Raw genomic sequence first — 57,671 nt, forward strand, 5'->3', positions numbered from 1 at the left:
ATGTGTAAGCGCTAATTCCATTGCCACTTTACCACCCATAGAGTGCCCAACTAAATGTGCTTTATCTATGTTCAAATGTGCTAATAACTCAACAATATCTTGTGCCATTGCCGGGTAGTTCATTTCATCACTATGAGGAGAAAGCCCGTGGTTACGTAAATCAACGTTAATAACAGTAAAGTGTTCACTTAATGGTTTTGCTATTACATTTAGGTTTTCTAATGATCCAAAAAGCCCATGTATCAAAATAACATTAGGACCTTGCCCTTGTTGCTTGTAATTTAACTGCATACCCGCCTCCTGAAAATTTTGCCATAGTTTGCCGAGCATTGCTCTAAAAAGCAAAAAATACAGCGACTATTTATTAAATTGGGCTTTTGTTTGTTAAATCAACAACAATGAGGTAAATATTAATATGTTTACGGGAGTGCTTGTTGTAACTCGCATTTCTGATTGGTTTGGGTATAATCACACGGGAGAAAAAAATGTGACCCGTAATGACAGGAAGAACATGAAACAAATCGACATAGACGACGAGTTATATCAATATATTGCAAGCAATACGCAAAGTATTGGTGAAAGTGCATCCACTATTTTACGTCGTTTATTAAATCTGAGCGGCGAAAAAATTCAAACCGCAAACGTAGAACTAACTCAAAATAATCAAACTGCGACTACGTCTACCGCCACATTAAAAAGCTCAGAGCCATCTGCTGCTGAGACTTCAAAAAAACAAACGCCTGTAGCTCACGCACCCGTGAAGCAAAAAAGCGATAATGTTTTTAATGTATTAAATAAAGAAGAGCTGGCAATGCAAAAAGGTGTTGTTGGACGCTTTTTGTTTATTTTAAGTGCATTTTACCGCACACATAAAACTGATTTTTCTGCGGTATTAGACATAAAAGGGCGTGACCGTGTTTACTTTGCTACTAGTAAAGAAGCTTTAGTAAATAGCGGTAGTAGTATGAATCCTAAAAACATAACCGATAGTGAATATTGGGTTATGACTAATTCTAATACAACGCGTAAAAAAATGATGCTTCATGAAGTTGCTCTTTGCCTTGGATATAGTGCAGAGCAAGCTGAAAAAATTCGCGATTACCTGTAAGGAAATATAATGGCTATTCACTCAGGCGCAGGCAAAACTGCTCCACAATCGGCGCTTATTAACGTACCTAAATTAGTATCTGCGTATTACTTAAATGAACCTGATCTTGAACAAAATCCAGAGCATTGTGTTGCCTTTGGTACCTCAGGCCACCGTGGTTGTTCTTACGATGTTAAATTTAACGAGTCACACATTTTAGCGATTACTCAGGCTATTTGTGATTACAGAAAACAAAATGACATATTTGGTCCGTTATTTTTAGGCAAAGACACACACGCATTGAGTGAAGCCGCATTTAACTCGGCTATTGAAGTATTAGTTGCTAACGAAGTGCAAGTGATAACGCAAGAAGACGGCGATTTTACACCAACGCCAGTTATCAGCCATGCCATAGTTAGCCACAATAAGCTACACCCAAATGAATTAGCAGACGGGATTGTTGTTACGCCTTCGCATAACCCTCCTGAAGATGGTGGCTTTAAATACAACCCACCTAATGGCGGACCAGCAGATACCGACGTCACTAAATGGATTGAAGACAGAGCTAATCAACTTTTATTAGAAGATTTAGTTGAAGTTGAGTTATTCCCATTCGCTAAAGCATCGCGTTCTGGCTTTATCCGCTACGAAGATTTAATGACTCCTTATATTGATGACTTAGCAAATATCGTTAATTTAAAAGCAATTAGCGATGCAGGTATCAAAATTGGTATCGATCCACTAGGTGGTTCAGGCATCAACTTTTGGCCAGTCATTGCAAAAAAATATAATTTAGATTTAACCGTAGTTAATGATGTTGTTGATCCACGTTTTGCTTTTATGCCACTTGATAAAGACGGCAAAATTCGTATGGATTGTTCATCACCTTATTCAATGGCAAATCTTATTGCACTAAAAGATGATTTTGATGTGTCTATAGGTAATGACCCTGACTACGATCGTCACGGTATTGTAACGCCAGACGGCTTAATGAATCCAAACCACTTTTTAGCAGTGGCAATCGATTACTTACTTAAACACCGTGATTGGAATGAAACCGTAGAAATTGGTAAAACATTGGTTTCTAGCTCTATGATCGACAAAGTAGCTGCTCGTAACAACCGTAAGGTTAAAGAAGTACCAGTAGGCTTTAAATGGTTTGTTGAAGGCTTAAGCAAAGGCAAGCTTGCTTTTGGTGGCGAAGAAAGCGCAGGTGCTGCATTCTTACGTTTTGATGGCTCTGTATGGTGTACAGATAAAGACGGCTTCATTATGGGTCTACTCGCTGCAGAAATACTTGCTGTGACAGGTAAAACGCCATCAGCGCTTTATAAAGAATTAGAACAAGAGTTTGGTTCTCCAATTTATAAACGCTTAGATGCACCAGCCACAAGCGGTCAAAAATCACGTTTAAAAGCATTGAGTGCTTCTGATGTTAAAGCAGATACACTTGCTGGCGAGCCTATTTTGCAAAAATTGACTCATGCACCCGGTAACGATGCCGCCATTGGTGGTTTAAAAGTGGTCACTGAAAATGGCTGGTTTGCAGCGCGTCCATCAGGTACTGAAGATATTTATAAAATATACCTTGAATCATTTAAAGGTGAAGAGCATTTAGCGTTACTTGAAAAAGAAGCTAAAAAGCTTGTAGATTCAGTTATAAGCTAACTTAATCTAATAATTTTAAAACGGCTGATTTATTCAGCCGTTTTCGTTTCTATACCTTGTGTATTTATAAAAATATATGCATAAGAGTCTACTCTCACATTATTTTTAAAGGGCTTATTATATGTCAGCCAATCCATCTTACTTAAATGAATTAAAACAAACAGGCGATTTTTTAACGCTTAGTCGTGACAACGAATGGCATTTAGATGCAGGTGAGTTTGTTTTAGATAATGGGACTCGTGTAAATATACACGATACCGGAGTCATTGAGTTTCAACCTGCTGTTATAACGTCAAAAGATGTAGTTTATTCAAGCGCTGTACACGGTAACGAAACTGCGCCAATTGAAATTTGTGATGCACTTATTAAACAAATTATAAAAGGCGAGCTGATACTTAAGCAGCGTGTTTTGTTTATTTACGGTAATCCACAATCAATTAATATTGGCCTGCGTTTTGTAGAAGAAAACTTAAATAGATTATTTAATGGTCACCATACAGTTGAAGGTGTACCAATGAATAATGAGCGAAACCGCGCTGCAAAGCTTGAGCAATACGTAAGCGATTTTTATACACGTGGCGAGCAAGGCAGTAGCCGATGTCATTACGACTTACACACTGCAATTAGAGGCTCTAAAAACGAAAAATTTGCTGTGTATCCATTTTTACATGGTAAGCCATGGAAAAAGTCGCAGCTACAATTTTTATTGAGTTGTGGTGTAAATACCGTGCTTATGATGAAATCTCCTGCAACAACATTTAGCTATTATTCGTCATTTATACACGGTGCTGATTCTTTTACGGTAGAGCTGGGTCAAGTTAAGCCATTTGGTCAAAACGATATGGCTCGCTTTGAAAAAACAAAGCAAACCTTAACTGCATTAATTAGTCAAAATGAAGTTAAATACCCTGAATTTAATGCAAACGATTTTGAATTGTTTGCTGTCAATCGCACAATAAATAGAACGCAGAACGATTTTAGCTTTCCTTTTTCTGACGATGCCGAGAACTTTACTGGCTTTGCGAAAGGTGAACTACTTGCAACCGACGGTGATACAGCGATTTACGCTGACGTTGAAGGAGAGGCTATTATTTTTCCAAATGCGAGCGTAGCATTAGGGCAAAGAGCACTCCTTACTGTTATTCCAATGGATATTGATAGCAATTTCGTCTAATTTAACTCATCAGACCACTGGTAACTTAAAGTTAACTATATGATTACTATTAATTAAAGTAACCGTATCGTTAACTTGCCACTTATTTAACCAGTATTTGCTTTTGTTTCGTCCTAGATCTGTTGAATAACACTTTACGTTAACGTAAAGTGTTGGCAGCTTTAATTAAAGATAGTGCAGATGTTGCAAAGTTTAACCAGCAACAATCACCCACAATAATAATTTAAAGGGGCACTGTTTTATCGACAACAAAAGAAGGTAGGTTATGAGTAATCCAAATAACGTATCGCTGAATATTAACCACGAGCTTGAATTTATTGATGGTCAAGCGCTTAATATTCCAACCCTTAGTATTTTAACTGAGGACGGCGACATTCATCCTAGTGCAACCGCACCTGACATTTCAAAACATACCGCTATTAAGTTATATGAAACAATGCGTTTTATACGTTTGTTAGATGAACGTATGCAAGGCGCGCAGCGCCAAGGCCGTGTTAGTTTTTATATGCAATGCCTAGGCGAAGAAGCCGCAGTTACAGCCTCTGCTGCTGCACTTGATCAAGACGATATGATCATGGCTCAATATCGTGAACAGGCAGCCCTGCATTATCGTGGCTTTACGCTTGATCAATTTATGAACCAAATGTTTTCAAATGAATTGGATTTAGGCAAAGGTCGTCAAATGCCAATTCATTATGGTTCTAAAGCGCTAAACTATATGACGATTTCATCGCCATTGGGTACGCAAATACCACAGGCAACGGGTTATGCATATGGCCAAAAAATAAAGCACATCGACGCTAAAACAGGCGAGCTTGCCAGCACAATTGATAATGTGACTATTTGTTACTTTGGTGAAGGTGCTGCATCTGAAGGTGACTTTCATGCCGGTTTAAATATGGCCGCTGTTCACAAAGCGCCGGTTATATTTTTTGCACGTAATAACGGCTATGCCATATCTACCCCTGCTGATGAGCAGTTTAAAGGCGATGGTATTGCCTCGCGTGGTGTGGGTTATGGCATTAAAACAATTCGTGTTGATGGCACAGATGCACTTGCTGTGTATGCGGCGACTAAAAAAGCACGCGAAATAGCCTCAACACAAGGTGAGCCTGTACTCATTGAATCGATTGCTTATCGTTTGGGTGCGCACTCTACGTCAGACGATCCAAGTGGTTATCGCTCTAAAGATGAAGAAGCGAATCATCAAACGTGTCCTATTGATAAATTTAGAAAATGGCTGGTCAAGCAAGACTGGTTAAACGAAGAAGACGATATAAAAGCAAAAGAGTCGATTCGTGAAGAAATTTTAGCAGCGCTTAAACGTGCTGAAGTTGTTGCAAAGCCCGCTTTAGAAGAACTGGTATCAGACGTTTACGATACACCAATTCCATTATTGCAACGCCAGTACGAGCAACTAAAAGAACATATAAAACAGCATCCAGATGCTTACCCAGTAACCGCAGGGAGAATTAAGTAATGGCTAAAATGAACATGCTCCACGCAATTAACTCTGCTCTCGATATTACGATGAATGAACACCCTCAAGCCTGTATTTTTGGTGAAGATGTTGGTTACTTTGGTGGTGTATTTAGAGCAACATCGGGCTTACAAGAAAAGTATGGTAAACATCGTGTTTTTAATACGCCTTTAACCGAGCAAGGTATTTTAGGTTTTGCTAATGGTTTAGCTGCTTTTGGTGCGCCTGCATTGGCAGAAATTCAATTTGCTGATTATATTTTCCCAGCGTTCGATCAAATAGTAAATGAAGCCGCTAAATTTCGTTATCGCAGTGGTAATGAATTTAATGTCGGTAACTTAACTATTCGTACACCTTATGGTGGCGGTATTGCTGGTGGTTTATACCATTCACAATCACCCGAAGCCTATTTTGCACACACACCGGGTTTGAAAGTAGTTGTACCGCGTAACCCTTATCAAGCTAAAGGTTTATTACGTGCATCAATTAAAGACGATAACCCGGTCATATTTTTTGAGCCTAAGCGTTTATATCGTGCATCAATTGGCGAAGTGCCAGAAGAAGATTACAGCATTGAATTAGGCACGGCTGAAGTAGTGCAAGAGGGGGCTGATATTACGCTCTTAGCGTGGGGTGCTCAAATGGAGATTGTTGAAGATGCAGCAAAGCAAGCAAGTGAGCAAGGTATAAGCTGTGAAGTTATTGACCTTCGTAGTATTTTACCATGGGATGTTGAAACGATTGCTAAATCGGTTATTAAAACCGGCCGTTTAATCGTGAGTCATGAAGCGCCTATAACCAATGGCTTTGGTGCAGAGATAGCCGCAACAATACAACAAGAGTGTTTCTTGCATTTAGAGTCGCCAATTTTACGTGTATGTGGTCTAGATACGCCATACCCGCTGGCACTTGAAAAAGAATACGTACCGGATGCACTAAAAGTGTTGGCTGCAATTAAACAATCAATGGATTTTTAGGGGTTACCATGGCTAAAGATTTTATATTACCCGATATTGGTGAAGGCATTGTTGAATGCGAAGTAGTTGAATGGCTAGTACAAGAAGGCGATACCGTATTTGAAGATCAGCCAATTTGCGATGTTATGACAGACAAAGCATTAGTACAAATTCCGGCAGTGCATGATGGCGTTATTTCAAAGCTATATTATCTAAAAGGTGAGATTGCTAAAGTACATGCCCCTTTATTCGCTATGGATGTAGCAGGTGAAAACACTAACAATGAAGTAGTACAAGAGCCAGTACAAGCTGAAAATAAAACTCATGATGCAGCTGATGTAGTTGAGGACTTTATATTACCGGATATTGGTGAAGGTATTGTTGAGTGTGAGATTGTTGATTGGTTAGTTGCTGAAGGCGACGAAATAGAAGAAGACCAAGCGGTTTGTGACGTAATGACCGACAAAGCATTAGTACAAATTCCGGCAAAATATACAGGCACAGTAAAAAAATTATATTACCAGAAAGGTGAAATAGCAAAAGTACATAGCCCGTTGTTTCAAATGATAATTGCAGGCAGTGCAGCAAAACCAAATGTTGATATAAACCAAGCGGTCGTAAAGGCTCAAACTAATGCCGTCGCTGAAAAAGTTGCCCCTGTTAAAACGCAGCAAGCTGCTAAAATTATCAATCAAAAAGCGGTTGCATCACCTGCGGTTCGTCGTAAAGCACGTGAGCTAGATGTTGATTTAACGTGCGTACCAGGTAGTGGTAAAAATGGACGTATTTACAAGCAAGATATTGAAGAGTTTGTAAAAGGCGAAGTGCCAAATACTATTGATACTTCACCGCTTAATAGCGATGCTTCTCAAAGTGCAGTACAAAACCAAACACAGAATCAAAGCGGTGGCGTACGAGTAGAGCAAATTAAAGGCATTAAAGCGGCCATGGCCAAGCAAATGGTAGCTTCGGTTTCAACTATCCCGCACTTTACGTTTAGTGATGAAATAGACTTAACACAGCTTATAGCTTTGCGTAGCGCTTTAAAAGAGCAGTACAAAGCACAAGGCGTTAAGCTCACCATGATGCCATTTTTTGTAAAAGCACTCTCGCTAGCAATGAAAGAGTACCCTGTACTTAATTCAAAAGTGAACGATGAATGCTCAGAGCTTACCTATTATAACGATCATAATATCGGTATAGCGGTTGATTCTAAAATTGGCTTGTTAGTGCCTAATATTAAATCGTGCCAGAGTAAGAGCATTGTTGATGTGGCAAATGATTTAACCCGTTTAACTCATTCAGCGCGAGAAGGCCGTGTTGCGCCCGATGATTTAAAAGGTGGGACAATTAGCATCTCTAACATTGGTGCTATTGGCGGCACTATCGCGTCCCCTATAATTAATAAACCAGAAGTGGCTATTGTCGCGCTAGGTAAACTGCAGCATCTACCGCGTTTTGATGAAAGTGGGCAGGTTGTGAGTAAAGCTATTATGCAAGTGAGTTGGTCTGGCGATCATCGTGTTATTGATGGCGGCACTATTGCTCGCTTTAATAACCTATGGAAATCGTACTTAGAAAACCCATCGGCAATGATGATGGCTATGAGTTAATAGCTAAATTGTTAATATGTAATAAAAACCAGCTTTTAGCTGGTTTTTTGTTTTAATATCAGCTGTTTTTAATTAAGATACAAATGTTACTAAAAAGTAATTAGATTAACCCCGTTAGGGAATATAAAAAATAACACTAAGGAAATTTCATGGAACATTATATGAACGCGTTGCGTAGCTACGCAGATTTTTCAGGCCGTAATCGTCGTAAAGCATTTTGGATGTTTATGCTAATTAATATTATTTTTTCGCTTTTAACAAGTGTTATAGATGGTATTACAAACACAATGTTCGTAAGCTCTATTTATAGCTTAGCGCTATTTATTCCTGGCTTAAGTATTGGCGCTCGTCGTCTACATGACACAGGCCGTTCAGGCTGGTGGCAGCTACTTTGGTTAGTGCCAGTAATTGGTTGGATTGTTTTAATTGTTTTTCTTGCTCAAGATTCACACGAAGGCGAAAATGATTTTGGTCCAAATCCAAAAGAATTAGCAGTAGAACCAACTACTGTATAAGTAAGAATAACTTAACATGTTAAAAGCTCAGCAATTGCTGAGCTTTTTTGTTTTTTTATTTCTCATTCTTTTAAATTTCAGCAAAAAAATACAACCCATAACCAACTATTAATGCGGGAATAGACGTATAAAGTGTAGCTATAACTGCAGCTTTGGGCGCCATTGCTATTGCTGGAAATAACGCATCACCATCGTTAGAAATTGCGTTTCCTGCTAAAGCACTAAAGGGAATAATGCCTTGAATATAAAGCGTTGTAACAATTATTTGCGGACCACAACCAGGTAAAAAACCAATAAGCACTGCAATTAATGGGGCCAAATAGGCGTAATGTACAAACCACGTTTTTAAATCAAGTCCTGCAATGTTAACCAAAATCTCAAATAGCATAAAAGAGGCTACAACCCATGCCGTTACAAAATGGGTATCTTGTAATACTTTTATTATTTTAGAAGGGGGGTTACATGCATCGTCTTCTGACGTTACTTCTTGATAGCTTTCACCTCTTGACGAAAGTGCCCAAATACTAACAATAAATAAAGCCATTAATGCACCAAATAGCGTAATTACAGTACTTGTGTTTGAACCAAACTGTGAAAAATCAACATTAAACGCAATCAAAAAGGCAATTATAAGGCTTGGGATAATTGCTACCATCCAAACCGGTTTACTGATTTTAATAATGTTAGTTGAGAGTATTTTAATTTGGTGCTTTTGTTCTTGCGCTGTTGGGCGTAAAAAGTCTTTTTTGTGTATTGTATTAACCAGTAAACCACTGAATGTACCCACAACTAACCCTATTCCCATAATTAACAAGCCTTCAGTAGGGCGGGTAGCAAGTAATAAAAATGCTGCATCGCCCATTGTAGCTGTTAGCACAGCAACAATAGCCCCAAAGCTTGCTTGGCCTTTTGTAAATTGAGTAACCACAATAATAGCCCCACCACAGCCAGGTAATGCACCTAAAACCGCTGCAAAGCTAATTTCTAAAATAGGGGACTTGGCACTTAAATAACTAAGCTCTAATTGAGGTAAGTGTTCTATAGCGTAGTAATAAATTAAAAGGGTAGCAGCAACAAACACACTCACTTGAAAAAATGCATCACTCAGTGCGGTCATTGTTATTTCGCGTAATTGCGGTATTGCAAGGCAAGTTAAAATAAATAAAGGCAGAAGTAAGCGTTTTTTTTGGCTCAAAAATCGTTTTGAGGCAGGAGTAATAAAACCAATGTGAGGGAGTGAAATCATACAATGCGACCTAATAAATTAACTAGGTCACACTGTATATTTTAATTAAATGATAATCAATATCATTTGCATCTATTTAAATCGATTACTCTGTTTGAGTTTTTCGATAGCCAAATCTAAGTTAGTTTAAATTTGAATTAAAGGCTGTGATTAAATTGGGCTACTTACGCTGAAATTCAGAGTTTGTATTCCACGTTGGCCACTGTTCTGTTTCAGAAATATCAAAACCTACTTTATAAAATAATTGTAAGTCTTGAACAGCACCCGATAAATCCCATTCATCACGGTAACGGTCACATGGTTGATGGTAACAACCGCGAAGTACTAAACTCATACGTTTACGGTAATTAGCCGTTTCTTCATCAGCAGCCATTGTGCCGCCACCTGCGTACATGGCCGGAATGCCCATGTTTGCAAATGCAAAGTGATCAGAGCGATAATAGCCACCAGATGACGGTTTAGGATCACCTGATATTGTTCTGCCTTGCTCTTTAGCCGCAGTTTCTAAAAACTCATCCATTTGTGATTTACCAATACCAACCACATTCATGTCTTTTACTTTGCCTAATAAATTTAAGCTATCCATGTTTATGTTAGCGACTGTTTTATTCGCTGCAATCACGGGATTTGCCGCATAGTATTTAGACCCTAATAAGCCTTGCTCTTCAGCAGTTACTGCTAAAAATGTCATTGAGCGGCTAGGGTGCTTTGGTAATTTAGTAAAGGCTTCGGCCACTTCAATTAGCCCAGCGGTACCCGTTGCATTGTCGTGAGCACCGTTATAAATTTGATCGCCTTTACGTGTTTTATCTGTACCTAAGTGATCCCAATGAGCTGAGTAAATAACATGCTCATCTGGTTGCTCGCTTCCTGGTAACGTAGCGATAAAGTTATACGACACCGATTTTTTAATCGTGTTTTTAATACTAACAGAAGCAGTTAAATCGCCCATATCAACATGGTAAGCACCTTTAGCAGCATTCGTTTTAACGGTATCAAAATCTAAACCTGCTTTAGTAAAGAGTTCTTTTGCTACGTCAGTTGTAACCCAGCCTTCAACAGCTACACGGTCCATGTTGTTGTTTTCTTTTTGAAAACCAAACTGCTCACCGCTCCACGAGTTTTCAACAACCGACCACGGATAAGATGCAGGTGCTGTTTCATGAATGATAATTGCACCTGCGGCACCACGGCGACTCGCTTCTTCGTATTTGTATGTCCAACGCCCATAATAGGTCATTGCGTCGCCAGTAAATAAAGCAGGGTCTTTTGTTGCAAAACCCGGATCGTTAACCAGCATTACAACCGTTTTGCCCTTAACGTCTAAGCCTTCGTAATCATTCCAATTGTATTCAGGCGCGTTAACGCCATAGCCTACAAATACAAGTTCAGAATTTTCTATGCCTTCTTGTGCGCTTATGCGGCTGCTACCCATAACCATGTCTTTTTTGTATTGGTAGTCTTTACCACCAATACTAAGCACCATGTTCGAATCTGCTTCTAAAGAAACTAATGGCACTTCTTGTAAGTAACTGTCGCCATTACCTGGTTTTAAACCTAAAGCTTTAAACTGCGCAGTTAAATAATCAAGCGTTAGCTTTTCGCCAGGTGATGAAGGAGCACGACCACCAAATTCGTCTGATGCGAGTACTTTTACATGTTTAGCCAGTTCATCAGCTTGAATACTGTTATAACCATTTGTTATATCAGTAGGTGTAATACTTGTTGTAGCGCAACCTGCTAAAACAGCGGTAGCGAGGAGTGTGAGAGAGAAATAATGTTTCATGTCAGCTCTTTTTTTGTTTTAAGTTGTGATTAGTATATTAACTTCTATTAAGTAGAACCAGTTTTTGCGGTAAACTTCTCGTAAATTATAGGCATAAATTGTTAAAGGTTTAAATGAAGCGTTTTACTCCCCCCGAGCAGTGGCAAATCAGTAGTCTAGAAACAGGTGCATTTGCACATTTACGTGAGCTGTTTAAAGTTAACGAATTAACAGATTGGCCGGCGCCGCAGTGGTTTTCTCCATTTTTAACCGCTATTAATGCGAATAATATTCCTATTACTTTTGAAGATGATGCAAAGGTAGATTTTGGCGATCGTTATTACGAACAAGTTATTTTTGAAACGGGTGTTGTACCTACACGCAGTGAGAACTGGCATGACTTATTTGGTGGCTTTATTTGGTGTTTATTTCCTAAAACCAAAGCACTTATTAACCAGCGTCATGTGCAAGATATAGCTGAACATGGATTACAAAAGCGTACTAAGCATCGTAATGCACTAACGCTCTTTGATGAATGTGGTGTTGTACTGGCAATAAGCGATACTAAATGGCAAGAGTTGCTTCGCGATCACCAATGGAAAACAGCATTTGTTGAGCATAAAAGCGAATGGGGGAAAAGCATTAAAGCGTTTATGTTTGGCCATGCTAATTATGAAATGCTCACCAAACCTTATATAGGTTTAACGGGTAAAGCATTGTTTGTTTGTGTACCTAATGAAATGTTTTGTAAAGATTTAGTTACTCAATATCAGTACCTAGACCAAGCCCTTTATGAGATGATTAATACAGATAACTGCTTAGCCGATAACAAACAGCTTTCACCACTGCCTTTATTAGGTGTGCCAGGCTGGCATGACGAAAACAAAGACGACTCTTTTTACAACAATACAGATTATTTTAGAGCGAAACGAAGGATACGAACATGATAGAAGTTGCTGGGCTTAAAAAGAAATTTAAGCTAACTAAAGATCACAAAAAAAATAAAATAGACGACATCGACCCTCGTGAAGATAAAGACTATTTTCATTCAGTACGAGATGTGAGTTTTAGCTGCGCAAAGGGTGAAGTACTTGGGTTGCTAGGCCCAAATGGTGCGGGTAAAACGACTACACTTAGAATGATTTCAACCGCGTTAAAGCCCGATGAAGGTTCAATAACAATTGCCGGAAACGACATTGTAAAAAAACCGCTACTGGGGCGTAAGTCTATCGGTTTTTTATCGGGCTCTACCGGTTTGTATGGCCGCTTAACTGTAAAAGAAAACATAGAGTATTTTGCAAAGCTCCACGGTATGAGCAAAAGCGATATTGCAACGCGTTGTGATGAGCTATTTACATTGCTTGATATGCATAAGTTTATTGATAAGCGTGCAGAAAACCTATCAACAGGTATGAAGCAAAAAGCAAATATAGCGCGTGCTGTTGTGCATCGCCCAGCAGTAGTCGTGCTCGATGAGCCAACAACGGGTCTCGATATAATGACAACGCAAACCGTTATTCAATTTATTAAGGGTTTAAAGGCGCAAGGTACTCCTGTTATTTTTTCTACCCATCATTTAGATGAAGTTGCACTTTTATGTGACCGAGTTGCTGTAATTAATGAAGGCGTTAGCTGCTTTGATGGGACAGTAGAAGAGTTTAAACAAGCAGGTAATAGTGATGAGCTTAATCAAGCGTTTATGAATATATTAACGGAGAAACATGATGTTTGAAGTATTTAAAAAGGAATTAAGAGAACTCCTTCGCGATAAAAAAACGCTACTGTTTGTTGTAGCGCTACCGGTCTTTATATTTCCTGTGATATTTGGGGTTTTAGGTTATTTTATGGCTCAAGCACATTTAAGTGCAGAGCAAGAAGTTCATAGTTATTCAATCATTGGTGAGGAGTATGCTACAGGATTTAGCGAGTCAGTCTTTTATCACAAAAACTTTAATTTAAATAAGGATATAAAAACAAATACCAAAGAAGAGTTAGAAAAAGCTGTTAAAAATGAGTTGATTGATTTAGGTATTTATATAGAAAGTAAGCCAATAATTGATGGGAAAATTAAAAGTATAATTAAAATTGAAGTTGTTTTTAATAATTCAAGCAGAGTTAATTATATAACAGAGAAAATCAATAAAATATTTTCTGACTACAAAGTATTAATCCAATATAAAAATTTAAAAGAATTAGGGATTACTAAACATCAAGAGCAAGATTTTGTATTATCACCAATAGAACTAGAGTTAATTGACTCATCAAATGCAAGAGAAAGTTTCGGTGAGAAAATAGGAGTGTTATTACCATATTTGTTGATACCTATTGTTCTTACAGGTGCAAGTTATCCCGCAATTGATTTAGGTGCAGGAGAAAAGGAAAGAGGGACTTTAGAGACACTACTACTTACACCCATAACTAGAACTCAATTAGTTATGGGTAAATTTATAACTATATTAACTGCTTCGTTAGCAACATCCCTAATTACAGTATTAAGTTTGGGAAGTTGGATGTATATAGCAAAACAATTTATTTCTATATCTTTTATAACAGATGCAATAGAGTTAATTGGCACCGTTGATTTGATATTAATATTACTTTTATTAATACCATTAGCTTGTATATTTTCTAGTTTAGTTTTAGCGATTTCAATTTATGCAAAAACTTTTAAAGAAGCTCAAAATTATATGGGGCCTCTTTCAATGCTTACATTTTTCCCCCTCGCAATTTCAATGATGCCTAATATGGAACTAAACGTTAAAACGTCACTTATACCAATAGTGAACATATCATTAGCTATTAGAGAGTTGCTAAAAGGAACTGTTGAGTATAATCATGTTTACTTGATTATAGGATCTACAAGTATCATTGCAATTATATCGATTCTTTTTTGCGTGAAGTGGTTTAATAAAGAAGAGGTGTTATTTAGATAGAGCTTAATGCACTAAATTATTTTTAGTGCATTAAAATTATTAATATGAGCTTATTTCTACTCTTCTATTTTTAGAGTCATCAGATGTTATTGGTAATAAGCTACCCATCGCCTCAATTTTAATGTTTGATCTATTAATTCCATTATTTATAAGATAATCAGCTACTGCTTTGGCTCTTTTTAATGAAAGTTGCATATTAAGATCATAATTTCCTGAATTATCAGTATGACCTGTTATAAAAATATTTGTTTCATCGCTACTATTATTAATAATAGACTTTAAATTTTTGTAGTAAGACTTTTCAATTTTATGTGAATTCAAATTAAAGTAGACATTTTTAAATTGATTATCATATTTATTTAAAGCTATATCTTCTTTAGCATCATTCATTTTTCTTACAAACAAAAATGAATTATCTTCATATGAAGATAAATGTATGAGCTGAAAGTCATTTCCTTTCTTAAATATAGCAACTCTCTGCTTACTTTTATCACTAATGAAATTTATTGAATTTATATCGTTTGCTAATTTAATCGAGTTCCCACACTCTAAAAATGAACATTCCTTTACCAAGATATAATCTTGTGACATTAGGTATTTATAAACCTTTACAAATTTATCAGATGCATTCGTATATTTATTGAATTCAAAGTTCTTAAAATTAGAGGATGAAGCTATCATTGCTCTATTATCTACAATAAAGCTTTCTTGATTATCGAAATCAGATTCAATAGTCGATCTATTATTATCTTCGATTAGCCCCATCGAAGCATTACAGTACAGAGTATTGAGGGAGGAGGTAAAAAGTATAGGTAAAATGTATTTTTTTTTCATGAGTAACATCCATATTTTTTGTTTAAATTAACATTATATAAAACTAGTTGCAACTTGAGGTACATTTTATTAAAGTCACTGACTGATGTATAGGGGCTAAGGGAATAAAGCAAATGTTAGCAGTTAAAAGCACAGAAGGTATAACTGATAGACTTGAAAATTCGGGGATAGAATACAAAATAATAAAATCGAGTGAAGCAGAAATCTTAGGTGAACTTCTGGAGGGCGTTTTAGTCTTGATTGATTTACCTGCTGATTTAGATTTTGAATATCAACTTTTAAACAAGAAAGCTTCTGGTGTCTTATGGTTATCAACTGAAAATATGGATATTCAGGAGGTAATAGAAACCATAAACAGCGGCGGAAAGTGGTTTAGTCGTGTAACCTTAACTAGAAAAATAAACGAATCTTTAAACAAAGGCAACAGCAGAACATTTATTAATTCTTTTGGTTTTACTAAAAGAGAAAAACAAATATTTGAACAAATAAAGTTAGGCCTAAGTAATAAAGAAATAGCTAGAAATAAATGCATTTCTGAAGCAACAGTAAAGTCGCATGTAAAAAATATTTTATCGAAAACTAATACAAAAAATAGAACTTCATTGTTAATTCAGTTATCAAAGTGAAAAATCATCCTATGGGATGGTTTTTTTGTTAAGAAAAAGATACTAACATTCTATTTCGATTAATATACAAGGAGTAAACAATGAAAATGAATAAAAAACAACAAGGGCAAGGAATGACTGAATATATCATCATTGTTGCTCTTATTGCTGTTTCTGCAATCGGTGTATATAGTTTTTTTGGTAAAACTATACGAAACCAAGTTTCAGCAATTGCCTCAGAGGTTTCTGGGCAAGACTCAGCAGCTAAAATTCAAGCAGCGAAAAAATCTGCTGATGATGCTGCAACTAACGCTGATAAAGATTACAACCTAGGTAATTTTGATGAAGGTGGTAATAAAGCCGCTTCAGGCAGTTCAGGCGGCAGTTAATAAATACCTATGGAGCATAAAATGTTAAAAAAACAGCATTTAGGCCAAGGTACTACTGAGTACATAATAATTGTTGCACTTATTGCTGTATCAGCGATTGGTGTATACAGTTTTTTTGGGAAAACAGTGCGTAATCAAGTTGCCGCGCTGGCAACTGAAGTTGCGGGAAATGACTCGAGTGCACAAATTGCAAATGCTAAAGCGGCTGCTGATAGCGCTGCTATAACTGCCGATAAAGATTACAATCTTGGTAATTATAACGAAGGCGCAAATAATGCTGCCGGGGAAAGTGGTGGTTCTAGTGGTGGATCGGAAGTAGTGGATTAGAGTATCGAGTGCTAGTAACTTTATTGTTACTAGCACTCAAAATGGATGTTATATATGCGTAAGGAAAATGGACAATCTTTAATTATAGGTACTGTGTTTTTAGCTAGTATAGTCATGTCTTTACTGTACCTTTTTAATATCTCGCAACAAAACCTAAATAAAACAAAATTACAAAACTCAGCTGATGCCACTGTTATAAGTGGTGCACAGTTGCTTGCCAGAGATTTAAATTTCAAAGCTTACACCAACCGTGCAATGGTTGCTAATCATGTAGCTGTTGCTCAATATGTTGGTTTATCATCTTGGGGGAACTTTGCAGAGGAGACTGGTGAAAATATTTCTGACGTTACAGCTGCCATACCTATTGTAGGGCAAGTAGCTGCAGGTGTTCGCTCTGTACTAGCATATATGAATGCGATCATCCAGCCAGCGATGACTGGAGCCGTAGTTTTGACTGATTTTGCAAATTCAGGTTTATCTGCTTCTCAATCTATAATGAATACTGCAACAACATTTGGTTTTATAGAAACTTCATATAATATCTTAGAGAAAAATGACCCCTCAGCTTATGTGTCACTTGCTTCGGCAGTAAATGTTGGTGATTTTATTTATTCTGATTGGAGCGACTTTCAAGGACAGTTCGATAGAAATGATAGAACGGGAAGATATGACGAGCATTTTAAACTTATAACAAATTCTGTTGATCCATTTACTGATAATCGAAGCTTTAACTGGGATATATTCCCTTTTGAATTTAACCTTATTTTTGCTGGCCTCCCAACAAAATTGAAAACAAAGCAAACAGGTGGTACTGAACTTTTTAAAAATGGAAGTTCAGCTGAAGTTTGGAGCGCAATGGATACACTTGGTTTCCATCTGGAGATTTTTAGTTGCAAACTATGGAGTGGCTGTAAATGGCGCGGGGGGGAAACTCCTACCGGTTGGGGGGCTAGTCATGCTGGAAGTGACAAAGATACTAGAAAGTACACGAATAAAAATTATTATGGGAAATCTCGTAAAATCAACAAAAAGTCTTCTAAATGGGCTTATAGAAATGAGTCAGATATAAATAGTGCATACTCGGGTTTGCAGAGCTTCTACGATATTAAATCAACGGATAGTAAAAATGTCGCGCCTATGGTAACTCTGGTTGTTTCTAAAGATTTTAGTGATATTAGGACATCTCAGAGCCTTAAAGTTGGTACAGAAAATAAAGAAAATACTAAAGTTATAGATATAGATTTAGAAGAAAAAAGAGTTAATTCATCGGACAAAATTACAGTAATGAGTAAAGCAAAAATATACTATTTTAGAGATAGTGGAATGTGGGGGAGATCGGATTCTAAATGGGAGTATGGGAATTTATATAATCCCTATTGGCAGGTAACTCTTAACGACACTTCTAAAGATGAAAGACGTCTTTTTAGTGCACTAGCTATGGCACTGTGAGAAATTATGAATAAGAACTCTGGTCAAGCACTTATAGAAATGATTGTTTTTGTAACTTTTGTTATTGCTCCAATGATGTTGCTAGTTCCTTATTTTAGTAAAATTATAGAAACACAACATTATGCAAATATGTCGTCAAGATATATAGCTTGGGAAAGAACTGTATGGCTTGAGAATAAACCTGGTAATTGGTCTGGAGATGATTCTTCATTAGCTATTAAAAATACTTCTCAGGTTGTGAGTGACGTCCCTTGGAGAATATTTAAAGGTCATGACAGTGTTATTACTTCATTACAACCATCTGATTCTAAATGGAATGATAGTAATACAGCTCAGTTTCTTAATTTTAATCAAGCTAGCCAGACAGATTCTGAGTTTTTGTTAGCACCCTTTAACCCGACTGAAGAAGACGATACTCTTCATAATTATTTTAGTAATGATCTAAAAAATAATAATGTACCAGGTACTATAGCTTCAGCTATTTCAATGGCATTCAAAGTTCTCGAAATTGGCGGTTTAGATCTAGAGCAAAAGGGGTTTTACCACGCTAACTTTTCTACACAAGTAACTAGCCATAAACTTCTTGAGTTTATTAATGAAGATATTGATAAAGAGCCTGAGAATGAAAATGCTGAAAGTGAAAATAAAAGACCTCATCAATTCGAATTCCCTATAACCTCTGATTCATATATTTTAGCTTCAGGTTGGAATGTAGGAGGTCAATCACATAATGAAAATAGAGTTAGATCTCTAGTCCCTTCAAATCTCTTTAATATCGGTGTTTTAGACTCATTGCGTGATGCTGTTTCAGAAATACCTATTATGGAAAAGCTTAACTCAAATTCTTTGAAATTCGGTCATATCGAAATAGAAGAGCTACCAACTTCTAGAAAAGGAAATAACATTGATGGGAGTGATAAATGAATAAATATTTGATTAAACTATTAACTGTCTTATTTTTATTGAGCTTTGGAGTTAATGCGCAGGTTAATTTTCCTGTTGATTCCTCTGTTCAGATTGTATCTGATGGGATGATAGTTGACGGCGTAAAAATGCAAGCTTGGGACTTTAAAAGTAAAAGAAACCTTGAGTTTAATTTAAACTTTTTTAAAAATGAATGGGAAGATGAAAGTAAAAAATATACATATGTACAATATGACGGGTGGGATATTATAAATGCCGTAATTGATGATGTGATATATACAGCTAAACTTAAATCAGCTGGTAAAAACTTATCTTATGGATTTGTAGCCACTTCTTCAAAATTGGATGGAAAGCTAAGTAGTTTGAATAAAGAAATAAAAGATTTTCCACAACCAAGTAGCACACAATTATTAAGAGAAATTAAATCAATAGATGGCTCAAAAAAATCGAGTACGATGATTTTAACTAACAGGTTATCAGTAATAAAAAATTTAGATTTTTATTCTACGTATTTTAAAAAGTATAATTGGACAATTAATAAATCAATGTTTAGTAAAAATAAAAAGAAAGGTGCTTTTTTGGCAAGTAATGGCCCAAGTAATGTGAGCATTACTTTTGACAGCAGAGCTAATAATACTTTTATTACTGCGGTACGTGTAGATGTTGAATAATAAATTAAAAGGGCAAGCAAGTGTTGAGTATTTGGTTATTTCAATTGGTTTAGTTTTAGCTTTACTTTTGCCAGTCCCTGATAGTGAGTTAACAGACAACAATTGGCTAGAAAAATATAAAGGAAAAAATATAATGGAAATATTGTCTGATAAATTAAAAAAATCTTATAGTGACTATAGCTATGCAAAATCTTTACCGCCACTTCCGGATGATCTTTAAAGCCTTAGTAACAAGGAAGAATAATGAAAATTAAAAATATGTTTGACAAGAACTGGGTACTCCTTTTCGTTTCTATTATTTTAGGTGTTTTTGCAGCCTGGTCAATAGGAAGGTATATGGAATCAAAAGAAGATGAAATGAGAGTTTTATACAGTCGTGATGATGTGATTAAAGTTCCTGTCGTGGTTGTAACTAAACCACTGTCAAAAGGAGCTGTTATTGACAAAACAATGGTTGCAGTAAGAAAAATACCATCGGATTATTTACCCGCAGGTTATTTAAGCCCTCAAGAGTTCGGAGACGTTGAAGGACAAATGTTGTTAGAAAACTTACAAACAGGGCAAGCTTTATTAAAGTCTTACTTACCGGGTAAAGGCTTTGCACAGTTTTCTGATATGTTAAAAGATGGCAGAAGAGCTGTGACAATTCAGATAGATGAAAACAATTCTAATTCAGGCATGTTAGTTGCTGGAGATAAAGTTGATCTATACCTATTATCTGAAAAAACAAAAGGTAAGCCCCAACTAGATTTGCTTATAGAAAAGGTAAATGTATTAGCTACAGGCAAAATAACAGCCGCAGAAAATAAAGAGCTTGTTAATGAGATTTATAGAGATCCTAGCAATTATAGCACAGTAACATTAGATGTTACTTTATTAAATGCAGGGCGAGTTAGCTTGGCGAAAGAACACGGTAAGTTTGTGGCCTTATTACGCAATAGAAAAGATGAGCAGCAAGTGCTAGCTAAAAATATTGATTCTTCTTCTTTGTTCTCTGCAAGCAAAAAACAAAGAGAAGTAGAAATTATAGTTGGTGGTTCTGGTACATCTATACAAACTGTAAGTGGAAATATCGTAATTAATAAAACAAGTTATGCAGATAAAAATAATAACAATAATTTATAAGTTGTAAGGGAATACACAAATGAAAAGTAGTATCAAACTAATTATATTTTTAACTCTTATTTTCACTTTTCAAGTTTTTGCTGAGATATCTACAAATATTCAGATGAAGGTAGGCACACTTGATTTATTACCAATAGATAATGTAACTAGGATAGCGGTCGCCCAGCAAGGGATTGTGAGTGCTAAAGTTATTGATAATGAAAGTGTTCTATTAATCGCAGAAGGCCCAGGTGAAACACAACTACAAATTTGGGATCTTAATAACAATAGTATTAAATTAGATGTAGCGGTTAATTCTTTCGATACATCGGGTTTAACTAATCGTGTTAAAACTTTAATTGCAGATATCCCTTCTCTGTCAGTTCGCCAAGTAGGGGGGCTAGTTGTATTAGAAGGCACAGTTGATTCGAAAGTTTTTGCTAAAGCGAATAGCATAGCAAAAATCCTACCTAATGTGACGTCTCTAGTAACTAATAAAGAAATAGAAGTCAAAAGTATGATACGCATGGATGTCAGTATCGTTGAAATTGGTAAGAAGACTCTTAAAAACATTGGTGTTAAATGGGGAACTAGTGCTGGAGGACCATCATTTGGTGCTGTCAGTAATTGGACTAACAATGACTTGTTTTCGGTTTATAGCCCTTCTACAGTTGGAGACTCAATTATGGGTCAAATAGGTGAAGCAGCTATTGGGTCTAATAGTTTTTCTCATTTTGGAATTGTTACTGGCTTAAGTTCTCAAATACAATTGTTATCGGAACAAGGTGATGCTCGTATGTTAGCGCAGCCTACACTAAGTACGCGTAGTGGAGAAAAAGCGCGCTTTTTAGCGGGTGGTGAAGTTCCTATTCCATTACTATCTGCTGATGGTGCTCCTAGCGTTGAGTTTAAAGAGTATGGTATTAAATTAGAAATAGAGCCAACTGCGGATGAACAAGGCAATATTGTATCTTATGTTAGTGCTGAGGTTAGCTCTGTTGATGCATCAGTTCAAGTGAATGGAATACCAGGCTTTAAAACAAGAGAAACTGAATCTGTAGTGAATGTAAGAGATGGAGATACTATTGTCATATCTGGATTGGTTTCAAGTGAAATGTCGAAATCGATTAGTAAAGTTCCTCTACTAGGGTCTATTCCCATTCTTGGAGAATTATTTAAATCTAGAGATTTTGCTGATGATAAAACAGAGCTTGTAATACTGGTTACACCTCACGTAGTTCCTATTGAAGGTAAGTTACATCAAGAACGCTTACAGCGTGCCAAAGAAATGATCGAAGAAGCAGATAAATTAAAAGCTTTTTATATTTTAGATTAAGGAACGTTGATGTTTGATGTAATAGTAACTACAGCCAAAGGTACATCTGTCGGGCGTATAAAATGCAACGAAAAAACATGCACGATAGGTAAAGATAAGCAACATATTGTCAGTTTGCACGGTTTTAAAGTTTCAAAAGAACATGCAAAGTTATATTTGAATGACGATGGAATATATTTAGAAGATAGAGCTAGCCGAACTGGCACTCAGTTAAATGGGAGCAAAATAGAATCGGCTGGTCCTCTAAAACCAACAGACGTAATAGAAATTGGTGGCTATCATATTCGTGTTGAATTAGGTGATGGTTTTGATTCAACAAAAAATGCGACTGAAGCTTCTCATTCAAAAGAAGAAGCTAAGGTACAAAGAAATATTGAACCTGACTTCTCACCGATCCAAGAAACTTCACTAGAAACCAAAAGTGAAACCGTTCTAAATGATGATAATGCAACTCGACTTAGAATAAAGCAACGAAATGCATTGAGAAAAGAGGTACATAGAGAGCTCATTAAACAAATAGATTTACGCCGAGTAAATGTATCTGAAATGAGCGATGAGGAACTTAGAAAGCAAAGTAAAAGCTTAATAGAGTCAATAGTATTTAAATTACAAATACCAGTAAATATTGATTATGAAGAGCTATGTAAAGAAGTTTTAGACGAGACTGTTGGTTTAGGTCCCTTAGAAAATATTGTAAATGACCCAGATGTTTCTGAAATTATGGTTAACTCTCACGATGAGATTTTTTATGAAAAAGCGGGGAAGCTTTATCTTTCTGACATAGCTTTTACTGATGATCAAGCCGTATTAAGTGCAATTGAAAGAATTGTAACGCCATTAGGGCGTCGAATTGATGAAAGTCAACCAATGGTAGATGCACGGCTGAAAGATGGCTCACGTGTTAATGCAATAATACCTCCGTTAGCTCTAAAGGGCCCATGTATTACCATACGTAAATTTATGGCTAAAAAACTAGAGGCAGAAGACCTTGTTAATTTCGGTTCAATGTCCCCAGCTATGGTCAAGTTTTTACGAATGACTGTTGTTAATAAGCGTAATGTTGTTATTTCTGGTGGTACCGGTTCTGGTAAAACAACTTTACTCAATGTTTTATCAAACTTTATACCTGATGACGAAAGAATTATTACTGTTGAGGATGCTGCTGAGCTTAAACTTTATCAGCCTAACCTTGTATCTCTTGAAGCTAGACCAGCAAATCAGGAAGGTAAAGGAGGTGTCGAAATTAGGGATCTTGTTAAAAACTGTTTACGAATGAGGCCTGATAGAATAGTTGTTGGTGAGTGTCGTGGTGGTGAAGCACTTGACATGCTTCAAGCTATGAATACGGGACATGATGGTTCTTTAACGACCGCTCATGCTAATACTCCTCGTGACTGTATATCACGTTTAGAAGTTATGGTTATGATGGCAGGGATGGACTTACCAATCCAAGCTATAAGAGAGCAAATTGGCTCGGCTGTTAATATGATAGTACAGCAATCTCGTTTTAGTGATGGCTCTCGAAGAGTGACATCCATTTGTGAAGTTACGGGAATCGAGAGTAATGTTTTACAGTTAGCAGAAATTTTTAAGTTTAAACAAACTGGTTATAGTAAAGATGGCAAAGTGCTGGGGGATTATTTACCAACAGGTATGATACCTGAGTTTTACGAAAAACTCCGTGAAAGAGGTATTGATATTGATTTAGGCATTTTCAAAGTGAGTAATGACAATGAGTAGCCTAATGATAATGGTAATTGTAGGAATTACAGTTTCTTTATTGGTTTATGGCGGTAATTACATCTCGAGAGACTTAGCAGAGAAATACAGAGATACATTTACGCACACAGCTAAACGAAACCTTTCTGACATGTTTTTGTTTATAGAACCGCAAAAGTTATTTATCGCAAATATTATTGGCATGGTGGTCTTCTTCTTATTTATTTGGTCATATACCGGTGCTGTTGTATTGGCAATAATATTAGTGACTATAGTTGCTTTTTTACCTCCATATTTTTACAAGTATCTTCAAAATCGAAGAAAAAAACTATTTATTAAACAGTTACCAGATGCTTTAAATATGATTTGTGCATCGATGCGTTCGGGTTCTAGTTTAACTAACGCAATTGAGGCCATGGTACAAGAGCAAGATGCTCCATTGAGTCAGGAGTTTTCATTATTTTTAAGAGAGCAAAGACTCGGAGTCGACTTTAATGATGGTTTAAGCAATATGCTTGAACGTATTCCTGAGCTTGACTTTAAGCTTGTAGTATCTGGTATGCAAATATCAAAAGAGATAGGCGGTAACTTGGCCGAAACACTAGAACGGTTATCAGATACCCTTAGACGTAAATTAGAAATGGAAGGGAAAATAGATGCCCTCACCGGGCAGGGGAAAATGCAGGGTATAGTGATGACTGCATTGCCTCTATTCATTGGGTTTATTCTATACCACATGGAACCAACTCATATGATGAGATTGTTTACTGAACCAATGGGATGGGCAGTATGTGCTATAACAGCAATCATGTTATATGTAGGTTACACATTTATTCGTAAAATTGTGAATATAGATGTATAGGGAGATTTAACATGATAACTATAACAATAATTGCTGGTTTTTCTTTGTGTATATTTTTTTATAGCGCTTATAAAATTAAAGCTTCATTGCCTACCGATTCACGAGATTTTATGGATCCGTTACCTCCTTCACTAAAGCTTATTTGGCCATTTGTCAAGCTGGTTGCGTACTATTTAGGCGAAAGGCTTTCAATAGAATATTTAGAAAAAACGGGCAAAAAACTTCAAATATCAGGTGTTTCTTACATTCTTACCGCTGAAGAATATTTTGGTGTAAGAGTTGTATCTTCGATTGGTTGTACGCTATTTGTTTTATTAATTAGTGTATTACTGGAATCTATGGATTTTATGTACTTATTTTATGGTTGTTTATTTGGGTATTTTTTACCTTTGTTGACACTAAATGATCTTAAGAAAAAAAGGCAATTAGCCATTGTTAAATCTTTACCTGTATACCTAGATTTTATAACTATGTCGGTAGAAGCGGGACTAAATTTAACAGGCGGGTTAAGTCAGGCTGTTGATAAAGGCCCTGAAGGTCCATTAAAAGTTGAATTTGGAAAAGTTTTACGTGATCTTCGAGCCGGCGTTAATAAAATCGATGCATTTAGAGCTATGGCTGACAGAGTTCAAACGTCTGAAGTTAATAGTTTGGTTAGCTCATTAGCACAAGCAGAACGGACCGGTGCTAGTTTAGGTGCAACGTTAAAGGTTCAGTCAGATCAAAGGCGAGTAGAGCGCTTCCAACGAGCTGAAAAAAAGGCATTAGAAGCTCCAGTTAAATTAGTTTTCCCACTCATAATGTTTATATTTCCGGTTACATTTATGATTCTTTTCTTCCCTATAGTTATGAAATTTATGTACGATTTATAACCATGAAATATTTAACCTTAGTAACTATAAATTCAAAATTCAATATTATGTATGCAAATACCTGGTTTCTTAGATTAAGAGGTTTACTTGGAAGAGAGTTAAAAATAAATGAGGGTATGTTAATTGAACCTTGCAATTCAGTTCATACACTGTGGATGAAATATGATTTGGATATTATTTATATAAATAAAAACAATCAAATAGTTAAAATAATAAAAAAATTAAAACCTTGGAAATTAAGCGTGTGTAACGCTGCATTTAAAACACTAGAGTTACCTGCAGACACTGTGGATTACATAGGTTTAAAAGTTGGTGATTTTTTAGAGTTTGAAAAGGAAGAATTTAAATGAACAAAATATGCTTATTAATCGTTATTATTTTTTTTACAGGATGCAGCTCTTCTAAAAATATTGCAGAAAAAAATAATGTTAATTTAGTTGAGTTAGAAAATAGTGCTGAGTCGGCTTATATGGCAGGCCACTTAGATATGGCGGAAGGGCTATATAGGAAGCTGCTTAAAAATAAAGATAATTATGCACCAGCTTGGTTTCGTTTAGGAAATATATATACACGCAGTGGCCGCTTAGATGCTGGTGTAAGTGCTTATCAGCGTTGTTTGCAACTTGATCAGCAACATACTAAAGCCTGGTATAACTTAGCAATTACACGTATGCGTCAATCTACGGATATTTTAATTGAAGCTCAAAAGCATGTTGATCCAAATTCTAAAGCAAAAAAACAAATGGATGACTTGTTTTTAGAATTAATGCGATTACAAACAGGACAAAGTAAAGCAGGGACGTAAGTTATGCATTTTTCTAGAAAATTAGGCCGCTCCCAAAAAGGACAATCAATGATTGAGTTTTCAATTACTTTGCCTTTTTTAGCACCTTTAGTTTTAATATTAATTATGTTGCTAATTCAGTGGCTACTTATATATAAAGATAAAGTGACTTTAAATGCCGCTTCATTTGAAGCTGTGAGGGCAGGAGCATTAAATCACGGTGATATGGGCAAAATGAAAGATGCACTTGCCCAAGGCATGATGCCATTGTTTATGTCTGATTCGGGCGGAGACCCTAATGCACTTGATTTAGCTGCTGCTTATGTAAAAGCGAAAGCTCATGTTGAATTAGCGTCAGAAATAACGGTACTTAACCCTACCTCCGAGGTATTTAATAAGTTCAAGGAGAGAAGAGTTTATAATTCAGGTGTCACTATTGATGAAATACCAAACGACAATCTCATTTATCGAAAACCGACAGTTATAACCATTAACAGTGAAAAAAAATTAAATATACAAGATGCAAATTTATTACAAATTGAAGTTGATTGGTGTAAGCGTCTAGAGGTACCGCTTGCTGATTGGGTCATTGGCAAAGTTTTAACACTTACAGACGTAGATCCAAATCCTCTTTCAAGCAAATTTGTAAACTTTATACCTGATGAAGAACAATTAAAATGCTCCGCATTAGGAGCCGTAACATCATCAGCGGGGGATACAAGCTACAGCGGGTATTACATCACAATTAAATCTTATGCACTGATCCGAATGCAAACACCATATCGGATGTAAAGGAAAGCACCAACAATAAGGGTAAGGAAAATGAACGCAAAACAACTTTTAGCATTGCTTTTAGCAGGCTCATTGAGTGTCACACTAGTCGGATGTAACGAATCATTAAGTGAAGATGATTCAACATCAATACCAGATGGAACCGGTGGAGATACTGGTGGAGATACTGGTGGAGATACTGGTGGAGATACTGGTGGAGATACTGGTGGAGATACCGGTGGAGATACCGGTGGAGAACCTATTGAAAATGTAGGTACTTGGGAAAATAAAGACGAAGACGGCGATGGCGTGCCTGATGAACAGGATGATTATCCGTTTGATGCGGATAAAACTCAATACCCTGTTTATATTGAAGAAGAGCCTAACGATAACCCATCTGTTGCAAACCCTGTGGAGCTGGGTAAAGGTTTTAAAGTTCAGGGCGTTATTTCCTCTAGAACAGATAAAGGGGATTTATATGGCTTTGATGTTGATGATGTTACTTTCATAACAGCTGTATTTAAAACAGACGCTCCTCGGTTTGACCCTCAAGTATACCTATCAGATTCTGATGGATTAGTACAAGACTCGATTGTTTTATTCCAAGATGAACTTACAAAAACACATATTGTAAACTTTCAAATTCGTGAAAGTGGCCGTTATCAGTTAAGTGTTTTAGACAACAATTACGCAGGTGGCTCTGATTTAAGCTATGAGATAAGTGTTTTTTACGATGAAGATGTAGATGCATTTGACGATCAGAAAGAGCGAGGATTAGGTTCGTCAACTGAAACAAGTGACATGGATCAAGATGGCATTAAAGATGGCTTTGAATTTGTTTTATTGAATAGTCCTGCAGATGTTGACTTTGATGAAGATGGAATACCCAATTGGCAAGATACTGACTCTGATGGTGATTCATTTTCAGACAAAATAGAAGGGATTGAAGATCTAAATAAAGATCGCTTCCCAAATTATTTAGACCGCGATGCTGATGGTAATAGCATTGACGATAAATTGGAAAGTGGTGACTTTAACAACCCTAATAATTTTGATGATGATTTATACATAGATCATTTAGATTTAGATGATGATGGTGATTTAATTTTAGATACTTTTGATACGCAAAGGCTAAAAAAAGCGCAGACAGTAAAAAGAACTGGGCCGGATAGTTTACTTGTTCGCTGGGTTTATAATGTAAACTTTGAAGGACAATCCATTCGAGATTTTATCCGAGTTGGGGATAAAGTAGAATTCGAGGTTGACGGTTTACCATCTGATGCAAATAATTTGGTCTTTATTTTTCAATACGCTGATGACCTAATCAACTTAGAACCAACTATCGCTAGAGTCGAAGAAAACAAAACGTATTTCAGTGTAGAGCTTCCTAGCAAGGTAGGTGAGGCTAATGTATATTTAGCACATGATGAGGTTATTACTGATGCTCTGTTCATTGAAGTCAATGATAGTAAAACACCACTTTTGAAAGATGATAATCGTAATATTAGTGCTGAAGAAACGATTACTCTTGTAGGTGAAAATTTTAATGAGCAGGCGGTTGTCCATTTTAACGATATTGCCGTAAACGCAAACTTAATTGATGAAAATAGATTATCAGTTGAAGTTCCAAAAGGTATCACTGGTGGCCGTTATTGGGTAAGTAATGAATTTGGGAGAAGTAATTCTGTTACTTACATAGTTGAAACTGTGGTTTCGATTAATTTCGACAAGCAATATAATAAATCAGTAGTCTCTGCTGGAGGAATTTTACCAGCTTACGCAAAGCCTATTATTAATGATGCTTACTCTCTTCAATTAATGGGTAAAAAACCTGAAGTCCATTTCACCTATACAAATACAGATTCAAATGAATTAGAACAATTTTTAAGTGCAATAGTCGATCCAAGTAATACTGAAAGTGTTACATTTAGCTATGAAACTACAGCTGTAGCAAGCTTAGCGCTTTATATGTCAATGTATTATGAACCTAAAGGAATCGATAAGCTTGAATTTTCAGCCATGCTGAAAAATATGGATTTTTATAATACTTTTATTAGTGAAGCGAGTCAGCATCTTGAGAGTAATAGCGCTTTTTTTTCACATTCGAACCCACTAAATTCAGCGCAAGAGTTTCTAAGTAAATATAGCGCATTATTTAAAAGTAAATTATCAGCTGAATTGGATAAAACTCCACTTGGGCATTCTCAATTATTGAATAAAACACCAAGATCTTATACTTCAAAATATAGTATGTATACGTATTCCTCGAATGCAACAAACTCTCAAGACATTTCAATTGAGCCATCCATTGTTTCCTACCCTGAAACCAATGGGTCGTGGGACGCATTTGATATGACTATGGATGCAACTACTTTCTTAGAAAACTCAGGGGAAGTTGGAAAAAAGTGTGGTGAAGGTGTTGAAAGCAAATGGTATGAAGTTCTTAAATATGATGGATGTGTCGAGCTTCAAAATAGAAGTCAATTATATCTAAGTACACGGGTATATAGTTTAGATCCAATTACAGGAGAAGTACCAGCAGACTCACTTAATAAGCCTATTTCTGATCATATTGATACACCTTGGCATAAAGACATGATGTCCCCACAATCAGGTTCATTTTTAGGATTAGAGTATTGGTCAGCTGATAGCTTAATAGATAAATGTGTATATAAAGACTGCTTATATCAAATAATAACACCTGGAGTAGCAGGTACTTATGGGCCAAGTATATTTAATTTAACGGGTTCAGAGTCGTATAATTTAAGAGGGCAGGAAGCCAAAAAGATGCTCGCTATACGGACTATTATTGATAATGTGATGATCCGCTTTTTTACTCTTTTGTTCGATGCAGCTGGCTATGACATAAATGACAACTCATTAGATAAAGCTAAGATATCTAAAGCTGTAATTATGGCTGTTTATGATTATTTACCAGCAATAACTCACGAAGTTGAAGTTTTAGCCGGAAAGCCAAACGCTACGCAAGATGACTGGGAAACCTTGGGCTACAACATAGGCCTTGAGATATATAATAAAGAAATAAAGCCTATCTTTTCAGATGGTAGTACTTTCCCAAATATAAAAGTAGGCCCTGCTACTACAGCATTGTTGGCTATATATAAAATAAAACTTCCTGACTTTAGAGAAAAATTAGCTATAAAAATGGCTGAAAAATTTATTCCAATTATCGGTAATGCAGCAGCTGCATACCAAGCTAGTCAGCTTGCCTCAGCGATGATAGATATGGGGAAAACGATAAAAGACCTAGCAGCCGTGCCAACAAAGTTAGATTATGTTGTTACATGGGGCTTAAATTTATCAGATGTATCACCTAGAGCAATACAAAAAACTGGGGAGACAAAAAAGTTTACACTTGTTGGCAGTGGCTTAGCTGAAGTTAAAGGGATATTTAAAGATACACAAGCTGAAGTAATTGTAAAGGATTTAGGTAATAACTTGGCTGAGCTAGATGTAGAGTATTTAGGTGTAGACAAAATAGGTACCTATCTTGAGTTTAGCTTAAGTAATATCAGCCAAATAGAGGCAGTTGTTGGCCCTTTACAAGTAAGTGTAAAACATCGCGATGACGAAGCTACTTTGCCTTATGAAATACTTGTAGGAACTGAGCTTAGTATTATTGATGTAACGCCAAATAATGGTGGGGCTAGTGATAAAATAGAGATTAAAGGGATTGGCTTTAGTAATAAAATAGCTGATAACATTGTAACCTTTAGTGGAGAAAATGGTGTTAGGCTTACTGCACAAATAGAGGATGCAACAACAACTGCTCTAACAGTAGCTGTCCCTAGTGGGGTCCAAACAGGTTTCATTACTGTAGAAGTAAATGATGAGTTAAGTAATGAATTCGATTTTTTTGGACCTAAACAGCTATTAATTACGTTTGGTGATAACGGTAATTTAAAAGATGATGTGTATAAATTAAGCGTAAATGGCAATGTACTTTATGATAATAGCAGCCCTCAACGTAAAATTGGTCCTGTTAGTGTATCACTCGATGAAGGAGAGCATTTAGTAGAGCTTACCGGTATTCGCGCAGATGATGGCATAGGCACCTATTACATCGAATTTGCAGGAGATGTCGCATCAGTAACGGGAGATGCACAATCTGGAAGAGATTTATGCCCCAATACAATAAAAGCGTATTACGTCACAATAGCAAGTAATAGCACCACGAAGATAAAGCCTGCATTAAGTAATAAACAATTAGTATTACAAGCAGAATCGGACGAATCACAAACTGAATGTACAAACTTTTGATTAATGAGGGCTTTTAAAGCCCTCTGCTACAAGGATAAATAATGAATAAATACCTAATTCCACTGTCGTTATTAGCAAGCTTTACATGCCAAGCAGAGCTTGATTTAACGATCCCAAAAGAAAACTGCTTTAAAGCGGTAGAAATAGTAAAAAATAAAGATGAACAGTTATTTAGGCAACTATTCACACCCGTTGATCATATTCCTAATGCTGATAAGGAAATCACAAAACTGATTGACAGTACACATAAAAAATACTTCGGAAAAGAGTACGATGGTATAAAAAACTTTCGTCTTGTTGAATCAAAGCTTGTTAACTACTCTGAGGATACTAAGTATAGTGTTGTTGAAGAAACTTATGAAAGGTGGGGATATACAGAGCAAGCATTTATATATTACAAATTTGATGCCTATGATAAAAGACTTAAAGAGCAGCGCACAGTGTATAACAAATGCCGTTTTGGTCTAAAAGACGGCAAGTGGTATATGGTTAATTTACTGCAAGATTAGTTGGTGCATATTAAAAATAAAGAGCATGTAATTGATATTACATGCTCTTTTTTATAATTTACTGTTGAGATTATCAATGCAAAGCGAAAAGTTAGATATACAATTAGATGATAAGTTCTGGTTTAGGCTCGTAAATTTACCAGAAAAGGACGCCTTGACCCCTATGAGTAAAATCACTATGCCGGTAGTAACAAAATTATTTAGGCTAAATTTAGGAATCGAGTTTTTATTTGCAATCGCATTGGGTGCGCTTGCATTGTATAGTCATGTTTGGGTTGAAGAGGACTGGGTTAGCGGATTATTTTTTATATATATTCCTTTATTCTTGGGACTATGGTTTTTACGAAAGGTGTTAATTTGGCAAAGGTATGGCTTTAATTACAAAGCCGCGTTTGAAGTAAGTAAAGATGAATTAATTATAGTTACCGAGCCATTATCTAAACAGCAACACATAACTATGACTAAAGCCGATATAGATTACATACAATTTAGCTACGGGTATACCCGTTCAAACGGGCAAGGCTATCAATCAAAACAATCACACATTTCCCAAGCGCTTGTGGTTTTAAAAAACAATGAACGCTATACAATCAAACCAAATACCATCGCAACCTTAAACTTGCTTTATCTGTGCATTTATTTTGACTACCCCGTGAGTTACAAGTATGGCCTTACCGACGGCGGTGGCAGCATTGTATTTATTTTGCTGCGGGTTATGTCAATGGGTGGTAATTTTGTAATGATAGGTCTTTATTTGTATTGGATAGGAGCAGGGTATTTGAAAGCAATTCTTTAGCTATTGTAGAAATTTACAACCTAAATGATTATTATAAAGTATTCACTAACACACAAAGTTTAAAACAGTGGGAACGTTATGATTAAAGGATTTGTAAGTATTATTTTAATTGTCGTACTGGGGATCACGCTATTAAGTGTAGGCTTATATCGGTTTGCAATTCAGCCTGAATTTTCACAAACAATTACCTTTGGGTTAATGTGTATTGGTGGACTTTTAAGTATATATGGTTTGCTCGCTATGTTTTATAGAGGACTTACTAAACACTCATATTAAATATGGCTTTAATTTAGCTTAGCGGATATGCAGTTGAGTTACTCTAAATATCACCTCTGATTAAATTGCATACTTTATTTAAATTAGGTACAGTTTATAACCGCAATTGCTTTACGGATAAACCAACAAGGATGGATTCTTGAAAACACCACTATTTTACCTTTCGCTATTGAGTGTTAGCTGTGCTTTTAGCTCGCTAACCTACACAACACCATTGCACGCAAAAACCATTCAGCCATCTACCCATATTGGCACGTGGCTAAACAAAGATGAAGACGCTGATGGTGTGCCTGATGAACAGGATGAATATCCGTTTGATGCCGATAAAACCACAATTACGATTGTTCAAGAAGAATAGTTTAATAATAATGTTGCTGAAGCAAATCCAGTTGGGAGCACCCCTTTTAAACCTGCGGGGATTATTTCTGAAAATGTAGATATAGATGATTTTAAATTTAATATACCCAGTGAAATATTAGCTGAAGATTTATCCGTGACGTTTGTACTTTTTAAAGATGATTCACGTTTTACACCGTCTTTAACCATTATAAATAATAATGGTGATTGGACTTCCCAGCTTTCACTAAACAGTTTCTAACTCAGAAAAATACGCTTCCTCAAACTTAGCAGGTGAAACACCGCCTGTATGCGAGTGACGTTTTTTCGGATTGTAAAACATTTCTATAAAATTAAATATCTCTGCTTTCGCATCATTGCGTGTTGAGTAAATCTTCCTTTTAATTATCCGCTTTTTAATCGTTGCAAAAAAGCTTTCAGCAACTGCATTATCGTGACAATTCCCAGCTCGACTCATTGAGGGTACAAGGTTATGTTCTTTCATAAAGGCTAAGTAATCAGCGCTACCATACTGGCTTCCTTGATCACTGTGCACCATTACGTCAGCTTTGGGTTGGCGCTGATAAACTGCCATGAGCAATGCTTTAATTACTAAGTGCTTGTCCATGTTTTATCCATCGACCAGCCTACGATCCGCCTAGAGAATAAATCCATGACAGTTGCTACATATAAGAAGCCTTCATAGGTTCTCACATAAGTAATATCACTTACCCAAGTTTGATTCGGCGCAGGAGGATTAAACTGACGAGCTAGCAAGTTATCTGCAATGCGTGATGTTTTACCACCTTTAATATGGCGACGTTTATAACCTATTTGCGCTTTGAGTTTATGTTGGCGCATGATCTTAGCTACGCGATTAACACTACATTGCTCAGCAGCTTCACGTAAATCTGCGTGTATCCAAGGACTACCGTAAGCGCCACCACTGGCAACATAAAACTCTTTAATAAGCTTAAGCAAACGATTATCTTCGATTGCTCTATCACTCAATGGCTTCTTTAACCACGCATAAAAGCCACTGCGGTGTAGCTTAAATAGTTTATACATCGCAACAATAGAAAACTCATTTTGATGCTCACGAATAAAAGCGTACTTTACTCGGGGTTGCTGGCAAAGTACCTTGCGGCCTTTTTTAGAATGTCGCGTTCCTCCGTGACACGTTTTAGCTCGGCCTCAAGCTTGGCGCTCCTTAGCTGTTCATCTGATGATTTGGTTTGTTTGGGTTTCTCTGATAACTGGCTTCGCCAGTGATATAACGTTTTGGTACAAATATCTAATCGTTCTGATACTTCAGCAACTGAATAACCACGTTCAGTTATTTGTTTAACTGCTTCTATTTTAAATTCTTGGGTATACCGTTTGCCTTTGCTCACATAACACCTCTAATTAGAAGTTACAATGTAACTCATTGGGTGTCTAGCAAACTCTGGGAAGTCCAGACCATACCAGCATCAAACAGCGTTTAACGTATGCAAAGGATGGCAAGCAACCAAAACAACTACTGCGCTTTGCAGTCGTGCCACGTCAAATTATGCCAAAAGGGCTACCGTTTGAGCTTAAATCGTACCTTGAACTTGTTGAGTTAACAGGACGTTGTATACGTGAAGATAAGCGAGGGTATATTGAAAATATATATTTGTCTTTACTAGAAAGAGTGAGTATATCCCCCGAAAACTGGTTAAAGCTTACAACCCAATTTACGCGCGTATTTCATGGCGCAGTCGGCAGACCAGCTTCACAAGCAAGTTATTGTGAAAACTTAAACCGAAAGCGGCGAGCGAATATGAGTAACTGCGAAAAGCTATTTGCATAAAACTTAAGCTACTCAGTAAAACTGTTCAGTAATAAATCACAACTGCAACATGCAGTCATTTTCATAAGCCGAATTTAGGTTTAAGCGTGCTAATTTGTTTTTTATGGATGAAATGTAAGTAACCGAGTATTAAAAGATAAATTCTTAACAAAAGAATTAAATTTAATGGCAACGTTTTGTTTGTTCAATTAAAGTGCATGTCTAGTTTAGTTTAATGTTGTTATCTCAAGTAGTTCGAATAAGCTTGTGGTAAAAGTCCCTCAAGGTGTTAAAACAGGTGATGTAAATGTAAAGGTTAAATCTGTTCAAGCTAAAAATGCATTACTTTTTACTAACAGAGAAAGCGGCGCAACAGTGAGGTTTGGCGATAACGGAAACCTAAAAGATGATATATTCACTTTAACTTTTAATGGGGCCAGTAAACAAATTTCGTTAGGTCAACGTAAAGAAGAAATTTTTACATCGTTAACCCCAGGTGACTATAAGGTAATATTAACCGCAAATGATATTCCTGATGGTCGCGGTACATATTATGTTTGTTTTTCTGATAACATAACCGTATTGTCAGGCAGTAGCCCAGTAACAGCAAAAACTGTTCTAGCGAAGGCTGGCGATACGGTTTCGTGGAATATTAAAGTAGGGCAAGCTACCGGAAAAACCATCAGTAACTGTTCGCAAAGTGCCATTCAAGCAAACAGTACGAACAAAGTGAGCATACTTAATAACATAGATTAGGAAATCATATGAAACTCTATAAATTTTTAACATTACCATTATTATTATCTAACCTTGCTTATGCTGAGTCGGAGAAAGACTTAATTACTAAAATGTGCCACGACAATGCTATAAAGATCGTAAATAAGGATTTCGATTCCTATATACAAGATTTTCATCCAAAGGTTCAAGCTGTAAATAAGGCTAATTCATTTTCATATATGAAAAAGAAGTTTCTAAAAAAAGCAGCTAGATATGATGATTCGATTAAAACAGCTGATTACGAACGTACATTGTTTATATTAATAGATGAAAAAGATAAAGACTTTTTATTTAACATAGAAAAAAAAGTTCAAGTTGAAATTGGGTTTTTAAACATAGAAACAGGAAGTTCCCATTTTCTCTGTGACTATGGCTTAGATAAAGAAACTAATCAGTGGTATAAAACTAGTCTTTAATCAGTTTCTTATATTAAGCACATAGCTTATTGCACAAGAACAATTGAATTGTGTGATTTTTGAACGGCAAGAAAAATAACACTAAAAACAATAACATGCTGGAGTTTAATAAAGTACTTAATTTGAGCGCTTAAGATTCTTAGCGAAAATAAAGCCACGCTTAATTTTCATGGTGAATTAGTGGCGGATCATGGTGTAATTATGAAGCAAGAACTGTTGGCCCTGTAGAGTTTGAATATTCATTGTAAATTGGTTAGCTAAATAGTTTTTACTGCATCGCAATACGCTAGAAGAAGGAACCTTTAAAACGTGAAAGATTCACTCTCGCACTATATATATAACAATGTAAAAAACATGCCTGTTTTTGCTTATAATGATAATTATAAATTAAAAAATACGGGGCGATGGCCCCAAAAAACAACAAAACAGTGGCTAATTTTTTTTGTAATAAATACACTTGTTGCCGTTATTCTTGGGCTAATTGGCATAGACCTTACACCGAACAAGTATCCTACGTATTCAGATCCACAACTAATCCAATCAATAGTTTTAAATTTATTACTCATAAATACAATCCGCTTTGTTATATGGGTTAACCACAGTATTAAATGTGCCAAAGATTTAACCGTAGATAAACATACAGGCTGTGTAGAAACCATTGAATTTACTAAGCCGGTTAAAGTAACGGTAAAAGTATTTCCGACTAAAAGTACTGATTTTAAAATTATTACCGGGGCAGTAATTGAATACCAGAACAATAAAAAACAGGTTTTTAATCGCTTATCGATATTACAGCTTCCTGAATTTGTAGATTGGTTAAAAGAGAAGCATGGTGTAAGTATTGATTTCAAAACTTCATTAATTACAAAATTCCCACTGTATTCTTTATTGTTAATTACTTTTTTCTTAATGATTTTGTTATTTTTTATCTAATCCGTCAAAGGGGAACTTTGATTTTATAAAAGAGGCTTTATGGACTTTTTGTGTAACAAGTTTAGGCGATTTACTAACTCATATAGCGCGGATGAACGCCTTGAGAAAGAGTGTCAAGCCGATTTAACAACGTACCCTTTATTAAAAAACTTCACTAAAAAGCAACTCTACCTACACAGTGTAATAGCTTACATTGTTGGATTTTTATTAACCTGTTCTTTTATAAGTGAAGGTAGGGTGTACGATACCAATAATAGGCCTGAATATGTTGTACTTTATTTTATCGGCTTTTACTTTGCTATTTTAATTGCAGTTTTGTTTTTTAAACGTGGCAGTAAACAATCAATTACTCTGTATCAAGACTATTTTGAGTTTAAAGGCACTGGTAGTGTAAATAAAAAATTTTACTATCGGGATATTGAAGAGGTAACCGTGGGTAAGTTTGATTACACTATAGTTAAGCGTATTCGCGGAACGGTTAGTCGCCATGAAAATATTAAACTGCCATTTTTTACTCATGCAACATTTTTATTTACTAATAAAGACACGCTGACAATTAATCGTATAAACCTGTTTATGTTCCCTGAAATAATAGAAGTAATGACCAAAAGAACAGCTGTTGAAGTATCTTATTTGTTCCCACCTTTTATAAAGGCTATAGCAATTATGTTTGTAGCACTGTTTTTAACAGTACTCTCAAGCATAGTTATTGTGCAAACATACTTAGCTTAATAGGCGTTAATTGTTACTTTAACTTAGTTAAATTGGCCGTTGGTATTTAGGTCAAAAACCCTAACTAAATAAGGAAGGCTTAGCCTTCCTTTTTGTCATGAAAATTCATTTTTCGTGTTGGTGTATCAATGAGTTACAAATTACGAAAGTAAAGCAATGAGCAGCTAATATTTAAAGATAATGTCGGTGTCTCAGGGGTTATATTTCACTTTTTGTTGATGTGCTTAGGCGCATGGCTAATTTATATTAGTGTAATAGGTATATATAAAACTGGTGAGTTGGTTTTGTCCAGTATAATAATTTTATTGGGTTTAGTGCTGTGCACGCCGGTATTAAAGGTCAATAAAGTAATACTAAACGCTAAAAATAAAGATATTGTGAGTACACGATCTTGGCTTGGCTTCGTTACTAAAAAAAAGCATATTATTAATTCACAGTTATCCCTTGTTGAAGTAAGTGGCTTTACAACCGGTGAGTTTGAAAAATTATTTGATCCAGAAAAGCCGATACTAGAGCATTTTTCAATGAAGTTTTTTAGTTATCCAGAGCTCACAATGAACATGGCAACACTATCAGACATTTTAAAATTAGTTGCTTTTTAGAGGCGCATTTTGATACTGATTTGGCGCTAGTTGCAGGTAATCGTAGGCATAAATTAAGTATTGATGGTTTAAAAACTAAAAGCACAGAGTCAGCTGATATTCCTAATGATCGTTACTTTAAACAAAGCAACGGTGGTGAGTTAATAATAACAGCTAGACCCGTAACATCACCGCAATTTTGCTCGCTCTTAATGTTAATTTGGTTGTTTACATTATTTACTATTTGGTTTTTATTTAATCATGAACACCTTGTAGGAGCTCAATATTTACCAGCATTTGTTCAGTCAGTTTTATCAGTAATATTAATTGTGTTAGGGGGTTATTTAAGTACGTTAGTTATGGGCCGGAAACGGTTTAAAGTCAGTAATGAAGCCTTAATAATTAAAGCTACTGGGGCCAAAAACAAAGTTATAAAGTTAGACGATGTTTGGGACGCTGCTAAAATCGCGCGAAGGACTTACCTGTTAACTAAATCTGGCGCGATTTACTTAGATTATAACTTACCAAGAAAATACAGTATCACGATACATAATTGGTTTGCTAAATCAATCAACAAATAGGTGCCTATAGATGTGTAAGTTTGAAAGGCTGTCTTAAATTAGGTACGATAGCTTTATGAATTAAATAGAATTAGTTTTAGACAAATAATTAATACTTTTACGGACTAACAAAACAAGGATGGATTCTTGAAAACCCAACTATTATACCTTTCATTGCTAAGCGTCAGCTGTGCTTTTATCTCGCTAACATATACAACACACGTTCACGCAAAAACACTTCAAGTATCCTCACATGTAGGCACGTGGCAAAATAAAGACGAAGATGGTGACGGTGTACCTGATGAGCTCGATGCTTATCCCTTTGATGCAAGTAAAAGTGATTACGAATTAGTTAAAGAAGAAGAATTTAACAACAATCATGATTTAGCTACTATCGTACCAGAAAAGTTACCAGTTAAACTTTTTGGCCGAATTCAGCAAGCGAACGATCAGGATTATTATAAAATTAAGCTTAAAAAAGATGTGGCAGTAACCGTACTTTTATCGTCTTTAAGTCATGAATTTAAACCTGGTATGGCAGTAATGGATAGCTCTGTAGTAGCCATAGAGTCGTGGGCACCAAATTTTACTGCTGTTGGTAGATATAAGCGGGCCATTCAAGTAAAGCCGTCTGAGTCTGGCACATACTATATCGTTATTAACGATAAAGAATTTAGAGGTGAGGGGGCTTACGATTACCAATTGAATGTGTTTGTAGATGAGGATGTAGATGCAATTGATGACTCTGTAGAGCCTGCTTTTGGACTGCAAGGTTACACTCAAGATACAGATGGCGATGGCGTTTATGATGGTACTGAGTTTTATGTGTTTAATTTAGACTCAGCGTATGCTCATGATGTTGATACTGATGGCATTCCAAACTGGCTTGATGATGACTCCGATAATGATGGTATTAAAGATGTGCTTGAAGGTGCACTTGATTTAGACAAAGATGGTCTGGGCAACTTTGTAGACTCTGATTCCGATGGCAACACGGTTGCTGACAGTAAAGATGCTGGGAATGCTCAAAGGCCTGTAAATCATGATAAAGACGAATTAGCTAACTTTATTGATTTAGATGACGACAACGATTTAATTTTAGATATTAATGATCCAGAACCACTCACTTCAGCTAAAAATGCAGAATATGGAACTATTAATTATTTAGAAATTAGTAACATCTATTATTTATTAAATAGCAGCCAAGAAATTGAAGGCGTTATTTTAGCTAACCAAAAACACCGTGTTTACGGTGAAAACTTAGCAACTGGTTTTTTAAATTTTAATATTGAAGGCAGTGCAGTACCCGTTAATATAGCTGTTAATGCAAATGGGCAAGATTATGTTGATTTTGTAATGCCGCGTAATGCTACTAGCATTAGTTATAGCTCAGCAAATATAAGTACAGCACCTACAGCACTAACGTTTAATAAAAAATTCTCGCCGATAATAGCCAATCAAGGCGTTATAGAATCATCAGCAAATACTGAAGTTATTTTATCAGGTAAAAACTTTTCAGACGATACTTTAGTGTATTTAAACGAGGTAGAGCTTACCCCTTTAGCAACTTCTCCTACTAGCTTAAGTTTCACAGTTCCTACAAATGCTGAATCAGGCAAATTATATTTAAAAAACAGTTATGGAAAAAGTAACGCATCTAAAATTGCTGTATATAGTGAAACAACACTAACAATAGATGACTCCTTGTCGTTTGCTAATTCTAAAGTGGTTGCAAGTACATTTATATCTGGCATAGAAAAAACGGTCGATATTAACAATAGTGTTGCTGTCGTGCCTGTATCTAGCAATAACGCCACAACGATTACCTTATATTTTGGTGATGAACAAAAGTATTATTTAAATGCACTTTATTTAGGGCAGGCAGATTTACAAATCACACCACTATTTATTGCTGCATCTACTGCATGGGGCTTAAGTGGCGTGAACCAAACACAACAACTCGCAAAATTAAGAGCTTTATTCACACAAGCACTTAAGCTAGATGAAGTGATTGAGTTTGCAGATTATATTATAAAAAATAATAACCAATTGCCTAAATATAAAAGCAAAGAATTTACGACTTTAAAATGGGCGGCTGCGGATGCAATTACTGCTCATATTAAAAAATAAAAAGGACATTTTTATATGAAAGATAAATTAACCACACTTTTAATTACGGGGCCTTTATTAAGCTCATCTTTTTTATCAATGGCTAGTGAAGTGCCGTCTAAAGAGTATTTTAATAAACGCTGTATGGGCGCATGGCAAAACATTAAAGCCGGAGACCGAGAGGCTTTATTTGCAGAGTTACCACCTAAATTACAAAACTGGAATGAAGGTAAAACAGCATGGAAGCAAGTGGATAAAGCAATAAAAAACTACAAAGAGGATTGGGAGCAATTAAATTTAAATAATTTGAAAATAACGTTGTTAGATATCGCCGGAGAAGATCCTAATGGTAATGAATTAGTATCAGGTTTACAGAGTTCAGTAGATAAACGAATGGCTCGTTTTTACCCTGAAGCCACTCGTGAATTCACATTATTTTACACTTTTATAAATAAAGAGCGTAACGGGAGGAAATCATGCTCATTTTTAGAGTTTGATAACGAATGGTATATGTATCATAGACTACTTTGATTATTATGGACTTTATATCTGAAAAGCTTACGCATACATTTGAAGTATGTTTTGCACACAAGCGCTGGGTGCCTTATACGCGAATAAAATCGTTTTTAGGTATGTTACTAGGGGCGTTTGTCGCCTCCTTTTTTATTGATGGTCAACCGAGTTACTCAAATGCTGACCAAACACTGAATACCATGTTTGTGGTTACCCCGTTTTTGTTTTTTGGTTTGGTGCTATTGCAATCCTCGTTACAAAAAACATTTTATAACGCCGATGTTTATGTTACGCCTAGTGCCATAACCATGCCGGACTTTAAAGGTGAGCGTGAAGTATTTATCGCCTTTAAAGATATAGAGGCGATGTATATTAGTTACTTTCCGTTGACGCCGCTGCTGTGGTTTGGCTCTTACATAAGTACGCATTTAGCTATTAAATCAGTCAATGGTGAACGTTATGGAGTACATACGTTTAATTTAAGTGACTATAGAGCAATTGTTAATTACTTAACGCAAGTGCATAACGTAAAAATTAAACACCGTTTTTCATGGTGGACGTTAACCTACTTATCTCTTTTCCCAATTGGGTTTTTATTGGGCTTTATTGTTTAATTTATTTAAAAAACTAAGGAAAGGCATGAAATTAAAATATCTATCAATCCCACTACTTGCTAGTGTGTTAACTGGGTGTGGCACACAAAATGTTGTTATGACAAAAGCGATTAGCTTTGAGGCATCAAAATTTATGCGCGAAATGCTAAAACACAGCCTTTTTTGGTTGTTGAAATAGAAGGTGATGGAAAAACGGGTACCTGTAAGATTGACTTTCCAATAGGTATGCTAAAAAGCAAAAGAGCGATTAAATGCACCGGCTCTGAACTGCGAATGCGTTGTAAATATGATGATGTTAAAGGTTATGGCACGGGTTATACACATGAATATAAACACGCAGAGTTACACCACTTAGGTGATAACAAAGCCACGTTATCGTTAAATGTAGTGCTGTATACACGCAAAGAAGATTTTTCCATTGAAGTGAAAACATTAAAGCCAATTGAGTTTGAATACACGCTCTAAATAATAAATACACAGGAAAATGTTAAATCTTAGAAATAAAGTAAAAGCGATGTCTTATAAGTGAAAAGCATACTAACAAAGAGACATCATTTAACTGCCCCAGCAAAATTCAATCAACTTATCATCAATTATAACGGATTAAGCAATGTTTAAAAAAGTGATCATATCTTTACCCTTGTTATTCAGCTGCGCACATGCGTTTGCAGCTGAGCCCAATGTAGAGTTTAACGCTAAAAATAACCAAGCAGATATATTTATAGAAAAATGCCAGTTATGGCGAAATGCCATGCGCGACGATAATAAAGAGGTTATGTGGAGCTTTGTAGAGGAAAAATATAAAGGTACGCTTAAACCTAAAATGGCTAAGAAAATGGAAAAAGTGGCTTCTAGTCATCGGCAAGCTCTCGATGAAGCTGGGGTTTATATTAAACGCGCTGAATATTTATCGACAGAAGTACCAAAAGAAGTAGCTCAAGTTTTTATAAAATGGGGTAATGGTAAAAAAATGAATTTTAGTGATAGCTGTGTGTTCGAGCTGTTGCCTGGCACGACAAAATGGGTGTTAGATATATAGCTAGCTAGGTATTAATTAAAAGTTGACTTTGTCATATTAGACCAGCGATATGCATCGCTGGTTTATTTTTTGAGTACTAAGCAAGACTCATATAATAAATAATAAATATAGCAATAAAATAAGGAGTGTTCGTGCAAGTAAAGTTAATGAGCGAATGGGTTACCAATTTTTTGGCTGTCATTTTTTCAATGACAATTATATTAAGTGTACTCAGTGAAGATATACAGTCAGTTGTAACTAACACTATTTTTGTTGCTGTGTTGTTCGCTTTTCAACGGCGACTTATACTAAAAAACAACGCATTAATAACAAAAAGCCAGTTTGCACTGCTGGGTAAAACTATTTACGTATTTAATAGACAATCGATAGACCTTTCTGCGATAACAGAGGCTGTACTTACACAAAAACGCCATAAATATGATCTCAACATTACCTATGAGCAAGGTGGAGGTCATAAAATCAGCCACTTTTCGTTTTGGCGGCAGGGAGAGCTAGTTAAAAAGTTACTTGCTATGAGTAGTGTAAAATACGTTTTTAAGACGAGCGCAAAGCAGCATACCCAGAGTGTAAATAGAGGCGAAAGAGGGAATGCAACCGAAGAAACGGTATCAGACATTTTTCATCTGAATAGCTCTCGCCCCACAGATATAAAAACACATCACAGTATCTTACGATTTGCTTTGCCGTTGCCAGATAACAAAAAAAAGATCGTATTTAGTGTCGTTGGAGTATGTTTATTTTTTGCTATTATAGTCGTTGTATCAGCACAGAACTGGATCGCGGGCTGTGTACTTTTAGCCGTTGCTTATCTCAGTTATTGGTTAACAAAGGCCCACCTATGTAATAAGTATTATTTTATTTCTGAATCACCGCAAAGTGATATTGTTGTCAGCGATAATAGTTTACTGCTGCCAGCGTTATTATTTGAAGATAGACAAGCACATGAGTTTAAAAAGGAGCAAGTGCAAAATATAGATTTAAAATGGAATTACTATGTTGCAGGCAGTTTTCTAACGGATGCTACTTTTCAAAGTCGTGGAGTAAAGCAGCCTCATGTCGTAGAGTTGACTTTCGTAACAGAGCAAGGGATGACCTTAGCTCTCAGTGGTACTGCTATTGATGGGCCTGCGTTGTTATTAGCGCTAACTCATAATCAATATCCAGTATCCATTGAAAGAACTAGTAAGCAGGCATTACCTATGCTGACTCATATTCGTATTGCGGTGATATTCGCAATTATAGGGATTATCATATCTTCAATGATACGCTTTATTTGAATTCAAATAAGTAATTAAATATCGTACTCTAATTTACTATGCTAGTTAGCAACTTTGAGATATTCCATCTGCTTATTTTTTACGAAAAAAGCTATGAAGTAAAAATTAACGACACCCACTCTAAATTTTAACATTTCGAAGTTTTAGGCTAATTTTAGTTAGTATAATAAACCCCAGTGGATTCAATCGTAATGAAAATGTCATTCGGCTGACATTTAGATAGCTTCGAGATCCAATCATTGATGGCTAAATAGTCAATCTTTCTGTTTTTGAAGCATTTAAATTTGCTGCCGCTCTTGGCTTGATTTAACAATAAATAGAGATCGAGCGATTCTTTGCTTACATCAATTCCAACATTTAATCTTATATCAATGACTCCACTTGTAGATACTGCATCATTAGTAAATCACTAAGTGCTCGGATACCATCCAGTATTAGAGAAAGTAAAATCAGGGGATAATCTACAGCTCAATGTTAAATATTACGTGGTACAACATCCTCACTGATTTTAGAGCTTGGAGATAGCTAATTATCCCAAACCTCAAGATATCAGTTCAACACATTTAACGGCGGAAGTATTTGCAAGATCAGCGCGGCAACATTAGCAAATATAGAACGGATTACATTGGCGTTTAGATATAGAATTTAAAGAAGGTGCAGCGCCTGTATTTGCAGGGTTAAGGCATATTGCATTTAATTAATTAAAGGCTGAAACCAGTTTTAATAAAGGTATGCCAGTAAAGCAGAAGAAAGTTATGCACAGAACAGCTTACCTTGAAAGGTATTGATTTATAGTGTATTTCACGATCTTCTCCTGGGCTGATTACAAAGTAGGTTCAAACTTTACTTTTTTAACAAATACGTTACTGATAAGCTATTAGGTACGGTTAATCGATTTTAACTTGCTGGCTATTATTTACGGTTATTACATTTTTAAGGAGAAAATTTTGAAAAGTATTTCTAAAGCTATATTATTTTTGAGTATTAGTTTATGTGGTTATGCACACGCACAAAATAACCTAACACTTAATTATCAAGTCACTAAAGAGTTAAATCATTTTGCATACATTAAAATAAAAGTCACCGATAAATACCTTCGTACAGACTATGTTTTACCAAATAAAACCTTTACAGAAATGACTATTAAAGATGATGGTCAATATATTTTAGATCATCAAAAAAATATCGCATACAGATTAGATTATGCTTTAAATAAAGAAAATAGTGATAAAGCTTTTACTGATATGATGAAACACGCGCCAGGGTTTACTAAAGAACAAATTTATGAAATGAGCTTAGATCCTAAAAACGACCCTAATAATTATATCGCTTACGAAAATGAAGGAGAAAACGTATTTATAGGGTATTTTGATGATGAAAAAGTCCAAACAGTAAAAACGAGCTCATTCCCAAACCAATTTCTATCATCTGCTGAATATACTTGGCTTTTAAAACGAGCACGAGAAGATACTTATTTTGGAAAAGCTTTTGTTGGTTTTTTAGATGTGCCTTTAATAGATTTTATGCGTAAATTTAAGTACGACACAAATCAAATACCGACAGAAATATCATTGCATAATGAAGGCAAAGCTGTTTTTTTAAAGACTGTTAGTAACAGTGTAATAGATGAAAGCGAAGTTGAAATAGAGCTTCAGTTTATGATTAAAGACATAACTAATGAATCGGTTCAATTTTTGAAGAATTTAGAGAGTATTGCTAGGGAACAAGGAGTAATAGAATGAAAAAAACCACAAAAAAACTCATTAGATTAATGGCTGCGTCACTTATTGGTTTAATGCTTTTGAGTTATGGGCTCTTAGCAATGACTCTTGATACTGAGTCTAATCCAATAATCAACTATATCTGTATAGGAGGAGGGTTTATTTTCTGCATGGTTATAGTCATATTTGTTGTGAAAGAAGGTCTGAACAATCAGAGCATTCCTAAATAATCCTTTAGGTTCAACGTTTGTTTATCTTGAATTAACCTTTTGCAAATACAGCTTTTTAGGTAATACATTAGTACTTTAATATGTAAAAACATTAAAATTAATAACGATAACTAATTAGTTTTGGGGTCCTTTTTAGCCATTAATGCTCTATAATATAGCGAGTAGAATTTTATGGTGAAGATAAATGTTAAAAAGGAATAATTTTTTGAATGTGACAAAAAATAATAGACTAATGCTCGTTGCAACAATAATATTTGTTCTTATAGCTTTACCATCTCTGTATTTGTTTGATCAAAAAGTAAGAAGTGATGTTTACCATTCAGCTCAAATAGAATTAAAACGTGAGCTTGAAACAAAAAGCCTTTCACTAAAAAAACACCTTAAAGATAGTGTTACCGCAATCCGCTTTTTAGATGCAACTCCTCCTATTCAAGGTATTACCCGCGCAAAAGAAAATAAACTGATTGATCCAATTCTTGGAACACCCATTGATATTTGGCAGGAGCGTTTAGCAAGTATTTTTACAGGCTTTATGCAGACTGATGACACTATATTGCAAGCTCGCTATATTACGCTCGAAGATGGTGGACAAGAAGTTGTCAGGGTTGATAGAAACCAACTCGGAGAAATTAATCGACTGCAAGGTCTGCAATTACAAAAGAAAGGCCAACGCGATTACATGATAAAAGCGAGTATGCTCGATAATAAAAGTGTTTATATTTCTCCAATTAACTACAACCGTGAAAATGGGCAGATACAAGAACCTTATATAAGCACTTTTCGTGTAGCTAAACCTGTTTTTGATGAAAAAAATAAAATTTTTGCAATATTAGTTACTAACTACTTTGCTGATAAATTAATAAAAAGTTTAACGGTTGAATCTCCACAAGGAACACAAATTTACCTAATGAATAATGAAGGTGAATTTTTATATCATCCAAACCCTCAATTACGCTTCGGTTTTGAATTTAATAAAGCAAAAACATGGACTGAAGAATTTTCCATTGCAAGTACAATGGCAGAGCAAGGCACTTTACCGCTAAGTAATTACCCAATTGCTTACACGTTAAAAAAACGTATTTCGCTTGATGGTGATATTGCGATGTTACCTTTAGAGCTTGGTGTAAGTGTTGATACTAAAACGTTGTTTGCAAAGGTGAACGAAAGGCGTCAAAACTTTATTGCAATGCTAGTGGTATTCTTTAGCGTATTTTTAGTTATTGCCTTTTTATACCAACGTTTTATAAACCGTAAGTTGTTAATTAATTCTCTAAAAGAGCAAAACAATAAAGTAATAGAAAATTCTTTGGATGCTATTTTTACAATTGAGCAAAACGGCGAAATTGTTCACTTTAATAATACAGCTAAAGAGGTTTTCGGTAATTCAATTTCAGGCATTAGCCCTGACTTTGTTTCTTTATTTGACTTAAATGAAGCCGATAATAACTGTATAGAAGAGACTATTTCAAACGGAGCAAAAATGCCGTTTGAAGCTATCTACACAGATGGTTATGGCAACAAACAATACTTTTCAATTACGCTCAGTAGTATTTTTGATGTCTACAATAACCGTTATCAGGTAGCGGCTATTTTAAGAAATATTAGCTCATTAAAAAATACTCAATCAGAGCTTGAAGGCTTAAACAGTACTTTAGAGCTAAAAGTATCACAAAGGACTGTTGAGCTAGAGCGAGCAATTGATCAAGCATTAGCAGCGAGCCAAGCAAAAAGTGACTTTGTAGCAAATATATCTCACGAAATACGCACACCGATGAATGGCGTTTTGGGTATGCTTGAAATGCTCAAAGAAGATGGCTTAAGTGAGCAACAATACCATTACTTAAAATTAGCTAATAGCAGTGCTAACTCTCTGATGAACCTGATTAACGATATTCTCGATTTTTCTAAAATAGAAGCGGGTAAGCTTGATATTGATAATCATACATTTGATGTTGTTACAGTATGTAGCGATATGATTAGCTCTTTAGCGTTACAGGGCCAGCGCAAAGGTCTTGAAGTATTCTTAGATACAAAAGATGTAGTAGACAGAATGGTTATTGGTGACAGCCATCGACTGAAACAAATTTTAATTAACTTAGTTAATAATGCATTTAAATTTACCCACCGAGGTGAAGTAAGTTTAACTGTCGGCTCTAAGTACATTACCGACTCAAAGTTATTAATGAGCTTTACAATAAAAGACACGGGAATTGGTATAGCGCCAGAGAACATAGACAAACTATTTGAAGTGTTTACACAAGAAGATTCAAGTACAACCCGTCATTTTGGCGGTACAGGTTTAGGCTTATCTATATGTAAAAAACTTGCTCAGTTAATGGGTGGTAATATTACGGTTATAAGTGAAAAGGGTGCTGGTAGTACCTTTACCGCAACAGTTGAGCTACATGTAGCACAAGAGAAAAAACTAAACACAGGTATTGAACTTGCTACTAGCATTAACGTAGCGGCATTAATAGCGCGCGATAACGTTTATAAAAACGTGTGCGATTTATTGCTACTAACCTGTAAAGTAAATGCAGAAAACATTGTAAGACTCGACTACTTTAGTGAGCATAAAGAGTTTGAAGCTGACTTATTATTAATTGACGATGAGCACCCTCAAATTGATGCGTTAATTGATTACTGTAAACAGTTTAATAAAAAGTATGTCTTAATTTTACGCGACATGGTGACCGATAAACCGACTAAAATGGTGTTACCTGAGGGTAGCCACATTCTAAATAAACCGCTTACCCAAGATCAATTTAGCTATAAGTTAGCCAGCTTATTTGGTGCTAGTAATGATTGTATTATAGCGCCACCAAAAGGCTTAACAGAAGAACAAGTAGAGCCAGACCTATCTGCTTATCATATATTATTAGTAGACGATAATATGATTAATATTGAAGTAGCTAAGGCGATTTTAAAACGTACAAAAGTAAAAATCACCTGTGCATCAGACGGTGTAGAAGCATTAGAAGCATTGAGAGAAAACACAGAGCAAGCTTTTGATGTTATTTTAATGGATTGCCAAATGCCTAATTTAAACGGCTACGATACAACAAGTGAAATCAGAAATAGTAAGGCCGGGGTAGACTACACTTACATACCTATTATTGCTATGACAGCAAGTGCGATGGAAGGTGATAGAGAACGTTGTTTAACTGCAGGCATGAACGACTATATTACTAAACCAATCAAGCCACGAACGCTAAAAGATAAGTTAATCACCTGGCTAAGTTAATAGTTATTAATTGAGAATCAGCTGCTTATGCAGCTGATTTTTTTGGTTTAGCATCCGTTGATATATTTAACTTTGTTATGTCGGCGCTATCGAGTACGGTTTGTGTGTCTGACCAATGTAGTAATTCAATTTTTCCATCTTGCTGCTCTACCAGCGCCGTACAACTCTCAATCCAGTCTCCATCGTTACAATACATAATTCCGTCATCTACTTTTATTTTGGGATGATGAATGTGTCCACAAATAATACCGTCTACGTTTTGTTTTTTAGCTTCATGAATTGCGGCATCTTCGAAGGCTTTAATCGCTTCACGTGCTTTGTGTACGCGAGCTTTTATCCATGATGCAAGCGAGTAGTAATTACCACCAAATAGCTTTCGAATACGATTGGTCCAGCGGTTTAAAAATAATAAAAAGTCGTACCCTGCATCACCCGCGATACTAATAAGTTTGTTATAGCGTGTCGCGGAATCAAAATCATCACCGTGTACGAGTAAAAAACGTTTATTAGCTTTAGTGGTGTGAATAAACTGCTGGTGGATTTCAATACCAAATAACGTTTGATTTATATAGTTTCTAAACGTTTCGTCATGATTACCGGGAATATAAATGACGCGTGTACCGCTAGCTGCTTTTTTTTGTATAGAGTTTAATACTTGATAATGCGAAGGGTGCCAATAAAACTGACGTTTCATTGACCATAAATCAATAATATCACCTACTAAATAAAGTGTGTCGGATTCTACCGAGTTTAAAAAATCGAGTAAGTAACCTGCTTTACAGTCTTTGTAACCTAAATGAACATCAGATATCCATATGGCTGGATAATGTTGTTTTTTACGCAGTTGATTGTTTGTCATGCCCGTCATCCATAGTGTAATAATTAAACACTGTAGATAAATCTAATGACACTTATGAGACACTTTAGCGAAGCCTCCATGACAATTTATACCAACGCACGTAATTAAAAGATTTCTACAAAGCTAGGAAAGGTGAGTTATTGAGCAGCTATTATTACGCATTTCTATTAATCGCGCATAAAAAAGGCCGCATTTTAAATGCGGCCTTTTAGTCTATTTTGAGCGTGCGTGTTATTAACCTTTAACAGCCGTTTTAATTGCATCAATTGCTGTATCGATATCAATCATTAGCTTTTCACCTGTACGGCGGTTTTTAAGCTCAACTTTGTTTTCGTCAAGGTTACGCTCACCAATTACTAGCGTAAATGGCACACCAATGAGTTCCATATCGTTAAACATAACACCAGGGCGCTCTTTACGGTCATCAAATAACACATCAAGACCAGCATCTTTTAAACCTTGGTAGAGGTTATTTGCAATATCAGGAATACGATGCGATTTGTGCATGTTCATTGGAACAATTGCTAAATCGAATGGCGCGATTGATTTTGGCCAAATGATCCCGTATTGATCGTTGTTCTGCTCAATAGCAGCAGCAACAATACGTGAAACACCAATACCGTAACAACCCATAGTCATGGTTTGGTTTTTACCACCTTCGTTTAATACACCCGCTTTCATCGCTTCTGAGTATTTAGTGCCAAGTTGGAAAATATGACCTACTTCAATACCACGTTTAATTTGTAAAACGCCTTGGCCACATGGGCTCATATCGCCTTCAACAATATTACGAATATCAGCAACTTCGTAATCAGTTACGTCACGATCCCAGTTAATACCGCTGTAATGCTCATCGTCTTTATTTGCACCGGCAACAAAATCAGCAAGTATGTTAGCTGCTCTATCAACAATAATAGGCATAGATAAGCCAACCGGGCCTAATGAGCCAGGTTTTGCGCCAATAGCAGCAACAATATCTGCCTCTGTTGCCATTTCAAGCGGAGAGTCTACTAATGGGTGCTTTTCAGCTTTTAGTTCATTCAATTCGTGATCGCCACGCAGTACTAAGGCTACTAAACCGCGTACTTCGTTTTCATCAGGCGTACCATAAACAATTAACGTTTTAACACCGCGATGTGGCTTAACACCGTAGTGTTTTTTAAGCTCGTTAATCGTTTTAGCGTCAGGAGTTGGAAACGCTTTAAGCTCTTTTGATGCTTCAGGGCGAGGCTCGCTTGGTGCCAGTGCTTCTGCTTTTTCAATATTAGCGGCGTAATCACTGCCATCACTAAATGCAATTGCATCTTCGCCCGACTCAGCAAGTACATGAAACTCGTGCGATACGCTACCACCAATAGAGCCTGTATCGGCTATAACAGGGCGGTAATCAAGGCCTAAACGCTCAAAAATATTACAATATGCTTTGTGCATCGCTTGATAAGTCGCATCTAAACACTCTTCACTTAAGTGAAAAGAGTAGGCATCTTTCATTGTAAATTCACGAGCACGCATTACACCAAAACGAGGACGACGTTCGTCGCGTACTTTAGTTTGTACTTGGTATAAAGTAATTGGTAATTGCTTGTAGCTGCTTATTTCTTTACGTACGAAATCAGTTATTACTTCTTCGTGTGTTGGACCAAGTGCAAACGTACGGTTATGACGGTCTGTAAAGCGCATAAGCTCAGGACCAAATTCATTCCAACGGCCAGACTCTTCCCACAAATCAGCAGGTTGAATAACAGGCATTAGCATTTCAATTGCACCCGCTTTGTCCATCTCTTCGCGTACAATGTTTTCTACTTTACGTAGCACGCGTAAACCAGAGGGTAACCAAGTGTATAAACCCGAAGCGACGCGACGGATCATACCGGCTCTAAGCATTAACTGATGCGATACGATTTCAGCATCTGATGGCGTTTCTTTAAGTGTTGCGAGTATATATTGGCTTGTACGCATGTTTTTTCCGAAATAGAGTAATTATATTCTTTTAATAGAGCTTAAGTTTACCAGCGGATGCTTTTACACTAAAGCGCTAACTGAGTTATTTAGTTTTTTTCTATACTTGTTACTACGTTATGTTCGCCATTGACTTGCCAGCGAATATTATAATTATACAAAGTCATACCATAGCTCTGCTCGCCGTCTTTTTGTTTTTTATATGCAGGGCGGGGATCTTGTTTTAAAACATTGGCAATAAAATCATGTAAATCTGGGTATTGTGTTTGCGCATTAACAAACTCAATTGCTTGAGGGCTAAATTCAACCGTCATTTGTGTTTCAGGGCGCGTGTCAGCAAAGCCAGCACTTGCATCCGGCATAGAGTCTGAATACGGCAAATACGGTTTTATGTCAATAATCGGTGTGCCATCAAGTAAATCAATACCAGCGAGTAATAAGCTAAGTTGTCCGTTTTTATATTCAATACCTTCAAGTTTTACGGCGCTCATTCCAATTGCGTTTGGTCTGAATGTAGCACGGGTCGCAAATACACCTTTTCGCTCATTGCCACCCAAACGAGGCGGGCGCACCATAGCAGAATAACCTTTATCAGCCGTTTCATGAAAACGAAATAACAACCATATATGAGTAAATTCATCTAAACCACGTACAAACTCTTCGCGATTAAAATCGGGGGCAAATATAAGCTTTGCTTTAGCTTGTGGCACTAAACGAGGTTGCCTAGGTATAGCAAACTTTTGTTTATAAGGAGATTGAATTTGGCCAATAGCCGAAATGGTATAATCGCTCATAGTACTCGGGTACAAATAAAATAGAGCGCTATTCTACCCGCATTTAGCGTTTATGGCATTAATGTAAGCAAGTTTATTGCGTATACCAATTTTATTAAAAATATGATTATTCTACTGCATTAAATAGCGCACTTACTTTGTTAGGAATTATTCATAGTTGACAGCATGGATGCAGGAGGTAGAGCAATGCAGGGAGCAATTTGTGATAACAACTATATATTATAATTTTGCCTTGTTATTGCGCTATTTTCTTAGTGCTACAATAGAACAATTATTTAATGCACTTGGCATTATAGACCAAGCGGTTTAAAGTTTTTATTAGACTGATTGGTTTATATTAATATATTTAAAAAGAGCCTAAAACAAAAAAGGTAAGCCCTTGGGCTTACCTTTTATACATGCTAAAGACTAATTAAAACATGTATTGAACTGATACAGACGCTACATCCATATCTGGGTCAATATCGTCATCAAGTTTATAGCGTTCGTACTCTAAACGAAACTGTACATTTGTTGTAAGCGCGTATTCAATACCAGCGCCGTAAAATGCATCACCACCATCTGTAGACGCTGATACGCCACCTACTGGTAAATCTTGTGTGTAATCTGCATCCCATTCAAGCCAACCGCCTTTTGCATACACAGAAAAGCTTTCTGTTATAGGGTAGCCCAAACGTGCGGCAAGCGATACGCCATCAATTTCAGCTTTGCTGTCTATATCACTTACTTCATCAAAGTTTTGATAAGCAAGCTCTAAGCTTAAGTACTCGTTAAATTGTGCACCAACGTAACCCTTAAGCATTTGTGCATCGTCGTCAAAGTCAGTGTCGTTGTCACTGTCTTCAAATTCAAAAGAATATTGACCGTAACCGATACCAGTATAAATACGTGGAGAATCGAAATCAGAAATGTCAGCGTGTGCTGCAGAGTTAAAACCCAGTGTTGCTAGTGCAATAGCTGAAAGAGAAAGTGTTTTAATCATTGAATAGCTCCTTTACAAAAAATAATCAAATGCTTGATTTCATTAATCAAACTTCAATTATCTACTTGCAGCGAGCGTGCCAATATTAAAATGAATTAAAAACACGCCTTAATTAATCCTTTTGTATTGGTTTTCACGGTGTTTAGCGTGTTTTATAATCAAAGTGAACTTTTGTGTAATTGAGTACTCTAAAATAAGTTGTATCTTTTACAAAGTATAATGAGTTTTTTACATAGCCTGACTTTATTTAAACTAGTAATTACACTGTATGAAGCAAGTTTTCTGTTTCAATTGCTATTTCTTTCATTTTTATAGCGTAATTTTCTAATTTAATATCTTCTTCTGTTACAGCTTTAAACGAAGGCACTTCTATTGGGTAACCCGTTTCATCCATAGCAATAAAGCTGATAACACAATGATTTGTTTCAACCATATTTTGTGTTTTTGGATCGCCACAACGCACTTGAATAAATATTTGCATGCTACTTCTACCCGTATGGGCAATTTTAGCTTCTACTTCGACTATTTGACCCACTAAAATAGGGCGTCTAAATTTAACACCCGCAACCGAAACCGTTACGCAGTAGTGACCACTCCAACCCGCAGCACATGCATAGCCTGCTTGGTCAATCCATTTCATGACGGCCCCACCATGAACTTTACCACCAAAATTAACATCGGTAGGCTCTGCTAAAAAACGAAAAACAACTTTTGACGACGGCATAGATAACACTCTTATTATTAAAACTACTATTAGCATAACGTAAAAAAGGGGCCGAAGCCCCTGCAATTTAGGATATGTTTATAATTTATATGTAAAAAAAGTGATTATATGTGTATATAACGCATAATTTAGTTACATATTAGGGTAGTTTGGCCCACCAGCACCTTCTGGGGTTACCCAGGTAATGTTTTGGCTTGGGTCTTTAATATCGCAGGTTTTACAGTGCACACAGTTTTGGGCGTTAATAACAAACTCTTTATTGCCCGCTATTTCTTGTACTTCGTAAACGCCAGCAGGGCAATAACGTTGTGCGGGTTCATCAAATTTAACTAGATTTACGTTAATAGGGATTGACACATCTTTGAGCTTTAGATGACAAGGCTGTGATTCTTCGTGGTTAGTATTTGATAAAAACACACTTGAGAGTTTATCAAAGCTAAGGTGTCCATCTGGCTTTGGGTACGCTATTTTGTCAGCGGCGTTAGCATCAACAAGGGTTGAATGATCGGGCGTATTATCTTTAAACGTAAAGGGTAAACCACCATTAAAAATGTTTTGATCAAGCGTGTTATACGCACCCCCTATAAACTTACCGAGTTTGTGCATTGCAGGACCAAAGTTACGAGATTGATATAACTCTTTATATGCCCACGATTTCTCAAACGCAGTTTGATAATGAGTTAAATCGGTATTTGCCAACTCATTTTGCAATGCTTCAAAAATAACTTCAGCGGCAACCATTCCCGATTTCATTGCAGTGTGATTACCTTTAATTTTTGCAAAATTAAGTGTGCCTGCATCGCACCCTACAAGTAAGCCACCTGCAAAATGCATTTTTGGTAATGAATGCAAGCCGCCCTTAGCAATAGCACGCGCACCGTAAGCAACACGTTCAGCGCCTTCAAGTACGTTTTTAAATACTGGATGGTGCTTCATTCGCTGAAACTCATCGAACGGGCTTAAATATGGGTTTGAGTAATTTAAATCAACAATTAAACCTACAACGACTTGGTTGTTTTCACTGTGATACATAAATGCACCACCATTAGTATCGCCGCTAAGTGGCCAACCTGTACCATGAACAACTTTGCCAAGCTCATGCTTACTTTCATCAATTTGCCAAATTTCTTTAAAGCCTAAACCGTAATGCTGCGGCGATGAATCTGCATCAAGTGCAAACTCATTAATTAGCTGCTTACCTAAATGACCTCGGCAGCCTTCTGCAAATATAGTGTATTTTGCACGAAGCTCCATACCTGGCATGTAACCGTCTTTTTCATTACCGTCTTTGTCGACACCCATATCGCCAGTAATAATCCCTTTTACTGCTTTATCTTCAATTATTAAAGAGTGAGCACTAAACCCCGGGAATATCTCTACGCCTAAGCTTTCAGCTTGCTCAGCAAGCCATCGACATACATTACCCATAGATACAATGTAGTTACCATCATTATGAAATGTTTTTGGCGTAGCAAAGTGGGGGATTGATGTCGCTTTTTGCTCATTATTAAACCAATAAATTTCATCGTTAGTTACTTTGGTTGTAACCGGTGCACCAAGCTCTTGCCAATTTGGTAGTAGCTCATCCAAAGCTTTGGTTTCAAAAACAGCACCAGAGAGTACATGCGCACCTACTTCGGAACCTTTTTCGACTACGCAAATCATGCACTCTTGTTGTTTTTCTTGTGCTAATTGCGCGAGTTTAATTGCACTTGAAAGCCCCGCAGGGCCTGCGCCAACAATTACTACATCAAATTCCATGGTTTCACGTTCGACCATAATAACCTCTTTATATATGACGGACTTATTCGAATGTTTACTACGCATTTAAATAAGGTGTACAGCCTATTTTTAACCTTGCAAATTAAACGTTACAGACTGTGAATAGTTAAAGGTTATTTTAGGTTGACGTTTACGTCAACAGGAAGTAGTCTAATTTCATAAAATAAATAAGTTGACGTGCACGTTACCTTGTAGGTTTAAATAATTATGGAGTTCCTATGAAAGTTCTCGTACCAATAAAAAGAGTGATTGATTACAACGTAAAAGCACGCGTTAAAAGTGATAACAGCGACGTGGATTTAACCAACGTAAAAATGGCAATGAACCCGTTTTGTGAAATTGCTATAGAAGAAGCAATCCGCCTTAAAGAAGCCGGTACAGCCAATGAAGTTGTTGCTGTTACTATTGGTCCTAAAGCATCGCAAGAGCAATTACGCACAGCATTAGCACTGGGTGCCGACAAAGCCATTCACATCGAAACCGATGAAAAGCTCGAGTCACTCCATATTGCAAAGCTACTCGCTAAAATTGTTGAGCAAGAGTCTCCTGAACTTATAATTTTAGGTAAACAGTCAATCGATTCAGATAATAATCAAACAGGTCAAATGCTTGCTGCGCTTACTAATCGTGGGCAGGGTACATTTGCATCCAAGGTTGTTATTGAAAATGGCAAAGTAAACGTGACCCGCGAAGTTGACGGGGGCCTGCAAACGGTAGCACTTAATTTACC

56 protein-coding genes and 2 pseudogenes (2 of these 58 only partly in view) are annotated in these 57,671 nt (G+C 36.2%); 47 read left to right on the forward strand and 11 right to left on the reverse strand.

What is annotated here, in order from left to right:
- Positions 1–291: the 5' portion of an alpha/beta fold hydrolase gene (locus I6F42_RS04015; protein WP_169043710.1), read on the reverse strand. The gene continues 477 nt to the left of window position 1, outside the view; the window shows 291 of its 768 coding nt (coding positions 1–291); its start codon is at positions 289–291; its stop codon lies off the left edge, out of view.
- A 220-nt stretch (positions 292–511) separates the two neighbouring features.
- Here I6F42_RS04015 and seqA point away from each other — a divergent pair, with 220 nt between their 5' ends.
- The 7 genes from seqA to I6F42_RS04050 all read left to right on the forward strand — a co-directional run bounded on the left by seqA (position 512) and on the right by I6F42_RS04050 (position 8,493).
- A complete protein-coding gene (seqA, locus tag I6F42_RS04020) occupies positions 512–1,108 on the forward strand; it encodes a replication initiation negative regulator SeqA (RefSeq protein WP_024589204.1) in 597 nt (198 codons plus the stop codon).
- 9 nt (positions 1,109–1,117) lie between these two features.
- Positions 1,118–2,755 (forward strand): phosphoglucomutase (alpha-D-glucose-1,6-bisphosphate-dependent), encoded by a 1,638-nt coding sequence (pgm, locus tag I6F42_RS04025; protein WP_101216491.1) that lies wholly within the window; start codon positions 1,118–1,120, stop codon positions 2,753–2,755.
- Positions 2,756–2,876: 121 nt separating this feature from the next.
- On the forward strand, positions 2,877–3,929 hold the full coding sequence (astE, locus tag I6F42_RS04030) for a succinylglutamate desuccinylase (RefSeq protein WP_197151015.1): 1,053 nt from the start codon (positions 2,877–2,879) through the stop codon (positions 3,927–3,929).
- Between the two features lie 265 nt (positions 3,930–4,194).
- The gene (locus tag I6F42_RS04035) at positions 4,195–5,409 is read left to right on the forward strand and encodes a thiamine pyrophosphate-dependent dehydrogenase E1 component subunit alpha (RefSeq protein WP_024596866.1); all 1,215 of its coding nucleotides are present in this window, start codon (positions 4,195–4,197) and stop codon (positions 5,407–5,409) included.
- Positions 5,409–6,386: an alpha-ketoacid dehydrogenase subunit beta gene (locus tag I6F42_RS04040; protein WP_197151017.1), complete on the forward strand. Its 978-nt coding sequence runs from the start codon at positions 5,409–5,411 to the stop codon at positions 6,384–6,386. Before I6F42_RS04035 ends, I6F42_RS04040 begins: the two co-directional genes overlap by 1 nt.
- Positions 6,387–6,394: 8 nt before the next feature.
- Positions 6,395–7,978, forward strand: coding sequence for a dihydrolipoyllysine-residue acetyltransferase (locus tag I6F42_RS04045; protein WP_197151019.1), 1,584 nt, complete (start codon positions 6,395–6,397; stop codon positions 7,976–7,978).
- Positions 7,979–8,127: 149 nt separating this feature from the next.
- Positions 8,128–8,493 carry a DUF805 domain-containing protein gene (locus I6F42_RS04050; protein ID WP_165726196.1) on the forward strand — a complete coding sequence of 122 codons (366 nt, stop codon included), beginning with the start codon at positions 8,128–8,130 and terminating at the stop codon, positions 8,491–8,493.
- Positions 8,494–8,563: 70 nt separating this feature from the next.
- Here the strand turns inward: I6F42_RS04050 and I6F42_RS04055 are convergent, their stop codons facing one another.
- Both I6F42_RS04055 and I6F42_RS04060 read right to left on the reverse strand, forming a co-directional pair.
- Positions 8,564–9,739, reverse strand: coding sequence for a putative manganese transporter (locus I6F42_RS04055; protein WP_197151021.1), 1,176 nt, complete (start codon positions 9,737–9,739; stop codon positions 8,564–8,566).
- Between the two features lie 160 nt (positions 9,740–9,899).
- A complete protein-coding gene (locus tag I6F42_RS04060) occupies positions 9,900–11,525 on the reverse strand; it encodes a M28 family metallopeptidase (RefSeq protein WP_197151022.1) in 1,626 nt (541 codons plus the stop codon).
- A 113-nt stretch (positions 11,526–11,638) separates the two neighbouring features.
- Here I6F42_RS04060 and I6F42_RS04065 point away from each other — a divergent pair, with 113 nt between their 5' ends.
- The 3 genes from I6F42_RS04065 to I6F42_RS04075 are packed head-to-tail and all read left to right on the forward strand — an operon-like array spanning position 11,639 to position 14,437.
- The gene (locus I6F42_RS04065) at positions 11,639–12,451 is read left to right on the forward strand and encodes a DUF3025 domain-containing protein (protein ID WP_197151023.1); all 813 of its coding nucleotides are present in this window, start codon (positions 11,639–11,641) and stop codon (positions 12,449–12,451) included.
- Positions 12,448–13,236: an ABC transporter ATP-binding protein gene (locus I6F42_RS04070; RefSeq protein ID WP_197151027.1), complete on the forward strand. Its 789-nt coding sequence runs from the start codon at positions 12,448–12,450 to the stop codon at positions 13,234–13,236. Before I6F42_RS04065 ends, I6F42_RS04070 begins: the two co-directional genes overlap by 4 nt.
- Complete coding sequence (locus I6F42_RS04075; protein ID WP_197151132.1) at positions 13,229–14,437, forward strand: ABC transporter permease subunit; 1,209 nt, start codon at positions 13,229–13,231, stop codon at positions 14,435–14,437. The genes I6F42_RS04070 and I6F42_RS04075 overlap by 8 nt, the downstream gene beginning before the upstream one ends.
- A 39-nt stretch (positions 14,438–14,476) precedes the next feature.
- Here I6F42_RS04075 and I6F42_RS04080 read toward each other — a convergent pair whose 3' ends face one another.
- The gene (locus tag I6F42_RS04080; protein ID WP_010552689.1) at positions 14,477–15,271 is read right to left on the reverse strand and encodes an OmpA family protein; all 795 of its coding nucleotides are present in this window, start codon (positions 15,269–15,271) and stop codon (positions 14,477–14,479) included.
- A 113-nt stretch (positions 15,272–15,384) separates the two neighbouring features.
- Between I6F42_RS04080 and I6F42_RS04085 the strand changes: the two genes are divergently transcribed.
- From I6F42_RS04085 to I6F42_RS04180, 20 genes are all read left to right on the forward strand, one after another.
- Complete coding sequence (locus I6F42_RS04085) at positions 15,385–15,897, forward strand: LuxR C-terminal-related transcriptional regulator (RefSeq protein WP_010552690.1); 513 nt, start codon at positions 15,385–15,387, stop codon at positions 15,895–15,897.
- 86 nt (positions 15,898–15,983) lie between these two features.
- Positions 15,984–16,265: a Flp family type IVb pilin gene (locus I6F42_RS04090; RefSeq protein ID WP_033013016.1), complete on the forward strand. Its 282-nt coding sequence runs from the start codon at positions 15,984–15,986 to the stop codon at positions 16,263–16,265.
- A 21-nt stretch (positions 16,266–16,286) separates the two neighbouring features.
- A complete protein-coding gene (locus I6F42_RS04095; protein ID WP_010552692.1) occupies positions 16,287–16,592 on the forward strand; it encodes a Flp family type IVb pilin in 306 nt (101 codons plus the stop codon).
- Positions 16,593–16,646: 54 nt separating this feature from the next.
- Positions 16,647–18,041: a Tad domain-containing protein gene (locus I6F42_RS04100; protein WP_197151028.1), complete on the forward strand. Its 1,395-nt coding sequence runs from the start codon at positions 16,647–16,649 to the stop codon at positions 18,039–18,041.
- A gap of 6 nt (positions 18,042–18,047) precedes the next feature.
- On the forward strand, positions 18,048–18,965 hold the full coding sequence (locus I6F42_RS04105) for a hypothetical protein (RefSeq protein WP_010552694.1): 918 nt from the start codon (positions 18,048–18,050) through the stop codon (positions 18,963–18,965).
- Positions 18,962–19,636 carry a hypothetical protein gene (locus I6F42_RS04110; protein WP_010552695.1) on the forward strand — a complete coding sequence of 225 codons (675 nt, stop codon included), beginning with the start codon at positions 18,962–18,964 and terminating at the stop codon, positions 19,634–19,636. Before I6F42_RS04105 ends, I6F42_RS04110 begins: the two co-directional genes overlap by 4 nt.
- Positions 19,626–19,856 carry a hypothetical protein gene (locus tag I6F42_RS04115; protein WP_010552696.1) on the forward strand — a complete coding sequence of 77 codons (231 nt, stop codon included), beginning with the start codon at positions 19,626–19,628 and terminating at the stop codon, positions 19,854–19,856. Before I6F42_RS04110 ends, I6F42_RS04115 begins: the two co-directional genes overlap by 11 nt.
- Before the next feature lie 23 nt (positions 19,857–19,879).
- Positions 19,880–20,761 (forward strand): Flp pilus assembly protein CpaB, encoded by an 882-nt coding sequence (gene cpaB / locus I6F42_RS04120; RefSeq protein ID WP_010552697.1) that lies wholly within the window; start codon positions 19,880–19,882, stop codon positions 20,759–20,761.
- Positions 20,762–20,780: 19 nt separating this feature from the next.
- On the forward strand, positions 20,781–22,076 hold the full coding sequence (locus I6F42_RS04125; protein WP_010552698.1) for a type II and III secretion system protein family protein: 1,296 nt from the start codon (positions 20,781–20,783) through the stop codon (positions 22,074–22,076).
- A gap of 9 nt (positions 22,077–22,085) precedes the next feature.
- Positions 22,086–23,816: an ATPase, T2SS/T4P/T4SS family gene (locus tag I6F42_RS04130; RefSeq protein WP_010552699.1), complete on the forward strand. Its 1,731-nt coding sequence runs from the start codon at positions 22,086–22,088 to the stop codon at positions 23,814–23,816.
- A 4-nt stretch (positions 23,817–23,820) separates the two neighbouring features.
- Positions 23,821–24,657 carry a type II secretion system F family protein gene (locus I6F42_RS04135; protein WP_231616298.1) on the forward strand — a complete coding sequence of 279 codons (837 nt, stop codon included), beginning with the start codon at positions 23,821–23,823 and terminating at the stop codon, positions 24,655–24,657.
- Between the two features lie 11 nt (positions 24,658–24,668).
- The gene (locus I6F42_RS04140; RefSeq protein WP_010552701.1) at positions 24,669–25,529 is read left to right on the forward strand and encodes a type II secretion system F family protein; all 861 of its coding nucleotides are present in this window, start codon (positions 24,669–24,671) and stop codon (positions 25,527–25,529) included.
- Positions 25,530–25,531: 2 nt separating this feature from the next.
- Complete coding sequence (locus tag I6F42_RS04145; protein WP_010552702.1) at positions 25,532–25,879, forward strand: DUF192 domain-containing protein; 348 nt, start codon at positions 25,532–25,534, stop codon at positions 25,877–25,879.
- The gene (locus I6F42_RS04150; RefSeq protein WP_010552703.1) at positions 25,876–26,334 is read left to right on the forward strand and encodes a tetratricopeptide repeat protein; all 459 of its coding nucleotides are present in this window, start codon (positions 25,876–25,878) and stop codon (positions 26,332–26,334) included. The genes I6F42_RS04145 and I6F42_RS04150 overlap by 4 nt, the downstream gene beginning before the upstream one ends.
- 48 nt (positions 26,335–26,382) lie before the next feature.
- A complete protein-coding gene (locus tag I6F42_RS04155; RefSeq protein ID WP_010552704.1) occupies positions 26,383–27,105 on the forward strand; it encodes a hypothetical protein in 723 nt (240 codons plus the stop codon).
- 30 nt (positions 27,106–27,135) lie between these two features.
- A complete protein-coding gene (locus I6F42_RS04160) occupies positions 27,136–31,365 on the forward strand; it encodes a cell shape-determining protein (protein ID WP_197151029.1) in 4,230 nt (1,409 codons plus the stop codon).
- A gap of 41 nt (positions 31,366–31,406) precedes the next feature.
- Positions 31,407–31,874, forward strand: a complete 468-nt coding sequence (locus tag I6F42_RS04165) for a hypothetical protein (RefSeq protein WP_010552706.1) — start codon at positions 31,407–31,409, stop codon at positions 31,872–31,874.
- A 31-nt stretch (positions 31,875–31,905) separates the two neighbouring features.
- Positions 31,906–32,670 carry a hypothetical protein gene (locus tag I6F42_RS04170; protein ID WP_197151030.1) on the forward strand — a complete coding sequence of 255 codons (765 nt, stop codon included), beginning with the start codon at positions 31,906–31,908 and terminating at the stop codon, positions 32,668–32,670.
- Positions 32,671–32,748: 78 nt separating this feature from the next.
- The gene (locus I6F42_RS04175; RefSeq protein WP_010552708.1) at positions 32,749–32,946 is read left to right on the forward strand and encodes a hypothetical protein; all 198 of its coding nucleotides are present in this window, start codon (positions 32,749–32,751) and stop codon (positions 32,944–32,946) included.
- Between the two features lie 139 nt (positions 32,947–33,085).
- Positions 33,086–33,304: a hypothetical protein gene (locus tag I6F42_RS04180; RefSeq protein WP_010552709.1), complete on the forward strand. Its 219-nt coding sequence runs from the start codon at positions 33,086–33,088 to the stop codon at positions 33,302–33,304.
- A 225-nt stretch (positions 33,305–33,529) separates the two neighbouring features.
- Here I6F42_RS04180 and I6F42_RS04185 read toward each other — a convergent pair.
- Positions 33,530–34,676 (reverse strand): annotated as a pseudogene (locus I6F42_RS04185) (IS3 family transposase).
- A gap of 65 nt (positions 34,677–34,741) precedes the next feature.
- Here I6F42_RS04185 and I6F42_RS04195 point away from each other — a divergent pair.
- The 16 genes and pseudogenes from I6F42_RS04195 to I6F42_RS04270 form a co-directional block, all read left to right on the forward strand.
- Positions 34,742–35,116: pseudogene (locus I6F42_RS04195) on the forward strand (hypothetical protein); the annotation flags it as partial.
- Between the two features lie 246 nt (positions 35,117–35,362).
- Positions 35,363–35,851, forward strand: a complete 489-nt coding sequence (locus I6F42_RS04200) for a hypothetical protein (RefSeq protein ID WP_010552715.1) — start codon at positions 35,363–35,365, stop codon at positions 35,849–35,851.
- Positions 35,852–35,859: 8 nt separating this feature from the next.
- A complete protein-coding gene (locus I6F42_RS04205; protein ID WP_010552716.1) occupies positions 35,860–36,288 on the forward strand; it encodes a hypothetical protein in 429 nt (142 codons plus the stop codon).
- Positions 36,289–36,642: 354 nt separating this feature from the next.
- Positions 36,643–37,221, forward strand: coding sequence for a hypothetical protein (locus tag I6F42_RS04210; RefSeq protein ID WP_148664650.1), 579 nt, complete (start codon positions 36,643–36,645; stop codon positions 37,219–37,221).
- 39 nt (positions 37,222–37,260) lie between these two features.
- Positions 37,261–37,953 carry a hypothetical protein gene (locus I6F42_RS04215; RefSeq protein WP_010552718.1) on the forward strand — a complete coding sequence of 231 codons (693 nt, stop codon included), beginning with the start codon at positions 37,261–37,263 and terminating at the stop codon, positions 37,951–37,953.
- Positions 37,954–38,330: 377 nt separating this feature from the next.
- Positions 38,331–38,555 carry a hypothetical protein gene (locus I6F42_RS04220; protein WP_148664651.1) on the forward strand — a complete coding sequence of 75 codons (225 nt, stop codon included), beginning with the start codon at positions 38,331–38,333 and terminating at the stop codon, positions 38,553–38,555.
- Positions 38,556–39,241: 686 nt separating this feature from the next.
- Positions 39,242–41,224, forward strand: coding sequence for an IPT/TIG domain-containing protein (locus I6F42_RS04225; protein WP_010552721.1), 1,983 nt, complete (start codon positions 39,242–39,244; stop codon positions 41,222–41,224).
- Positions 41,225–41,239: 15 nt separating this feature from the next.
- The gene (locus I6F42_RS04230) at positions 41,240–41,734 is read left to right on the forward strand and encodes a hypothetical protein (protein ID WP_197151032.1); all 495 of its coding nucleotides are present in this window, start codon (positions 41,240–41,242) and stop codon (positions 41,732–41,734) included.
- 5 nt (positions 41,735–41,739) lie between these two features.
- Entirely contained in the window at positions 41,740–42,330 is a 591-nt protein-coding gene (locus tag I6F42_RS04235; RefSeq protein ID WP_033013010.1) for a hypothetical protein, read from the forward strand.
- 25 nt (positions 42,331–42,355) lie between these two features.
- Positions 42,356–42,508, forward strand: a complete 153-nt coding sequence (locus I6F42_RS04240) for a hypothetical protein (RefSeq protein ID WP_158522941.1) — start codon at positions 42,356–42,358, stop codon at positions 42,506–42,508.
- Positions 42,493–42,795, forward strand: coding sequence for a hypothetical protein (locus I6F42_RS04245; protein ID WP_197151034.1), 303 nt, complete (start codon positions 42,493–42,495; stop codon positions 42,793–42,795). Before I6F42_RS04240 ends, I6F42_RS04245 begins: the two co-directional genes overlap by 16 nt.
- A 145-nt stretch (positions 42,796–42,940) precedes the next feature.
- Positions 42,941–43,369 (forward strand): hypothetical protein, encoded by a 429-nt coding sequence (locus tag I6F42_RS04250; RefSeq protein ID WP_010552725.1) that lies wholly within the window; start codon positions 42,941–42,943, stop codon positions 43,367–43,369.
- A gap of 131 nt (positions 43,370–43,500) precedes the next feature.
- Complete coding sequence (locus I6F42_RS04255; RefSeq protein ID WP_197151036.1) at positions 43,501–44,646, forward strand: hypothetical protein; 1,146 nt, start codon at positions 43,501–43,503, stop codon at positions 44,644–44,646.
- 947 nt (positions 44,647–45,593) lie between these two features.
- On the forward strand, positions 45,594–46,388 hold the full coding sequence (locus I6F42_RS04260; RefSeq protein WP_197151039.1) for a hypothetical protein: 795 nt from the start codon (positions 45,594–45,596) through the stop codon (positions 46,386–46,388).
- Positions 46,385–46,597: a hypothetical protein gene (locus I6F42_RS04265; protein WP_010552728.1), complete on the forward strand. Its 213-nt coding sequence runs from the start codon at positions 46,385–46,387 to the stop codon at positions 46,595–46,597. Before I6F42_RS04260 ends, I6F42_RS04265 begins: the two co-directional genes overlap by 4 nt.
- 232 nt (positions 46,598–46,829) lie before the next feature.
- Positions 46,830–49,841 (forward strand): ATP-binding protein, encoded by a 3,012-nt coding sequence (locus I6F42_RS04270; protein ID WP_374939245.1) that lies wholly within the window; start codon positions 46,830–46,832, stop codon positions 49,839–49,841.
- A 25-nt stretch (positions 49,842–49,866) separates the two neighbouring features.
- On the opposite strand, the gene I6F42_RS04275 is transcribed toward I6F42_RS04270, so the two are convergent.
- The 6 genes from I6F42_RS04275 to I6F42_RS04300 form a co-directional block, all read right to left on the reverse strand.
- Positions 49,867–50,700 carry a UDP-2,3-diacylglucosamine diphosphatase gene (locus I6F42_RS04275; protein ID WP_197151051.1) on the reverse strand — a complete coding sequence of 278 codons (834 nt, stop codon included), beginning with the start codon at positions 50,698–50,700 and terminating at the stop codon, positions 49,867–49,869.
- Positions 50,701–50,934: 234 nt separating this feature from the next.
- The gene (locus I6F42_RS04280; RefSeq protein ID WP_197151053.1) at positions 50,935–52,659 is read right to left on the reverse strand and encodes a proline--tRNA ligase; all 1,725 of its coding nucleotides are present in this window, start codon (positions 52,657–52,659) and stop codon (positions 50,935–50,937) included.
- An 89-nt stretch (positions 52,660–52,748) separates the two neighbouring features.
- Positions 52,749–53,453, reverse strand: a complete 705-nt coding sequence (gene tsaA / locus I6F42_RS04285) for a tRNA (N6-threonylcarbamoyladenosine(37)-N6)-methyltransferase TrmO (RefSeq protein WP_197151063.1) — start codon at positions 53,451–53,453, stop codon at positions 52,749–52,751.
- Positions 53,454–53,865: 412 nt separating this feature from the next.
- The gene (locus I6F42_RS04290) at positions 53,866–54,435 is read right to left on the reverse strand and encodes an outer membrane beta-barrel protein (RefSeq protein WP_007586810.1); all 570 of its coding nucleotides are present in this window, start codon (positions 54,433–54,435) and stop codon (positions 53,866–53,868) included.
- A gap of 259 nt (positions 54,436–54,694) precedes the next feature.
- Entirely contained in the window at positions 54,695–55,159 is a 465-nt protein-coding gene (locus I6F42_RS04295; RefSeq protein WP_007586808.1) for an acyl-CoA thioesterase, read from the reverse strand.
- 132 nt (positions 55,160–55,291) lie between these two features.
- A complete protein-coding gene (locus I6F42_RS04300) occupies positions 55,292–56,938 on the reverse strand; it encodes an electron transfer flavoprotein-ubiquinone oxidoreductase (RefSeq protein WP_197151064.1) in 1,647 nt (548 codons plus the stop codon).
- Positions 56,939–57,159: 221 nt separating this feature from the next.
- Here I6F42_RS04300 and I6F42_RS04305 point away from each other — a divergent pair, with 221 nt between their 5' ends.
- A protein-coding gene (locus I6F42_RS04305) for an electron transfer flavoprotein subunit beta/FixA family protein (RefSeq protein WP_101164015.1) crosses the window boundary here: on the forward strand, positions 57,160–57,671 show its 5' portion. 238 nt of this gene lie beyond the right edge of the window; 512 of the gene's 750 nt are visible here — the first part of the coding sequence; its start codon is at positions 57,160–57,162; the stop codon falls past the right edge of the window.

Source organism: Pseudoalteromonas sp. SWYJZ12, from assembly GCF_015864395.1.
In the GTDB taxonomy this organism is placed as follows: Bacteria; Pseudomonadota; Gammaproteobacteria; order Enterobacterales; family Alteromonadaceae; genus Pseudoalteromonas; species Pseudoalteromonas arctica.

What these genes read in the sequence shown, in the direction of transcription:
- seqA (WP_024589204.1), top strand. Translation starts at nt 512, where the DNA reads ATGAAACAAATCGACATAGACGACGAGTTATATCAATATATTGCAAGC.
- pgm (WP_101216491.1), top strand. Translation starts at nt 1,118, where the DNA reads ATGGCTATTCACTCAGGCGCAGGCAAAACTGCTCCACAATCGGCGCTT.
- astE (WP_197151015.1), top strand. Translation starts at nt 2,877, where the DNA reads ATGTCAGCCAATCCATCTTACTTAAATGAATTAAAACAAACAGGCGAT.
- I6F42_RS04035 (WP_024596866.1), top strand. Translation starts at nt 4,195, where the DNA reads ATGAGTAATCCAAATAACGTATCGCTGAATATTAACCACGAGCTTGAA.
- I6F42_RS04040 (WP_197151017.1), top strand. Translation starts at nt 5,409, where the DNA reads ATGGCTAAAATGAACATGCTCCACGCAATTAACTCTGCTCTCGATATT.
- I6F42_RS04045 (WP_197151019.1), top strand. Translation starts at nt 6,395, where the DNA reads ATGGCTAAAGATTTTATATTACCCGATATTGGTGAAGGCATTGTTGAA.
- I6F42_RS04050 (WP_165726196.1), top strand. Translation starts at nt 8,128, where the DNA reads ATGGAACATTATATGAACGCGTTGCGTAGCTACGCAGATTTTTCAGGC.
- I6F42_RS04055 (WP_197151021.1), bottom strand. Translation starts at nt 9,739, where the DNA reads ATGATTTCACTCCCTCACATTGGTTTTATTACTCCTGCCTCAAAACGA.
- I6F42_RS04060 (WP_197151022.1), bottom strand. Translation starts at nt 11,525, where the DNA reads ATGAAACATTATTTCTCTCTCACACTCCTCGCTACCGCTGTTTTAGCA.
- I6F42_RS04065 (WP_197151023.1), top strand. Translation starts at nt 11,639, where the DNA reads ATGAAGCGTTTTACTCCCCCCGAGCAGTGGCAAATCAGTAGTCTAGAA.
- I6F42_RS04070 (WP_197151027.1), top strand. Translation starts at nt 12,448, where the DNA reads ATGATAGAAGTTGCTGGGCTTAAAAAGAAATTTAAGCTAACTAAAGAT.
- I6F42_RS04075 (WP_197151132.1), top strand. Translation starts at nt 13,229, where the DNA reads ATGTTTGAAGTATTTAAAAAGGAATTAAGAGAACTCCTTCGCGATAAA.
- I6F42_RS04080 (WP_010552689.1), bottom strand. Translation starts at nt 15,271, where the DNA reads ATGAAAAAAAAATACATTTTACCTATACTTTTTACCTCCTCCCTCAAT.
- I6F42_RS04085 (WP_010552690.1), top strand. Translation starts at nt 15,385, where the DNA reads ATGTTAGCAGTTAAAAGCACAGAAGGTATAACTGATAGACTTGAAAAT.
- I6F42_RS04090 (WP_033013016.1), top strand. Translation starts at nt 15,984, where the DNA reads ATGAATAAAAAACAACAAGGGCAAGGAATGACTGAATATATCATCATT.
- I6F42_RS04095 (WP_010552692.1), top strand. Translation starts at nt 16,287, where the DNA reads ATGTTAAAAAAACAGCATTTAGGCCAAGGTACTACTGAGTACATAATA.
- I6F42_RS04100 (WP_197151028.1), top strand. Translation starts at nt 16,647, where the DNA reads ATGCGTAAGGAAAATGGACAATCTTTAATTATAGGTACTGTGTTTTTA.
- I6F42_RS04105 (WP_010552694.1), top strand. Translation starts at nt 18,048, where the DNA reads ATGAATAAGAACTCTGGTCAAGCACTTATAGAAATGATTGTTTTTGTA.
- I6F42_RS04110 (WP_010552695.1), top strand. Translation starts at nt 18,962, where the DNA reads ATGAATAAATATTTGATTAAACTATTAACTGTCTTATTTTTATTGAGC.
- I6F42_RS04115 (WP_010552696.1), top strand. Translation starts at nt 19,626, where the DNA reads ATGTTGAATAATAAATTAAAAGGGCAAGCAAGTGTTGAGTATTTGGTT.
- cpaB (WP_010552697.1), top strand. Translation starts at nt 19,880, where the DNA reads ATGAAAATTAAAAATATGTTTGACAAGAACTGGGTACTCCTTTTCGTT.
- I6F42_RS04125 (WP_010552698.1), top strand. Translation starts at nt 20,781, where the DNA reads ATGAAAAGTAGTATCAAACTAATTATATTTTTAACTCTTATTTTCACT.
- I6F42_RS04130 (WP_010552699.1), top strand. Translation starts at nt 22,086, where the DNA reads ATGTTTGATGTAATAGTAACTACAGCCAAAGGTACATCTGTCGGGCGT.
- I6F42_RS04135 (WP_231616298.1), top strand. Translation starts at nt 23,821, where the DNA reads ATGATAATGGTAATTGTAGGAATTACAGTTTCTTTATTGGTTTATGGC.
- I6F42_RS04140 (WP_010552701.1), top strand. Translation starts at nt 24,669, where the DNA reads ATGATAACTATAACAATAATTGCTGGTTTTTCTTTGTGTATATTTTTT.
- I6F42_RS04145 (WP_010552702.1), top strand. Translation starts at nt 25,532, where the DNA reads ATGAAATATTTAACCTTAGTAACTATAAATTCAAAATTCAATATTATG.
- I6F42_RS04150 (WP_010552703.1), top strand. Translation starts at nt 25,876, where the DNA reads ATGAACAAAATATGCTTATTAATCGTTATTATTTTTTTTACAGGATGC.
- I6F42_RS04155 (WP_010552704.1), top strand. Translation starts at nt 26,383, where the DNA reads ATGATTGAGTTTTCAATTACTTTGCCTTTTTTAGCACCTTTAGTTTTA.
- I6F42_RS04160 (WP_197151029.1), top strand. Translation starts at nt 27,136, where the DNA reads ATGAACGCAAAACAACTTTTAGCATTGCTTTTAGCAGGCTCATTGAGT.
- I6F42_RS04165 (WP_010552706.1), top strand. Translation starts at nt 31,407, where the DNA reads ATGAATAAATACCTAATTCCACTGTCGTTATTAGCAAGCTTTACATGC.
- I6F42_RS04175 (WP_010552708.1), top strand. Translation starts at nt 32,749, where the DNA reads ATGATTAAAGGATTTGTAAGTATTATTTTAATTGTCGTACTGGGGATC.
- I6F42_RS04205 (WP_010552716.1), top strand. Translation starts at nt 35,860, where the DNA reads ATGAAACTCTATAAATTTTTAACATTACCATTATTATTATCTAACCTT.
- I6F42_RS04210 (WP_148664650.1), top strand. Translation starts at nt 36,643, where the DNA reads ATGCCTGTTTTTGCTTATAATGATAATTATAAATTAAAAAATACGGGG.
- I6F42_RS04215 (WP_010552718.1), top strand. Translation starts at nt 37,261, where the DNA reads ATGGACTTTTTGTGTAACAAGTTTAGGCGATTTACTAACTCATATAGC.
- I6F42_RS04230 (WP_197151032.1), top strand. Translation starts at nt 41,240, where the DNA reads ATGAAAGATAAATTAACCACACTTTTAATTACGGGGCCTTTATTAAGC.
- I6F42_RS04235 (WP_033013010.1), top strand. Translation starts at nt 41,740, where the DNA reads ATGGACTTTATATCTGAAAAGCTTACGCATACATTTGAAGTATGTTTT.
- I6F42_RS04240 (WP_158522941.1), top strand. Translation starts at nt 42,356, where the DNA reads ATGAAATTAAAATATCTATCAATCCCACTACTTGCTAGTGTGTTAACT.
- I6F42_RS04250 (WP_010552725.1), top strand. Translation starts at nt 42,941, where the DNA reads ATGTTTAAAAAAGTGATCATATCTTTACCCTTGTTATTCAGCTGCGCA.
- I6F42_RS04265 (WP_010552728.1), top strand. Translation starts at nt 46,385, where the DNA reads ATGAAAAAAACCACAAAAAAACTCATTAGATTAATGGCTGCGTCACTT.
- I6F42_RS04270 (WP_374939245.1), top strand. Translation starts at nt 46,830, where the DNA reads ATGCTCGTTGCAACAATAATATTTGTTCTTATAGCTTTACCATCTCTG.
- I6F42_RS04275 (WP_197151051.1), bottom strand. Translation starts at nt 50,700, where the DNA reads ATGACAAACAATCAACTGCGTAAAAAACAACATTATCCAGCCATATGG.
- I6F42_RS04280 (WP_197151053.1), bottom strand. Translation starts at nt 52,659, where the DNA reads ATGCGTACAAGCCAATATATACTCGCAACACTTAAAGAAACGCCATCA.
- tsaA (WP_197151063.1), bottom strand. Translation starts at nt 53,453, where the DNA reads ATGAGCGATTATACCATTTCGGCTATTGGCCAAATTCAATCTCCTTAT.
- I6F42_RS04290 (WP_007586810.1), bottom strand. Translation starts at nt 54,435, where the DNA reads ATGATTAAAACACTTTCTCTTTCAGCTATTGCACTAGCAACACTGGGT.
- I6F42_RS04295 (WP_007586808.1), bottom strand. Translation starts at nt 55,159, where the DNA reads ATGCCGTCGTCAAAAGTTGTTTTTCGTTTTTTAGCAGAGCCTACCGAT.
- I6F42_RS04300 (WP_197151064.1), bottom strand. Translation starts at nt 56,938, where the DNA reads ATGGTCGAACGTGAAACCATGGAATTTGATGTAGTAATTGTTGGCGCA.